Annotated in this window: 41 protein-coding genes and 1 riboswitch (1 of these 42 cut by a window edge); of the genes, 24 read left to right on the top strand and 17 right to left on the bottom strand. The window is 46.1% G+C overall.

Annotated features, from left to right (window positions below):
* The first annotated feature begins 26 nt into the window (after positions 1-26).
* Positions 27-425 (top strand): rhodanese-like domain-containing protein, encoded by a 399-nt coding sequence (locus B0I27_RS09960; protein WP_106293095.1) that lies wholly within the window; start codon positions 27-29, stop codon positions 423-425.
* 97 nt (positions 426-522) lie between these two features.
* Positions 523-2,205, top strand: a complete 1,683-nt coding sequence (locus B0I27_RS09955) for an FAD-dependent oxidoreductase (RefSeq protein WP_245925478.1) — start codon at positions 523-525, stop codon at positions 2,203-2,205.
* 9 nt (positions 2,206-2,214) lie between these two features.
* Here B0I27_RS09955 and B0I27_RS09950 read toward each other — a convergent pair whose 3' ends face one another.
* From B0I27_RS09950 to B0I27_RS09940, 3 genes are all read right to left on the bottom strand, one after another.
* Positions 2,215-3,018, bottom strand: a complete 804-nt coding sequence (locus tag B0I27_RS09950) for a sulfite exporter TauE/SafE family protein (RefSeq protein ID WP_106293094.1) — start codon at positions 3,016-3,018, stop codon at positions 2,215-2,217.
* Between the two features lie 90 nt (positions 3,019-3,108).
* On the bottom strand, positions 3,109-3,759 hold the full coding sequence (locus B0I27_RS09945; protein WP_106293093.1) for a Crp/Fnr family transcriptional regulator: 651 nt from the start codon (positions 3,757-3,759) through the stop codon (positions 3,109-3,111).
* A gap of 40 nt (positions 3,760-3,799) precedes the next feature.
* Positions 3,800-4,978, bottom strand: a complete 1,179-nt coding sequence (locus B0I27_RS09940) for an SDR family NAD(P)-dependent oxidoreductase (protein WP_181276741.1) — start codon at positions 4,976-4,978, stop codon at positions 3,800-3,802.
* A gap of 312 nt (positions 4,979-5,290) precedes the next feature.
* Positions 5,291-5,504: riboswitch (cobalamin riboswitch) on the top strand.
* Between the two features lie 153 nt (positions 5,505-5,657).
* Here B0I27_RS09940 and B0I27_RS09935 point away from each other — a divergent pair.
* A complete protein-coding gene (locus tag B0I27_RS09935; protein ID WP_106293092.1) occupies positions 5,658-6,707 on the top strand; it encodes a uroporphyrinogen decarboxylase/cobalamine-independent methonine synthase family protein in 1,050 nt (349 codons plus the stop codon).
* 109 nt (positions 6,708-6,816) lie between these two features.
* The gene (locus B0I27_RS09930; RefSeq protein ID WP_106293091.1) at positions 6,817-8,202 is read left to right on the top strand and encodes a PepSY-associated TM helix domain-containing protein; all 1,386 of its coding nucleotides are present in this window, start codon (positions 6,817-6,819) and stop codon (positions 8,200-8,202) included.
* A gap of 30 nt (positions 8,203-8,232) precedes the next feature.
* Here B0I27_RS09930 and B0I27_RS09925 read toward each other — a convergent pair whose 3' ends face one another.
* Both B0I27_RS09925 and B0I27_RS09920 read right to left on the bottom strand, forming a co-directional pair.
* Positions 8,233-8,910 carry an anaerobic ribonucleoside-triphosphate reductase activating protein gene (locus tag B0I27_RS09925; RefSeq protein WP_106293090.1) on the bottom strand — a complete coding sequence of 226 codons (678 nt, stop codon included), beginning with the start codon at positions 8,908-8,910 and terminating at the stop codon, positions 8,233-8,235.
* Complete coding sequence (locus B0I27_RS09920; protein ID WP_106293089.1) at positions 8,903-11,089, bottom strand: ribonucleoside triphosphate reductase; 2,187 nt, start codon at positions 11,087-11,089, stop codon at positions 8,903-8,905. The genes B0I27_RS09925 and B0I27_RS09920 overlap by 8 nt, the downstream gene beginning before the upstream one ends.
* A 146-nt stretch (positions 11,090-11,235) precedes the next feature.
* Between B0I27_RS09920 and B0I27_RS09915 the strand changes: the two genes are divergently transcribed.
* Positions 11,236-11,991, top strand: coding sequence for an RluA family pseudouridine synthase (locus B0I27_RS09915; RefSeq protein WP_425428144.1), 756 nt, complete (start codon positions 11,236-11,238; stop codon positions 11,989-11,991).
* Positions 11,992-12,060: 69 nt separating this feature from the next.
* Here the strand turns inward: B0I27_RS09915 and B0I27_RS09910 are convergent, their stop codons facing one another.
* Together B0I27_RS09910 and B0I27_RS09905 are read right to left on the bottom strand one after the other, a co-directional pair.
* Positions 12,061-12,279 carry a hypothetical protein gene (locus B0I27_RS09910; protein ID WP_106293088.1) on the bottom strand — a complete coding sequence of 73 codons (219 nt, stop codon included), beginning with the start codon at positions 12,277-12,279 and terminating at the stop codon, positions 12,061-12,063.
* A 165-nt stretch (positions 12,280-12,444) separates the two neighbouring features.
* Positions 12,445-13,224, bottom strand: coding sequence for a phytanoyl-CoA dioxygenase family protein (locus B0I27_RS09905; RefSeq protein ID WP_106293087.1), 780 nt, complete (start codon positions 13,222-13,224; stop codon positions 12,445-12,447).
* Between the two features lie 265 nt (positions 13,225-13,489).
* Between B0I27_RS09905 and B0I27_RS09900 the strand changes: the two genes are divergently transcribed.
* The 7 genes from B0I27_RS09900 (at position 13,490) to B0I27_RS09870 (ending at position 28,844) form a co-directional block, all read left to right on the top strand.
* The gene (locus tag B0I27_RS09900; RefSeq protein ID WP_106293086.1) at positions 13,490-14,419 is read left to right on the top strand and encodes an alpha/beta hydrolase family protein; all 930 of its coding nucleotides are present in this window, start codon (positions 13,490-13,492) and stop codon (positions 14,417-14,419) included.
* Between the two features lie 9 nt (positions 14,420-14,428).
* On the top strand, positions 14,429-15,343 hold the full coding sequence (locus B0I27_RS09895) for a helix-turn-helix domain-containing protein (RefSeq protein ID WP_106293085.1): 915 nt from the start codon (positions 14,429-14,431) through the stop codon (positions 15,341-15,343).
* 409 nt (positions 15,344-15,752) lie between these two features.
* Positions 15,753-20,126 carry a hybrid sensor histidine kinase/response regulator transcription factor gene (locus tag B0I27_RS09890; RefSeq protein WP_181276740.1) on the top strand — a complete coding sequence of 1,458 codons (4,374 nt, stop codon included), beginning with the start codon at positions 15,753-15,755 and terminating at the stop codon, positions 20,124-20,126.
* Between the two features lie 248 nt (positions 20,127-20,374).
* Complete coding sequence (locus tag B0I27_RS09885) at positions 20,375-23,677, top strand: SusC/RagA family TonB-linked outer membrane protein (RefSeq protein ID WP_106293083.1); 3,303 nt, start codon at positions 20,375-20,377, stop codon at positions 23,675-23,677.
* An 18-nt stretch (positions 23,678-23,695) separates the two neighbouring features.
* Positions 23,696-25,732 carry a RagB/SusD family nutrient uptake outer membrane protein gene (locus B0I27_RS09880; protein ID WP_106293082.1) on the top strand — a complete coding sequence of 679 codons (2,037 nt, stop codon included), beginning with the start codon at positions 23,696-23,698 and terminating at the stop codon, positions 25,730-25,732.
* A gap of 329 nt (positions 25,733-26,061) precedes the next feature.
* The gene (locus B0I27_RS09875) at positions 26,062-27,597 is read left to right on the top strand and encodes a pectinesterase family protein (protein ID WP_181276739.1); all 1,536 of its coding nucleotides are present in this window, start codon (positions 26,062-26,064) and stop codon (positions 27,595-27,597) included.
* The gene (locus B0I27_RS09870) at positions 27,594-28,844 is read left to right on the top strand and encodes an ATP-binding protein (RefSeq protein ID WP_106293080.1); all 1,251 of its coding nucleotides are present in this window, start codon (positions 27,594-27,596) and stop codon (positions 28,842-28,844) included. The genes B0I27_RS09875 and B0I27_RS09870 overlap by 4 nt, the downstream gene beginning before the upstream one ends.
* A gap of 36 nt (positions 28,845-28,880) precedes the next feature.
* On the opposite strand, the gene B0I27_RS09865 is transcribed toward B0I27_RS09870, so the two are convergent.
* Together B0I27_RS09865 and B0I27_RS09860 are read right to left on the bottom strand one after the other, a co-directional pair.
* A complete protein-coding gene (locus B0I27_RS09865) occupies positions 28,881-29,645 on the bottom strand; it encodes a GDSL-type esterase/lipase family protein (protein WP_106293079.1) in 765 nt (254 codons plus the stop codon).
* 51 nt (positions 29,646-29,696) lie between these two features.
* Positions 29,697-31,331 (bottom strand): ABC-F family ATP-binding cassette domain-containing protein, encoded by a 1,635-nt coding sequence (locus tag B0I27_RS09860; protein WP_106293078.1) that lies wholly within the window; start codon positions 31,329-31,331, stop codon positions 29,697-29,699.
* A 120-nt stretch (positions 31,332-31,451) separates the two neighbouring features.
* On the opposite strand from B0I27_RS09860, the gene B0I27_RS09855 reads away from it, so the two are divergent.
* The 4 genes from B0I27_RS09855 to B0I27_RS09840 all read left to right on the top strand — a co-directional run bounded on the left by B0I27_RS09855 (position 31,452) and on the right by B0I27_RS09840 (position 38,288).
* Positions 31,452-33,410 (top strand): PAS domain-containing sensor histidine kinase, encoded by a 1,959-nt coding sequence (locus tag B0I27_RS09855; RefSeq protein ID WP_181276738.1) that lies wholly within the window; start codon positions 31,452-31,454, stop codon positions 33,408-33,410.
* Positions 33,411-33,638: 228 nt separating this feature from the next.
* On the top strand, positions 33,639-35,645 hold the full coding sequence (locus tag B0I27_RS09850; RefSeq protein WP_219905005.1) for a hypothetical protein: 2,007 nt from the start codon (positions 33,639-33,641) through the stop codon (positions 35,643-35,645).
* A 144-nt stretch (positions 35,646-35,789) separates the two neighbouring features.
* A complete protein-coding gene (locus tag B0I27_RS09845) occupies positions 35,790-37,235 on the top strand; it encodes a Gfo/Idh/MocA family protein (protein ID WP_106293075.1) in 1,446 nt (481 codons plus the stop codon).
* Between the two features lie 57 nt (positions 37,236-37,292).
* Complete coding sequence (locus B0I27_RS09840; RefSeq protein ID WP_106293074.1) at positions 37,293-38,288, top strand: NADP-dependent oxidoreductase; 996 nt, start codon at positions 37,293-37,295, stop codon at positions 38,286-38,288.
* A gap of 18 nt (positions 38,289-38,306) precedes the next feature.
* On the opposite strand, the gene B0I27_RS09835 is transcribed toward B0I27_RS09840, so the two are convergent.
* From B0I27_RS09835 to B0I27_RS09820, 4 genes are all read right to left on the bottom strand, one after another.
* On the bottom strand, positions 38,307-39,590 hold the full coding sequence (locus B0I27_RS09835; RefSeq protein ID WP_181276737.1) for a WG repeat-containing protein: 1,284 nt from the start codon (positions 39,588-39,590) through the stop codon (positions 38,307-38,309).
* 100 nt (positions 39,591-39,690) lie between these two features.
* Complete coding sequence (locus tag B0I27_RS09830) at positions 39,691-41,076, bottom strand: arginine decarboxylase (RefSeq protein WP_106293072.1); 1,386 nt, start codon at positions 41,074-41,076, stop codon at positions 39,691-39,693.
* Between the two features lie 78 nt (positions 41,077-41,154).
* A complete protein-coding gene (gene ctlX / locus B0I27_RS09825) occupies positions 41,155-42,078 on the bottom strand; it encodes a citrulline utilization hydrolase CtlX (protein ID WP_106293071.1) in 924 nt (307 codons plus the stop codon).
* 1 nt (position 42,079) lies between these two features.
* Positions 42,080-43,513, bottom strand: a complete 1,434-nt coding sequence (locus B0I27_RS09820; protein ID WP_342751874.1) for an arginine deiminase family protein — start codon at positions 43,511-43,513, stop codon at positions 42,080-42,082.
* 50 nt (positions 43,514-43,563) lie between these two features.
* On the opposite strand from B0I27_RS09820, the gene argS reads away from it, so the two are divergent.
* Genes argS through B0I27_RS09795 form a run of 5 tightly spaced genes read left to right on the top strand, consistent with a single transcriptional unit; the run spans position 43,564 to position 49,410 of the window.
* Positions 43,564-45,330 (top strand): arginine--tRNA ligase, encoded by a 1,767-nt coding sequence (argS, locus tag B0I27_RS09815; protein WP_106293069.1) that lies wholly within the window; start codon positions 43,564-43,566, stop codon positions 45,328-45,330.
* 24 nt (positions 45,331-45,354) lie between these two features.
* Positions 45,355-45,810, top strand: a complete 456-nt coding sequence (locus B0I27_RS09810) for an NUDIX domain-containing protein (protein ID WP_106293068.1) — start codon at positions 45,355-45,357, stop codon at positions 45,808-45,810.
* Positions 45,811-45,846: 36 nt separating this feature from the next.
* Complete coding sequence (locus B0I27_RS09805; protein ID WP_106293067.1) at positions 45,847-46,539, top strand: phosphatase PAP2 family protein; 693 nt, start codon at positions 45,847-45,849, stop codon at positions 46,537-46,539.
* A gap of 58 nt (positions 46,540-46,597) precedes the next feature.
* Positions 46,598-47,545, top strand: coding sequence for an aldo/keto reductase (locus B0I27_RS09800; RefSeq protein ID WP_106293066.1), 948 nt, complete (start codon positions 46,598-46,600; stop codon positions 47,543-47,545).
* Positions 47,546-47,571: 26 nt separating this feature from the next.
* Positions 47,572-49,410 (top strand): UbiD family decarboxylase, encoded by a 1,839-nt coding sequence (locus tag B0I27_RS09795; protein WP_106293065.1) that lies wholly within the window; start codon positions 47,572-47,574, stop codon positions 49,408-49,410.
* Positions 49,411-49,586: 176 nt separating this feature from the next.
* Here B0I27_RS09795 and B0I27_RS09790 read toward each other — a convergent pair whose 3' ends face one another.
* A complete protein-coding gene (locus tag B0I27_RS09790) occupies positions 49,587-51,077 on the bottom strand; it encodes an OmpP1/FadL family transporter (RefSeq protein ID WP_106293064.1) in 1,491 nt (496 codons plus the stop codon).
* Positions 51,078-51,094: 17 nt separating this feature from the next.
* A complete protein-coding gene (locus tag B0I27_RS09785) occupies positions 51,095-52,030 on the bottom strand; it encodes a DUF3300 domain-containing protein (RefSeq protein WP_146133114.1) in 936 nt (311 codons plus the stop codon).
* Between the two features lie 159 nt (positions 52,031-52,189).
* Between B0I27_RS09785 and proS the strand changes: the two genes are divergently transcribed.
* Both proS and B0I27_RS09775 read left to right on the top strand, forming a co-directional pair.
* Positions 52,190-53,662, top strand: a complete 1,473-nt coding sequence (proS, locus tag B0I27_RS09780) for a proline--tRNA ligase (protein WP_106293062.1) — start codon at positions 52,190-52,192, stop codon at positions 53,660-53,662.
* 432 nt (positions 53,663-54,094) lie between these two features.
* Entirely contained in the window at positions 54,095-55,132 is a 1,038-nt protein-coding gene (locus B0I27_RS09775) for an AI-2E family transporter (protein WP_106293061.1), read from the top strand.
* Here the strand turns inward: B0I27_RS09775 and B0I27_RS09770 are convergent.
* Positions 55,113-56,093: an L-histidine N(alpha)-methyltransferase gene (locus B0I27_RS09770; RefSeq protein WP_106293060.1), complete on the bottom strand. Its 981-nt coding sequence runs from the start codon at positions 56,091-56,093 to the stop codon at positions 55,113-55,115. The genes B0I27_RS09775 and B0I27_RS09770 overlap by 20 nt on opposite strands.
* A 14-nt stretch (positions 56,094-56,107) precedes the next feature.
* Positions 56,108-57,262 (bottom strand): ergothioneine biosynthesis protein EgtB, encoded by a 1,155-nt coding sequence (gene egtB, locus B0I27_RS09765; protein WP_106293059.1) that lies wholly within the window; start codon positions 57,260-57,262, stop codon positions 56,108-56,110.
* A 72-nt stretch (positions 57,263-57,334) separates the two neighbouring features.
* Here egtB and B0I27_RS09760 point away from each other — a divergent pair, with 72 nt between their 5' ends.
* Positions 57,335-57,671, top strand: the 5' end (the start) of a protein-coding gene (locus B0I27_RS09760) for a cystathionine gamma-synthase (RefSeq protein WP_106293058.1). Its footprint extends 806 nt past the window's final position; 337 of the gene's 1,143 nt are visible here — the first part of the coding sequence; the start codon lies at positions 57,335-57,337; its stop codon lies off the right edge, out of view.

Genomic DNA, 57,671 nt, shown 5'->3' with positions numbered 1-57,671 from the left:
AGTCCAAAATAAATTAAATTTGCCCCATGAGAATCTTCCTTAGTTTACTATTTGTACTACTCCTTACTGGTAATGTCTTCGCTCAGCAACAAGATAGCCTGAACGTTAAGGATTTCAGTAAAGGAATCAAAAAAGAGCGTCCTGTTATTCTTGATGTAAGAAGGCCGGAGGAATATGCAGAAGGACATATAAAAAAGGCGGTGAATATAAACTGGCAGAATCAGGACGAGTTCAGAACGAAGGCATCGCAACTTCAAAAGTCGGAGCCTGTGTACGTGTACTGCCGCTCGGGAGTGAGGAGTGCCAAAGCGGTAGAATGGCTCCGCAGCAATGGATTTACTCAGGTCGTTGGGTTAAGTGGCGGTATGAAGGCTTGGGTTGCAGCTGACAAACGCGTTGTCAATAAGGGCAAGACCAATAAATAGCGGGCAAGTCCCGATAAAAAAGTGTGTCCACAGTCACTTTTGATCTGTGATAAATGTCACCATGATTCTTCAATTGATTGTCGGAAATTTGACCGAAATGAAGAACTTGAAGTACATCATTATAGGGGCCGTTGCGGGCGGCGCCAGCACAGCAGCAAGATTAAGAAGGTTAGACGAGCAAGCGGAAATCGTCATCTTTGAAAAGGGACAATACATATCCTACGCCAACTGCGGACTTCCGTACTATATCGGCGATATAATCAAAGACAGGAATAAGTTATTTGTACAAACCGCAAGCTCCTTCGCCCTGCGATTTAACGCAGACGTGCGGGTATCTACCGAAGTCACTGCCATCAATCCTACTGCTAAAACAGTTACCGCCACGAATCTCCTAACCGGAGAAGAATACACCGAATCTTACGATAAGCTGGTGCTTTCGCCCGGTGCAAGTCCCGTTCGCCCCCCTTTAACCGGGATCCAGCATGAGGGTATCTTCACCCTGCGGAACGTCGCGGATACAGACTTTATTAAAGCATACGTCGCTGAGTCCAACGCCCGTAAGGCCGTCGTGATCGGTGCCGGCTTTATCGGACTCGAGATGGCTGAGAACTTTCATGAACTGGGTTTAGATGTCAGCGTAGTCGAGATGAGCAATCAGATCCTGGCGCCGGTAGACCAGCCGATTGCTGCCCTTGCACAAAAGCACTTGAGAGAAAAGGGCATTCAGCTCTACTTAAATACCGCAGTAACCGGCTTCGAAAAAAACGACGGACAACTGAAAGTTCAGCTAAAAGATAGGGCCGCGCTGGATGCAGACGTCGTGATCCTTTCTATAGGCGTTAAGCCTGACACCCGCCTGGCAGAAGATGCAGGTTTGCAAATCGGGCAGGCTAAGGGTATTTGGGTAAACGAATACCTGCAAACATCCGATCCCGATATATACGCCGTCGGCGATGCTATCGAGTTCCCAAACCCCATTTCCAACAGGCCGACAATTACCTTCCTGGCAGGGCCAGCTAACAAGCAAGGCAGGATTTGTGCGAATAATCTCGCCTTGGGAAACAGGCAAGAATACAAGGGATCCATCAATACCGCTATCGTTAAGCTCTTTGATCTGACGGTAGGCACAGCAGGAATGCCCGTAAAGCAGCTGCAGCGCGAAAATATTCCGTACCTCACTGCCACCATCCACGGAAATTCCCATGCAGGCTATTACCCCGGCGCTCAGCTGATGAGCATACAGATAGCGTTTTCCCCGGACACCGGCAGGCTGTTAAGTGCTCAGGTTATCGGCGCAAAAGGGGTGGACAAGCGTCTTGATCTTTTATCATCCGTCATCAAGAATAACGGCACCATATACGAACTCACAGAGCTCGAACATGCTTACGCCCCACCTTTCTCTTCGGCTAAAGACCCGGTGAATATGGCAGGTTTTGTAGCGGAGAATATCCTGCTCGAGCGTTTGAAAGTTGTCGACTATTCCCAACTGAGCTCGATGGAAGATGATACCCTGCTGATTGACGTTCGGAACCCGGGCGAAGTTGCTGCAGGAACCATAGAAGGGGCGGTTAATATCCCCTTAGATGAGATCAGAAGCCGCTTGCAGGAGATCCCGCGGGATAAACCGCTGTTGATATTTTGTCAGCAAGGTATGCGAGGATATCTGGCTCAACGGATCCTGGTTCAAAACGGGTTCAGTAATGTCAGCAATCTCTCCGGTGGTTACCTGTTATGGAAGGCATGCCAGGATGAAGAGGCACTTCTGGCCAGTTATTCTTAAATCGGTTGATTATAACGGGTAGGCCGAGATTTCCTTGAAAATGATGTAAATCCCCATTATCAGAACGAACCAGCCAAATCCTGTCTTTAGCTTTCCTCCCGGGATCTTTTTGCTTAAAAATCCGCCAATGAAGAGTCCGGCTACCGAGATAGATGTAATCGTGAGGAGGAAAGTCCAGTCGATACTGAAGTGCCCGAGGTCTCCGGCAAATCCGAACAGGGAATTCATCGCGATGATGGAGAGTGAGGTCCCTACCGCTTTTTTCATGGGCAGCTTCACCATGAACACGAGGGCAGGAATCAGCAGAAAACCGCCGCCTGCACCAAGAAGGCCCGTTACCAGGCCGATGCCGAGACCATAACCCAGAAGCTTGAAGAACTTAATGCATTCTGAGCACTCCTTTTCCGGGCCGGGATCTCCATTGTCACGGATCATACTGATCGAGGCGACGAGCATCAATAGGCCGAAAAGGATCATGGTTAAAAAAGGTTCGGTAACGGTAAAACCTCTGATGGTGATGATCTCCTGAGGGATAATGGGTACAAGAAATTTGCGTGTGGCAAAGACCGTGATCACAGAAGCCAGGCCGAAGAACAGCGAGGCCTTGAGGCTCACCAATCCCTTTTTAAAGTTACTAAAGGAACCGATCAGACTGGTTAAGCCCACGATAAAAAGAGAATAGGACGTAGCGAGTAAGGGTGGAACGCCAAACAAGTAAACCATTACAGGTACCGTCAGGATAGACCCGCCGCCACCGATTAAGCCGAGAGATAGTCCGATTAGTGCCGACGCAATATAGCCTGGTAATTCCATTGTTTTGTTTTAGTATTACAAAAGTCAGGCTTTGAATCTCTGGAGTCTGTAACAAAAGTCACCTTGCGACATCGGCGACACCCGCTCTTATTAATCGGGCCTCTTCCATTCGATCTGGTTTCTTAGCAAAACCAGATCCCCCCGTTGTTCCATTTTCTTTAGTAAGCGGGATATGACTTCCCGGGACGTCCCCAGATCATGGGCAATCTCCTGGTGGGTGATGTTCAACTGCCGCGTATGCAGCTTCTCGTATTGTTGCTTGAGGTAATACTCGAGTCGCTCGTCCATGCTTTTAAAAACAATATTGTCTACCATTACCAGCAGCTCGTCGTAACGCTTACGATAGGTTTCCAATACAAAATAGTACCAGGTTTTATGATCCTTCATCAGCTCATCCATAAGATGAATGGGTATCAAAAAGGCCACGATATTTTCTACCGCCCGGGCCATGATCGCACTCGTTTCTTGTTTAGCAGCACAGATCATGGAAAGTGCGCAGGCGCCGCCCGGCTCTATGTAGTAAAGAAAGAACTCGTTACCGTCTTCATCTTGCCGGTACACCTTCACCCGTCCTTCCACGATGAGCATAGTCGCACGGAAATACTGGCCCGGAGACATCAGAATTTCACCCGCTTCAAACCGCTTTAAAGAGCTGTTGGCAATCAGTTTCTCCTTCAGTGTAGGCTCGAACTGGGGGAAAAACTGATTGATATACTGGGATACTGTTAGTTCGTCGGCCATATACAAATGTAGGAGAAAGCACGGAGAATTTGCGTTGGAATCAATTCAGCGACTCCTTAAACTGTACGGGTGTCATCTGCGTTTTGATTTTAAACAACCTGCTGAACGATTGTGAATGCTCGAAGCCGAGTTGGTAAGCTACCTCGCTAACGCTCAGGGATGTCGTAGAAAGAAGTTCCTTCGATTTCTCAATTAACTTTTCATGAATGTGCTGTTGGGCGTTCAGTCCTGTAAGCGAACGCAGCATATCACTCAGGTAGTTGGGTGTATAGTTCAATTGTTCGGCCAGATACTGTACAGTAGGTATTCCTCTCATCACCGGCTTCTCTTCATAAAAGTACGTGTTCAGCAGCCCTTCAAATTGCTGGAGCAGGTCGCTGGTAGCTGCCTGCCGGGTAAGAAACTGACGCTTGTAGAAGCGCTTGGCATAGCTAAGCAATAGTTCGATCTGTGCGATGACCACATCGTGACTAAAATCATCTATCCGACTGCTAAGTTCCTCTTGGATGATGCTGAAAATAGCCGCCACGGTCGTTCTTTCCTGCTCAGAAAGATGTAGCGCCTCATTCGAAGCGTAGGAAAAGAATCCATATTGTCTGATCTTTGCTGCAAGCGGATAGCCGTGGAGGAAATCCTGATGAAAGATCAACGAGTAGCCCTCGTTTCCCTTGTATATGGAGGTACTGCCGACGATCTGATTAGGAGCTGTAAAAACCATACTTCCTTCGTCAAAGTCGTAATAACCCTGGCCATATCTGAATTTTCCACCCAGTTTATTGATAAAAGAAATTTTGTAAAGCGTGGTGACGTAGCTCACAGGCAGCCGGCTCAAGTTAACCTTCTCGTCCCGGGTATCCAGCAAACTGATCAGTGGATGAAGAGGACCCGGAATATCCAGCATACGATGAATAGGAGCTGTTCCGCCATGGGATATACCGGCATTGTTGACCAGCAGGTCCAGCCGACCCTCTTCCTTACCTATCCTGTCCATAGCTGTATGGATGGATTGTTCCTGCGTAACGTCCAGTTGAATAGCTCTCGCGTTTTCACCGATTTCCGCAGCAGCCTTTTCGCCATTTTCCAGTTTACGGGAACCCAGATATACGATATAGCCGTTCGCAGCGAGTGCTTTGGCAATTTCATTACCTACGCCCTGGTTGGCACCGGTCACAAGAGCCACAAGCTGTTTGTCTGTAGTTAACGTCATTTGATTTTCCATGAGATTACAATAATTACTAAGACAAAAGTGCGCATCAGGGCCGATGCGACTGTAACCAAATCACGGAGACTTGTAACCTAAATGAGAGACTTATTTGGCAATCGCCCGGAGCCGCCCTGAGCTTTCTGAGACCCCTTAATCAGCGCCTTATTAACTCCGTACCAAAGTCGTACCAGCGTCGTACCAGCTTCGATAAAACACGTGTTTTTTACGACCGAGATCCGACGCTGTAACGCAGCTGATTTGCCTCTCTAGAAACTATGATTTAGCTATTCTCAAATCTGTAGCTTATCTTTGCTGCAGTTCTTTACTATCATTCTTACAACAGACAGGTTTCATATCAGAAAGGGTATGAATTAAAGAGGAACCGTGTGCAAATCACGGGCTGTCGCGCAACTGTAAGTAACGCCCTGCTTTCCGCAGGATTTTCAAGCCAAATACAATGTCCATTGCCGGGGTAGCCCCGGTGAGAAGGACGGATTGAAAAGTTACAAGCCAGGATACTTGCCATCTGTTCAAGACACATGCTTTCGCGATTGAAGCAGTAGTCCCGCGTTAACGCCGGCCGGTCTCCATATGACCTGCTGATGCACTTAGCCAACGCGACTACCCCCCAATTTTGAAAGCATACCAAAAACGTAAGGGACATTAATTCACATTAATGTTTTAACAAAGTTTTATGCGTATGCTCAAAAACAACCTTGGTCATCCTGGAATAGGGAGCGGCCACCAACTGAAAAAGGCCTGTGAAGATTACTGGACAGGCGAAATAAGCCGTGACGAACTCTTTCAGGCTGCGAGGAAAGTCAGAGTAAAAAGTCTGAAACAGCATCAGAAGGCAGGAACAGATCTCATTCCCTGCAATGACTTAAGCTTTTACGACCATATTCTTGATATGACGCTGATGCTGGGAGCGATTCCCCGGCGTTATTCACCCGTACTCAGCCAGGTGCCGGAGAATTCGGAGATCGACCTTTATTTTGCCATGGCACGCGGTTATCAGAAAGACGGGCTGGACATTCCCGCTATGGAGAAAACGAGATGGTTTGATTCCGACTACCATTTCGTCGTTCCGGAGTTTACCGCGAACCAGCGATTCAAGCTATTCTCACAGAAGGCTTTCGCTGAATACTCGAGTGCGGCGCATATTCTGGGTACAAGTCCCAAACCCGTAATAACCGGTCCGGTCAGCTACCTGTTGCTCGGAAAAGAGGAAGACAGCGAATACGGCAAGGCCGAAAACTTCAAACGTATCGATCTCATCAAGCGGCTCGTTCCCGTTTACGTGGAGATCATCAATCTCTTTAAAGGTTACGGAGCAAAATGGATTCAGATCGACGAGCCTTTCCTTGGCATGGATCTTCAAGATGAAGAAAAAGCTGCATTTGAGTATGCTTATATGGAGATCAGCATGAAGTGCGCTGGCATTAAAATATTACTAACCAGCTGCGTTGGATCTCTGGGTGAAAATACAGCTTTAGCAATTGCCCTTCCGGTAGCAGGTTTGCATGTCGATGTGATGAGAGGAGCTGAACAACTGGATGAACTGTTGCAGCGCTTTCCACAAGGACGATGGCTTTCGCTTGGTTTAGCAGGAGGAGAGCGGTTCATGAAGAATAAAAATCAAGATTCGCTCAGGATCATAGAAAAAGCAGGAAAGGTCATCGGCGCTGACAGATTGATGATCGCAGGATACACTGCGCTTATCAGCGCACCTGTAAATCTTTAAGTAAATCAGCGTTAAACAGGAAGTTTTGTCATGGCAACTTCCTGTTATGATTAAAATACTTATCTTTAACCAGTCTAAATAACTAGTTTAAATTAAATATCGACTGAGTATGTCAGCCAGACCAAGAACACTTTGGGAAAAAACAAGGAAATTTTTAAACGATGTCCATTTGTGGCTCGGCTTATCAAGCGGAATCATTGTATTCCTGGTATGCCTTAGCGGCACGATCTACGTTTTCAATACAGAAATCCGCGAGAGTGCGTCGCCCGAGCTGTTCAAGGTCGATTATAAGGAAGGAATGATCGCACAAACATCCGCTGAACTGATTTCCAAAGTGAAGGAGACGACAGGCGGACAAGTACTTTCGGTAAAGATACCAGCAGATCCGGCCAGGTCATGGCAGATTATGGTCAAGCCTAAAGGCGAAGGTGGTGGCGAGAAAGGCAGAGGCGAGTCACACGGTAAAAGCGAAGGGCGCAAGCATGACCATGGCGCGATGGCCGGCGGGAAAGGTGCCGGAGAGAAAGCGAAAGGCGGAGCCGAGAAAGGCAAAGGCGGGGGAGGCGGACGCGGCCCGCGTGGTACAACCTACTATGTGAACCCCTATACAGGCGCGATATTGGGTGATTCAAAAAACTCGAAGACAGCAAGTTCTGAATTTATGGGAATGATGTTCAGTCTGCATAGATGGTTGCTGTTAGATAAGATCGAAGAGCCTCTTTTTGGCGAGCTTCCGAACCGCACACTGGGTAGTTATATCAGCGGTACCGCTACGATCATATTCACCTTAGGGGTCATTACCGGGATTGTAATCTGGGTGCCCAGACGAGTGAAATCATGGAAACAAGGTCTGAAAATTAAGACCAAGGGAAGCTGGAAACGGATGAACCATGATCTGCACAATACACTGGGTTTTTACTCCTGCATCTTGCTGTTCATTATGGGAATCACCGGTCCGCAGTGGTCTTTCCCCTGGTACCGCGAGGCGCTGCAGAAGACATTGGGTACGCATAAGCCCCATGACGCAGCACCACAACGCGCAGCCACTTCGGAGCTTCCGGTAGGGAAACCAGAAAGGGCACTTACCGCAGAAGAATATATCATGGCTGCCAATGCCGTGTTGAAATATGAAGGAGACTATACTGTTAGTTTGCCAGCAGATTCCACAGCGGCGGTAAGCGTTGCCAAGAACAAACTGGGCTTTTTCGCGCCGGCAGCTTCAGATAAGATTATGTTGGACCAGTATACCGCCCAAACCCTGGAAGTTGATCGTTTCTCAGATAAGCCGTTCAACGAACGCGTCGCGGGTTCCATTAAGGCGCTTCACGTGGGTGATATTTATGGCATGTTCAGCAAGATCCTGTATTTCATCGCCTGTCTGATTGCAACCAGCTTACCGGTAACCGGAACGCTGATCTGGATCAACAAGATGAAGAAGAAGCCAGGTAAAACAGGAGTCAGGAGAGCAGTTAAGCCTCAGCCGGATGTTGTATAGATAGCCGGAGTCAGGTTATTTATCTGTATATTAACGGTTTCTCAGTATAATGGGGAAGGCCGAACGTATCGGAGGATTCGATTTCAAGGAGATGGACGGAGGCAGATCTCCGATAGTAGGCGTGTCAGTTAGAAAGTTTTGAATATAGTATGTGCCGTTATAGCCTTTATGGTTTAGAAAGTCGGTCATTTCCTGCAGATCAGCTATAGAATGCAGATCAGAATGGTAGGTAGTTCGGACTTCAAAAGGAATATCAGCGTTAAGAAGCACGTCTAAGCTTTTATCAAATTTGTTAAAGAGGTTACTATCCGTAACCTCTTTAAATGTTTTAGGGGGAGCCTTAAAGTCGAGCGCCACATAGTCGACCAGCTTGTTTCGAATCATCATGTCAAGTTTTCGGGGAGAGGTGCCGTTCGTATCGATCTTCAGCAGCATCCCGAGGTCTTTGATCATTTCCGCAAACGCAGGCAAGTCTTTATGCAGCATACATTCGCCACCACTGAGTACCACGCCGTCCAGCAGCCCATGTCGCTGCTGGAGAAAACGGATCACGTCAGCATATAAAAAACGCCCTTTTCCCTCCACTATCCTTGGGTTGTAGCAATACCCGCACCGCATATTGCAGCCTGCAAACCAGATGATGCAGGCTGTTTTTTCAGGATAATCGAGAGCGGAAAAGGGCGTTATGTCGTATATAGGTCTATGCACTTTTGCTCTCCAGGAAATGCAGACGTTGCCTGTGCTCGCCTTTTTTGCCGATATTAAAGCTTTCGACTGGGCGGTGATAACCCATCACACGCGTGTAGACCAGGCATTTGGTGTCCTCGCAATCCGGGCAGTGTTCATGCTCACCCTGCAGGTAGCCATGCACCGGACATATGCTGAAGACAGGCGTGATGGTGATATACGGCAGCCTGAAATTAGACACCACTTTCTTTACGAGGTTGCGGCAAGCTTCGGCTGAACTCAGCCTTTCCCTCATATACACATGCTGGACGGTACCGCCCGTGTATTTGCATTGCAGTTCATCCTGCAGCAGGAGCGCTTCGAAGGGATCATCCGTATGGTCCACGGGGATCTGCGAGCTGTTGGTGTAGTAGATGTTATCGCCTTCACCAGCCTGGATAATATCATTAAAACGCTTCTTGTCCTCTTTGGCAAAGCGATAGGTAGTACCCTCGGCAGGAGTAGCTTCGAGGTTGTAGAGATTACCGGTTTCTTCCTGGAATTGGGTCATTTTTTTGCGGATGTGGTCCAGTACCTTGAGGGCGAATTCTTTGCCTTTTGGGTGGACGATGGTTTCAGTGTCGCGGCTGTAGTTACGGATCATTTCGTTGATCCCATTCACGCCGATGGTAGAGAAGTGGTTGCGGAAATGCTTGAGATAACGCTGAGTGTAGGGATAGAGTCCCCGGTCATACATCTCTTGGATGAAGCATCTTTTCTTCTCGAGCGTAGATTTGGCGAAATGCAGGAGTTCGTCAAGACGCTTGTAAAGAGCATTTTCGTTTCCCCTGTATAAGTATCCCAAGCGAGCCATATTGATGGTTACTACGCCAATGCTGCCCGTCATTTCTGCGCTTCCGAAGAGTCCGTTGCCACGTTTGAGCAGCTCCCTCAAATCCAGTTGAAGGCGGCAGCACATACTTCTGACAGCATTAGGTTTATAAGCTTCCGGGTTTTCGATGCGGTTTCCGTTCTCGTCCCTCATGTACTGGCTGCCGATAAAGTTCTGGAAGTAGGAAGAACCGATCTTTGCTGTGTTCTCGAAGAGGATATCCGTGTTTTTAGAGTTCCAGTCGAAATCTTCCGTGATGTTGACGGTAGGGATGGGGAAGGTAAAAGGCTGGCCGTTTGAGTCACCTTCTGTCATTACCGTATAGTAGGCCCTGTTGATCATATCCATCTCCGACTGGAAATGACCGTAGCAGAGGTCCTCCAATGTCTCGGCACCTCGGGCTTTTGCTCTTGTTGAGAGCTCATGGTTGTTGACGCCTTTGAAGAGGTGCAGATCGTTCTTTGTCGGGATCTGTTGTTTCAGGTCCTCGGGGACGGTCCAGTCGATCGTGATATTGGTAAAAGGAGACTGCCCCCAGCGGGCAGGGACATTCAGGTTGTAGACAAAGCTTCTTATGGATTTCAGGACGTCATCATATTTCAGCTGATCCTTGAAGACATAAGGAGCCAGGTAGGTGTCGAAGGAGCTGAAGGCCTGAGCGCCTGCCCATTCGCTTTGCAGGATCCCCAGAAAGTTGGCCATTTGTCCCAGTGCCTCGCGGAAGTGCGAAGGAGCCCTGCTTTCCACACGGCTGCGCACCCCATTAAAGCCCTCATTCAGGAGAGCCCTCAGGCTCCAGCCGGCGCAATAGCCGGTTAAGCAATCCAGATCATGGATGTGCAGATCGCCGTTGCGGTGAGCGTAGCCCTCTTCTTTGGAGTAGACCTTGTCGAGCCAATAGTTGGCGATCACTTTGCCCGCTACGTTGTTGACCAGGCCGGCATTGGAGTAGGAGGTGTTCGCGTTGGCATTGATGCGCCAGTCCGTTTGATTGATGTATTCTGCTATGGTCTGGGTGCTGTTGACGAAGGTGGTGTCATCATCAATGCCCTCTGCATGTTCACGCTGCAGCTTACGGGTATGACGGTAGAGCATGAACGATCTCATAATCTCGAAGTAGCCGTTGGAGAAGAGCTCTTTTTCGATGATGTCCTGGATCTCTTCTACTGTCCAGATCTTCTGGTCGTGTATTTGCGCGCAGACGTTTTGGAATATGCTCTCGTCAAGGGGAGTATTGGTGCTTTGGAAGCCTTTCTCGATGGCGTCGCTGATCTTGAAAGGTCTGAAACTCTCGTAGTCGCCGTTTCTTTTTATTACGTATCTGGTCATAAAACTTAGGATGGGCGGCAAGATTAGGGCTTATCGGGCTGCTGATGGAAGTTTTGTTATCAACAAAGGGTGCAGAAATATATAACGGTCTTTTTAAACAATCGGGGCCTGTTTTCATTACATGGTTTTCCGCTGTTTACTGGCAGATGAAGATTTCAGAAAGTAATCCGTATTTTTGCGCTGTGAAAATTCCTAAGATACAGGATTTGGTCCTGTTTGAAAATGACGACTTACTGGTTGTAAATAAACCACCTTTTATCAGCTCTCTTGACGAACGCGAAGGAGGGGAGATCAGCATGCTCCGCTTAGCGCGGCAGTATTCTCCGGATGCACAGGTTTGTCACCGGTTGGATAAAGAAACTTCAGGCTGTCTGATCATTGCCAAGAACCCGGCAACATACAGATTGGTTTCTATGCAGTTTGAGCACAGGAAAGTGAAGAAGGTGTACCATGCCGTGGTGAACGGGACGCATACGTTTGAGGATGTTCATGTGAATTTGCCTATTTTGAACTTGGGGAATAAGAATGTGAGTATCAGCAGGCAAGAGGGAAAGGCTGCGGAGACGATCTTTAATTCGTTGAAGTATTATAAGCATTATACGCTGGTGGAGTGTCAGCCGATCACGGGAAGGATGCACCAGATCAGGATTCACCTGGCTACGCAGCGGGCGTGTATTGCGGGAGATGATATGTATGGTGGTCAGCCGGTGTTTCTGTCGGAGATCAAGAGGGGGTATAGGTTAGGCAAGGATCAGGAGGAGCTGCCGATTATGAAGAGGTTTGCGCTGCATGCGAAGCAGTTGACGTTTAAGATCAATGAGGAAGAGGAGATAGTTGTGGAGGCTCCGTATCCGAAGGATTTTGCGACGTTGATTAAGTTGTTGGATAGGTTTGATGGATAGGGGGGAAGTCGAGGGTCGTTACATAGTATTGATCTGAAAAGGGAGTAGAAGACTTAGAATCTTTGACTCCTATATCCAGTTTGCCGGATTGGACTTATCTCTCACATAGATACGCCTGCGTTTTGATCTGCTGTATCGATCTTCAACTTCTATATATCGGACCCTTTCGGCCTGTTGAAGTGCAGAGAAATCTCCGGCTGCTATCTGTAAATCATAAAAAGAAATCCTGCCTGGTGCTGGAACTTCAAATAATTTCATCCCCCCTCTCAACGGGCTTTTCTTCTTCAACGCTGATATACTTTAGTTAATACGGGAGGGTGCATAAATGTGCGATTGAGAGACTGTGCTTAGTTCGCACACTGAGCCGTGAAACTGGTTCAGGGATAGTCGCAATTGCTAATACTGAAGATTACCAAATATGTCATCCGACACATTTGGTAATCTGGGTGACACCTAGAGATTCAAAGCATTTCGAATGGCTTGCTCGACCGGTCCAAAAGGACCTTCGCCACTGATATTGAAACTCTGCCTTAATAACAGGGGCGGTTGAGCCATGAACTTTGGAACCTTGCCACAATGACGCTGTGCAGCGTGAACTAGGAACGGGTGACAAAGGTATACTGTTCCAGCTGGTCCGACAGCAAGTATTTCCTCTCTCTTCGGTAAACTGGATATCTTCATTGCTAATTCCATGAATGAGAGCCCATTTTCACCTTTTCCTTCGAGCAATCTGGCAACATCAAGATGTGAGCCTTTCAAGATCCTGGTGGGTGCATCGTGTTCACTTACATTGGAAAACAGAAACAACATCAGCAGGCCACGTCCATTGGAATTTAAATTGATCCGGTAAGTAAAAAAGTCGTTTGGATCGTCGCCGGGAAATCCGGCATCGACATGCCAGCCGGTATCGCCTGAATCTGCCTCAGAAGGGAATCGAACAGGAAATGAACCCATACTCATGCAGGGTATCCATTTTCCTTCTCCAACCAGTTGATCGAAGGCACTATGAAGTACATCGCTATTGGCAGCCTTGATAAATGGTTCCTGGAAATACATACCTAACCTTACCACGGGCAGTGTCCACGTGGTGTTATCGTTTGGGTCAGCTGGTATATCTTTCCATAGGATATTTCTTGCTTCGACTGCAAGATCGGACGAGAACGCGTTATCGATGCGGACGAAACCTTCTGAAATGAAAGATTGTATTTGTTCGGGATTTAAAATGTTGTGCATAATGTTTAAGAAAAAATCAGACAATAAGATATTAGTGTCCGCTGCGGGACATTGGTCTTAAAGGACTTGAAAGTTTATTATAACATTACGGTCATTCTCATATATTAAAGATATATGTTTTTCGATAAATAATGGAAGGGAACATGGACCCATTGATACAACCTGCCATAGGGGAGGCAATATTTGGCTAAGTAATGCCCCAATTTCACTAAGTCGGGGAGTCGTGGGCTGCTGATCTTTGACTATATCAAAATCAACTAGTAAAATGAAACAGTCAAAAACACCCATCATCAGCTTTAGTCCGGTTGTATTACCAGTCCCCGGCCGTCACGTAGACCTGGAAATAAAAGTTTCCTTTCCAGCAAGCGGAAGCAACCTGCCGGTCATTCTTCTTTCGCACGGGCATGGTGCCTCCAACTTTCTCTCTTCGTACAGAGGATATGGTCCCATTGTAGATTTTTTTGCCGCAGAAGGCTTTGTAGTCATTCAACCTACTCATCAAAATTCAAAAGCACTTGCGCTTCCTTCATCTCTTCCCGAAGCACCCTTGTTTTGGAGCTCGCGGCCGGGGGACATGATATTCATCATGGATCATTTGGACGAAATCATTTCCACAGTACCAGGGTTAAACGGAAGAGTTGATAAAGCAAAAGTTGCTGCTATTGGCCATTCTTTAGGCGGCCATACTGTTGCGATGCTTGCTGGCATGGAAGTGAAGGATCCTTTGACAGGAAAAATATTGAATTTAAAAGAACCCAGGATAAAGGCTCCTGTACTGATTGGTTTACCTGGCGGTCCTGAAGGATTGACCGGAGCAGCCAGACATCATTATCCTGTGTTGGCAGCTTCCGATTTTAGCACCATGACATTACCAGCGCTCATAGTCAACGGCGACAAAGACAAAAACCACATGTTCTCTGATGTGGACAACTGGCGTGCGGACGCTTATCATCTAAGTCCTGGCCCGAAGGATCTGCTGACTGTGTTTGGCGCTGAACACATCTTTGGTGGCATTTCTGGTTATGATGCGCTCGAGACAAGTGACGAAGATCCGGAGCGTGTTGCTTTTGTATGTGAAACCATTCTTGCGTATATTCGGAGTACACTGGATCCAAACGATTCAAGCTGGGAACAAGCAAAGAAAAGCCTTAACGGGGTAAAGGGTGCATTAGGCAGCATTGAAAGTAAATCATAAACAGATAATATGAAGAATGACCTGTCTAACCATAGATTCAATTCTTTATCAAGGTTGCATAAGGCGCTGGGTATGCCAGCTCCTGTGCACCCATTGGTGAGCTTAATAAACAATGCGGATGGTACCATTCCGCTGGAAAAACTCCCCAGTCCTCACATCTTAAGTTTTTACAAGATCTCCTATAAGATGAACTTCCAGGGAAAGTTCAAATATGGGCAGCATTACTACGATTTTGACGAGGGAGGAATGTTTTTTGTTTCGCCGAATCAAATCACAGGAGGCCATGTACCACTCAGTGATCAATCTGGCTATACTTTGCTTTTTCACCCTGACTTTTTACTTGGCTACGAACTCGCCAGGAAAATCAAAGAGTACGGTTTTTTCTCGTATTCTATCCATGAAGCGTTGCACTTATCGGAGAAAGAGAAAGACACGATCATTGCTGTTTTTCAAAGTATTGAAGAGGAGCTAAGAGACCGAATTGATAATTTCAGCCAGGATGTTGTTATTTCTCAGATTGAATTGCTGCTGAATTACGCGAACCGGTTCTACAACCGGCAGTTCATCACCCGTAAGGCGGTAAGCAGTGATCTGCTTCAAAAAGTTGAAGAGATTTTGCAGGGCTACTTTCAGTCAACACACTCACAAAAGCATGGGCTTCCCACTGTTCAATTTCTTTCTGCGCAGTTGAATGTTAGTGGAAGTTATTTAAGTGATATGCTGCGCTCACTTACGGGACAGAATGCGCAACAGCACATTCATAGCCACTTGATTGAAAAGGCAAAGGAGCAGCTATCGACAAGCCATGCGTCGATAAGTGAGATAGCGTATGAATTAGGGTTCGAACATCCCCAGTCTTTTACTAAACTTTTTAAGCTCAAAACCAGTGTGTCGCCTTTGGATTTCAGGCGTTCTTTTAATTGAAGTTTATTGAGATAGGCTGTACTCTTTAAGGTAGTTAGAAAATCCGTCGTGCAAAATCCACTCATTAATATAGAATTCTGCTAAATGGATCAAAAACTCTTTACGTCCTCGTCTCTTCTTACATCGGGTCCAGGCACTCGCTTAGGGGTGATCAACATGAGCGTATGTGTCGCAGGTGATGGAAGAGAGTTTGTATATTGCGATTGTTCTTCCAACGGGAAATCAGTATTAGATATGGAAGGGTAGAATATCAGCAACCTATACAACAAATGAATAAGCATACATCAAAAATCACAACTAAGAGCATCGAACAAAGCGGTTTGCCTGATGGTACGGGAATCGACATGGAAACAATTGATGAACAAGAATAAGACACATGTGTATGCGTCTCGAAGGTTGGATCTGTAACATGCTTTTATTCAAAAAGGTCATTCTTCTGTTTTCCCTACTGCTCCTTTCTGCGACTTCGGCCTTTTCACAGGCGATCACTCATGTAAGTCATTATTCGACCGCTGAAGGGCTGTCGGATAACAGGATCACCGACATTATCCGGGACAAGGAAGGATTTATGTGGTTTGCCTCCTGGGCTGGCATCAGTCGCTTCGATGGCAGTCGGTTTATTACCTTTAAATCGTATCCCGGGGACAGGTCGAGCTTGAAGAGTAACCGGATTGATCAGATAAAGGAAGATTTTCGGGGTGAAAACCTTTGGTTGAGGGCTTATGACAAACGAATCTATCGGTTCAACAAGCGGTCTCAACAGATTCAATCGCTTTCGGAAATACTGAAGAGGGAGTCTCTTGACAGGGTGCAGTTTTCTAAAATCCTCCTGCTTGAGGACGGCGAAGTATGGTTGCAGTCGGATGTCGGCATTTTCCTGGTTAGTCACAGTGAGGGTAGAACTGGTTATACCATTTTTGCCGAGAATGCCGCTGTACAAAAGAAACTGCCGTCCAATGTTATCAATTTCCTTTACAGCGACAGCTCAGGAAATAAATGGGTGGGAACAAAAAAGGGCGCCGTTCTTCTGGAAAAATCACAGGGAAAGTATGTATCCAAGGCCTTCGGGCTGCATGGTGAGACGGCTGAAATAGCGGAAGTCGGACCGGATTTATGGATTAGAGATAGCCGCGGAGCCCTGGTTTCTGTCAGCAAAAGCTTAAAAAGGATAAAACATGTAAAAGCGTTATCCTCGTCTACAACCAGCATTCTGGCATCTAAAAAAAGAAGGAGGCTTTACTGTGCCACGTCAGGTGGTGAATTGTATCGTGTTTCCACCGGCGGCTCGGTCGAGTTGCTCATGAAAGTGAAAGATGGCTCATCAATCTTGCAAGTATATGAAGATCGGGCCGGAAATATATGGCTCAGGTCGGCGAGCTTTGGCGTGATACGTTTTGATCCGGATTCGGGAGACACTCAATACTTGTTACCGAAGGAAAGCTACCCACCGAGCGCTCAGAGGATCGGTCTGCCCATATTTGAGGATAATGACTCGCGTGTGTGGATAGCTCTTGGTCGTCATCTGTATTTTTACGAACGAAGCAAGAAAACTCTTTTGACGCTGCAATCGCAACTGGACAGACGGTATGCGCATTCCTCGCAAAATATTACGCAGGTATTCTGTGATCCTTTAGGTGTTTTATGGGTGGCGGGGGGCTACGACGGCGTCAATAAAATCATCTTCCAGGAGCAGAGATTTGTCAAAAATGTTGTTGTAAGTGAGGCGGCTTCCCCGGAAGAAAACTATGTTAGAGGTTTGCTGGTGGATAAAAAGGATCGTCTATGGATTGGTACAAGGGCGGGATCGTTGTTCGTGCAGGATGGTGATGCCCTGATAGCGGATGTTTGGAAAAATAGGTTCGCTAACAAAGCGGGTATTTACACTATGCTGGAGGACTCTAAAGGGCGGTTTTGGCTGGGTACTAAAGCGAACGGCCTTGTTAAAGCACAGGTCAGCGGTGATATTGGCCGGGATGGCACTGTTACTCAATACACGCCGCAGCCAAGGGATCCTGGCGCCATTAGCAGCAGGTCGATCTACTGTTTGCTTGAAGACAGAGCCGGGAGATTGTGGGCCGGTTCTTTCGAAAATGGCCTGATATTAATTACGGAAGGCAGCGGGGGAACGAAGTTCAGGACGCTAAAAAACGCCTTTAAAAATTATCCCCGTGAGGGCTTTCGTAAAATCAGGCATATGGCAAAAGATGCAAATGGCCTGATCTGGATTGGGACGACGGATGGCTTGTTGATCTTTGATCCGGAAAGTGGCTCTCCGGATTCTTATGAGTTTCGTTCTTACAGTAAAAAGCCGGGTGACATCTGTAGCTTAGGAGGGAATGATGTGCAGTTTATCTTCCGGGATTCGAATAATGACATGTGGGTGCTGACGTCAACAGGCGGACTAAACCTTGCTTCAAGAGGTAATCCGCTGGAAAGTTTGTCGTTTACTAACTATTCGGTCCGTGATGGACTACCCAGCGACTATCTGCTGAGCTGCCTGGAGGATAATCATAAGAACTTATGGATTGGTACTCAAAATGGCCTCAGCAAGTTTTCTATCTCTAAAAGAAAAATTCAAAATTTCAGTGAGGATGACGGGCTTGAGAAGGTGGTGTTTTCTGAAGCAACACTGGCTAAAAGGCAGAATGGTGAGATTGTATTTGGCACTGCTTCCGGCTTTATTTCCTTTGATCCGCAACGTATCAGAACATCTAAGATTAAGGCTGAGATGGCCTTCACTGCTTTTCATGTTAATAGTCAGGAACTTGTTCCTTCTGAGGGGTCACCCTTACAGTACTCGATAAACCACACATCAGAAATAAGGCTTGCGCATGATCAGAATGTAATAGGTATTGATTTTGCTGTATTGGACTTCCATTCGACCGGCAAAGATAAATATATGTACAGACTGGTGGGTTTTGACAACGTGTGGAGAAGCAGTGAAGGTCAGCGTGGGGCAACCTATACGAAGCTTCCGCCGGGCTCTTATGTCTTTGAAGTGAGGAGCTTAAATGATGAACTGTATTTGAACACCCCCTCAAGGTCGCTTCGCATCATCGTATCTCCTCCATTCTGGAAAACTTGGTGGGCCTATATAATCTATGTGGTCCTTTTCATTTCAGCGGCTCTGGCCGTCAGAAAAGTTACGCTTACGGTTTTACGTTTAAGACAGAAAATTGAGGTGGAAAAACAGTTTGCTGATTTGAAGCTTAACTTTTTTACGCAGATTTCGCACGAGCTAAGGACGCCTCTGACTTTGATAGTAAGTCCCAGTGAAGAGATTGAAAAGCGGGAAAACCTGACAGATAAGGGCAGGGAGTATATAAATATAGTCCTCCGGAATGCACACCGGATGCTGCGCCTTGTTAACCATGTTCTCGATTTAAGAAAGGTTCAGAGTGGTAAGGCCACCTTGCGTCTCGAAAAGGTGGAGATTACTGGCTTTATTCATATGGTGGTTGATTATTTTAGGGAGACGTTGGAACAGCGGCAGATTGATGTCTCCGTGCGGTCTTCGTTCCCTGAGGTACTATCCTGTATTGACCGGGACAAGCTGGAGATAGTGTTGTATAATTTGATTGGAAACGCCGTAAAGTTCTCTGATGACGGATCTTCTGTTCTTGTCTCTTTAGATAAGTCGGCAGATTCGAAATATTTCATCATACGGGTGAAGGATGAGGGGCCGGGGATAGAGGATAGTGAGTTGAATACCATATTCCAGATGTATCATGAAGGTAACAACGGTAGCCAAAAACAGAAGGGTTCGGGGATTGGACTGGCATTGTCCAAAGAACTGGTTGAGTTACATGGTGGTAAGATTTATGCTTCTAACAACCAGGCAGTCGGGTCAACGCTGACCGTAGAGCTTCCGTTTGTTGATGTTGCGGATGACACGCAACAGGCAGTTCAGGAGGTAGAGATATTTGAAAGTGGAAGCGGGAGTACCCCAGGTCTGGACGGGCTCTTGCCGTCTATATTGATCGTGGAAGACAATGCGGAGTTACGCTCATTTTGGTCTTTGAAATTTGGCAGTCAATATAGGGTATCAACTGCAAGCAACGGGCTTGAAGGTCTGGAAAGGGCAAAGGCCGACTTACCTGATCTGATTTTGTCGGATGTGATGATGCCGGAAATGGATGGAATTCAACTGCTTGATCGTATTAAAAATAATGAGTCGACAAGTCATATCCCCGTGGTATTGCTCACTGCCAGAAGTTCAGTCGAGAGTCGCGTGCAGGCGCTGACCTATGGTGCTGATTATTACCTTACCAAACCAGTGAGCACGGAGTTATTGGAAGCGGCCCTTCAAACGATCATCTCCAGAAGGAAAACCTTGTTTAATGCCCTTCTTAGGGATCCGGAAGCGGCGGACATGGCTACAGACCCTCTTGCCAAGGGTGGCCAGGTCCTGCAAGCAGAAGAGCCGGAAGTACACATGACAGACAACGACCGGAAGTTTCTGACGAAGGTTTTAACTATTGTAGAGGACAAGGTTGCAGATTCGCAGTTTAATATTGATGATATTGTGGATTTGTTAAGTATGAGTCGTTCTACCTTTTATCGAAAGTTGAAGGGTCTGACAAATTTCACGCCTGTCGAATTCGTGCGTGAAGTTCGCTTGAAGAAGGTAAGGGATCTCTTCGACGCTGGTGAAGAGAATATATCAACTGCTGCTTATTCTGCTGGCTTTAGTAGTCCGAAATATATGACCTCCTGTTTCAAGGCGCGTTATCAGGTAAGTCCCTCTGATTATATCAAAGCTATAAAGCACCCAAAAGGATGATGCTTTTTCCTTGCTGAATTTATGTACGAAGCCTGTCAATCGCTGAACGGTATGAAATAGCGTCTAAACGGTATTAGTGACCAATTTTTAGACTCTTTTGACCAGTTTCTATCCTCTGTAAGAGGGGCGGTTTACTGATTATTGCTCCCGATAATCAATTGTAGCTGAACATTCAAAACCCAGACCCACTTGCCGTTGCTATCATGTAGTCGCGGCAAGGTCTAACCATCTTAACCAATATTAATCTTATGAAGAAAGTATTACTCTTTATGTGTTTGCTTGTCGCATCGCTTCAGCAAGTATTCTCGCAGGCTCAGCAAATCTCAGGAAAAGTCACCGACAGAAGTGGCGAAGCCCTTATTGGGGTCAGTGTACTGGTGAAAGGCACCACTACTGGTGCAGCGACCGATCTGAATGGAAACTTCAAGATCAGTGTTCCTTCGGCAGCGTCGGTGCTGGTATTCAAATATATTGGGTTTACCAGCCAGGAAGTATCCCTTGCCGGGCGAACCGCCGTAAATATAGTTCTCGAGGCTGAACAGACATCGTTAAACGAGGTGGTAGTTATTGGCTACGGTACGGTAAAACGGCGGGATCTGACAGGGTCAGTGGCTTCGGTAAGCGGCGCTGAAATTGCTTCCACCCCAGTTCCTAATGCAGCCCAGGCAATGCAGGGGAAATTGCCGGGGGTGAAGATCACCGCGCAGGACGGACGGCCAGGGGCGGATATTGCTATCCGTGTTCGTGGAGGAGGCTCCATTTCACAGAGCAACCAGCCTTTGATACTGGTAGACGGTATTCCCGGAAACCTTGCCGATATATCGGGCGATCAGATTGAGAGCATTGACGTATTGAAAGACGCTTCATCTACTGCGATTTATGGTGCCAGAGGAGCTAACGGGGTTGTTCTCGTTACGACAAAATCAGCTAAAGCGGGAAAAACAACGGTAAGCTATAGTGGATACGCTAAAATTAACACGCCTACAAAATATCTTGAATCTTTAGCGCCTTATGATTATTTGAAATATGTCTGGGCAAATACCGCAGCGAACGGAGTTGCCTATCAAACACCGTTTGAAAAATATTACGGTATCGGGGCGAATGCCGGAGCCAATACCGGCGGTATCGAAAGTTACAGGAATTTAGCGTCAGACGACATCCAAAAGCAGGTATATAATGAATCTGTTTCATGGAACCACGCTTTAACCTTGACTGGTGGGACAGACAAAACAAAGATTTTGTTTTCTGTTAACTATACTGACGACCAGGGAATGAAGATAAATTCCTATTATAAACGGGCAAATGCTGCGCTCAAGTTAACTCAGAAGCTTCGCGAGAACCTGACTTTCGATTTTAATACCCGTTACACTCGTACCCCCACGCTGGGCGATGAGGGAACAACAAGCGGCTCAGGATCTGTGCTTTCCACCTCTTACCGTTTCCGGCCGATAGCCACATCTCATGTTTTGGGGGATCTTGACGCGGTCAGAACGGGCAACATTGAACAATACGGGAAAAATTCCATGTGGGATAACTATAGCCCGGTTGCACGTATAGGAGATTACGAGCCTTATTCCATGAATCAAAATGCGGTAGCGATAACTTCTTTAAACTGGGACATTATTAAAGGACTGACATACCATACCGATTTCAGTCTGAATACGGGGTGGAATCAAAGGAAATATTGGTCAGGGGCAATCTATAACAACTATATTGAAGATGCTACCGGTACTGTTCTGCATGCCGGTGCTGCAGACTATAGAAAATCTGATAGCTGGAACCTACGGTGGACCAATACCCTGAATTATCATTTCAATTTAAATGAGTCACATAAATTAAATGTATTGGTTGGCCAGGAAGTGGCTAACTCTGGCGGAACGGTCCTGGCTGTGCAGGCGAACCGTTTTCCGGCAAACTTTGATAAGGAAACGGCTTTTGCCCAAATCAATCAATATGATGCTTCGGTCGGATCGGCCGTATTTTCGTCTAATGTGAGCTTTCCGAACCGGATGTCGTCTTACTTTGCACGGGCGAACTACTCGTTACTGGATCGCTATTTGCTGACATTTACATTTCGTGCGGATGGTTCCTCTACGTTCGGTCCCAACAATAAATGGGGATATTTTCCTGCGGCTGCTTTCGCGTGGAGGGTATCGGATGAACCGTTTTTGTCAGGTTCTGAATGGCTGGATAATTTAAAACTCAGGGTATCTTACGGTGAAGCGGGTAACGACAGGATTAACCCAAGCTTGTTTACTCAGAACTGGGGTTCTGTAACAGACCAACGAAACCAGTATGCGATTAACAACGTGCGCCAGGGAGCTTATGAGGTCAGCGGAACGCAGGCTAATCCTGATTTGAAGTGGGAAACCACCATTACCCGTAATATAGGAACAGATTTCGGCCTTTTCAAAAACAGGTTGTCGGGTACAATAGACCTGTACTGGAATTCTACGAGGGATTTGCTAACGGGGATTTCCATCCCGGGAATCACCGGCTTTAGTTCGACCACTAAAAATGTCGGACAAACCAGTAACAAAGGAATCGAGCTATCCCTTGCGGCAACCATTTTCAGGAATGACAACTGGAGAATAAGTGCTGGCGGTAATATAAACTTCAACAAAAGCAACATAGACGAGCTTGCACCTGGTGTAACCGGACTCTATGGAACGAACTGGAACAGTGCCGGAACATACCCGGTTTCTGATTACATACTGATGGAGGGCGAACCTGTCGGTCTGGTCAGAGGATTAACATACGATGGCTTCTATACGCCTGAAGATTTTACCTACAATAACGGATTGTACACATTAAAGCCGGGAGTAGCGGACCTGGGTGCATTTATGGGCATCGTGCATGGACTTAGCGCGGCCAACCGTCCTGCTGGACAAACCGCATATCCGGGGCTTCCGAAGTTTAGAGATTTCGATAATAGTGGCAAAATTGATGATAAGGACCTCGATGTAATCGGCAGGATGGCCCCCATACATTCAGGCGGTTTCAATTTTGATGTCGGCTATAAGAACTTTGACCTGGCTATGAACTTCAACTGGAGTTATGGTAATGATGTCTACAATGTAACCAAACTAGCTACCTTATACGGTCCGAAGGAGGCCGGTGTTTATGAAAATAAGCTGGCGATCATGAATAATGCGTATAAGATATACGACGTGGTAGGTGGCCAGCTCGTGCGCCTGAATACCCCTGAACAGTTAAATGCTGCCAATGTCAACTCTACATTACCACTCGCATACAGTGAAGGGGGACCTACCTCAACTCTTGGGATTGAAGATGGTTCATTCCTCCGTTTAAATACACTGACTTTAGGATACAGGTTGCCAAAATCGCTGCTTTCAAGTATTAAGTTGAGTAATCTGTACCTGTATGGCAGTGTTTACAATCTGCTCACACTCACCGGATATAGCGGACTTGATCCGGAAGTTAGTTCAAACGAGGGCTTCAATAACCAGCAGTATCCTACCGTTGGTATGGATTTCGGCTCTTATCCGCGCGCAAGGTCTTTTGTCTTCGGAATGAATGTTAATTTTTAAAAGTTGAATTTAAGGAATATGAAAAGTTTCAAATATATATTGGCAATTGCAGTGTGTATCACTTTTACTCAATGTAAGGATGACTTCCTCAATGCGAGGTCGCCGTCTAGTGTGGATGATGAGTTCGTTACAACAACGCCTGCGGAAACGTTTAAGATCCTTTCCTGGGGTTATGCCAATTACAGGCAAAGTAGTATCATGGGAGTCTACAGATGGAATGATCCGATAGGATCAGATGCCGAAACGTACCCTGAAGATAATTCAAGCAATAACCTGAATGCTATACTGCGACCTGAACTTATACCGGTGGATGCAGTTGCCGGCGGCTTTAACGGGTTATATGGGACGATCAGGGCAGCATCAAAAGTGGCTTCACTTATCGCCGAGAAACAAGCTTATAAGGATGCTGTCGCTGCCGGTCAGCCGTCCGACTGGACGCAGTTATACGGCGAAGCGCTAACGATGAGGGCTTTTTGTTATGCCGAGCTGGTAAAGCATTTTGGCGACGTTCCATACGGTTACGAAAACACCATCGTGGATGAGTATTCATTGACCTCACGTTTTGTTATCTATGATGACTTGATTGAAGATCTTAAAAAAGCCGAACCGTTGATGTATAGGATAGGCGAGGGCGGAATCAATGCTGAGCGTTTTAGCAGGACGTATTGTAACGCATTGATAGGGCAGTTAGCGCTTCATGCAGGGGGCTATCAGACAATCCGTACTGATATACCTGATCTTTACGGAAGCGTAAGTTTCAGCAGAAAGGGGAATGAGGCTCATAACTCGGTATATGCGCGACGTTCAGACTATCTGGATTACTACCAGACAGCTAAAACTTATCTTCAAAAAGCTATTGATAACAGGGGAACAGCAGGTTTAATTACCAATGATAACCGCAGCTTTGCCAACAATCCTTTTCAACGTCATTTCCAGTATTTTGCGGAGATGCAGGTTAGTCCGGAGTCTCTATTCGAAATTGGGAATATACAGGGTGGTCAGCTGCTGACCTCCAGCGAGTACCCTTATGCCTTCGGAAGACCATCCGATGGTGGCAGCTCTAACTCAGCCCCTAATAAGGTGTTTGGTGCTCTCCGGATCTTTCCTACGGTCTACTACGGTGAATACCGCAATGATGATAAACGGAGAGACGCAAGTGTAGCGGTTACAGGAAGTAGAGGAGATGGTAACGAAATGATGCTTTCTTTCGTTCCGGGAAATAAGAACACTGGTGGAATATCAACGAACAAATGGGATGAAAACCGTATGAATCCTCCCTATACTCCGACACAAAGGGCTGCCGGTCTGAATTGGCCGATCTTAAGGATGGCTGATGTTATTTTGATGCTTGCTGAAGCGAAAGCTGAAATTGGTGAAGCTGACGCGATCTCCCTCGTGAATCAGATTCGCGAAAGGGCTTTTGGCAATGCCAGCAACAACCTGGCCTCTTTATCAGGAGAAGACTTGAAAGAAGCTATTATGCAGGAGCGGAAGCTGGAACTGCTTGGTGAAGGCACGCGCCGCTGGGATATGATCCGGTCGGGGAAATTTTCAGAAAAAGCCATAGCCATCCAGCAAGAAATGGCGACAATGATCAGCAACCTTCGAAATCAGGGTTATCATCGCTTTGCTAACGGCAATGAAATACCTGCCTACATTTGGACTAAAATGGTTAGTTTGCCTAATCCGTTAACCTTTGACGCAGATATAACAAACCCTGCACTGTATCCTGGTTGGCGCGGACAATACAACTATAGCTCGCTTCCGGCTGTAAGCAGCAAGGTCGTGGGTACAAACCATAACGTGGCAATTCAGGGCTTATTTCGCTATATCGCTCCAGGCAGTCCAGAAGCGCTTTCATTAGAAAGCCAGGGTTATGTCAGAACGAATTGGGCTATAGAAATTGTCAATTATGAGGCTGCTTACAAAAGAAATGCGCTTTCGGGTATCACATCTGCTGGCGACCCTCCAAGGTACTATTGGCCAATTCCTTCGGAGACTATCAGGCAGTCAAAAGGAGCAATTACAAATGGCTACGGCCTGGCACAGCCTTAGGCAGGGGCATACTCATAAGCAAAACTCCTATATTTATATCGATTAATGGTGCTTTTTCGCACTGGACTGTTTTTATCGACTTGTAAAGTGGTACAAGTCGATAAAAACTGACTAGCAGAAGTAATCATTTATGAGGGACATTGAGCGTCGGTTCTGCGTGGCTGGGGGGCGACTGCTTTTTTGATGTTGCGGCTATTATCGAATTATTATATCAATTATCTATTCCTATGCATTTTAAGACTGACCAAGTAATCAACTTAAATTCCGATAATGCTTCTGCAAAGGGAAGACCTGTGCTGCCCGGGAACCATTGGACTAAAACAAAGCCTATGCGAAACGTCCGGTCGGTACTGTTGGTGTTGTTGGGACTTGCAGCTTGTGTACAGGTGAAGGCGCAAAAGGTAATTACGACATTTCCGGCCAATCTGTCCAGGGAAGTCAATCCGGACACCCGGCTGATTCTCACTTTTCCGGGAAATTTTAAGCTCCACAACAAGGGGCAAATAAGAATATACGATGCATCAAACGATGAGCTGGTGGATATGCTCGATATGAGTATTCCTCCCGGACCTAGAAACACCCGTACTCCGGCGCCTTACGATTCGATGGTCTACAACTCTTATGGAGACAAGATGTATTCAGTTAAAGAGCCTGATACCAGTAGTGCTCATATTTATCAGAAGAATTACATAGGGGGCAATCTTGAGTCTGATGCATTTCATTTTTATCCTGTTATCGTCCGCGGAAACTCGGCAATTATTTGTCCGCATAACAATAAACTGAAGTATAATAAGGTCTACTATGTACGGATCGGTCCGGATGTGTTTTCGAGTGATGAGGGGACTTTTAATGGATTTAAAGGCAAAAAGGACTGGGTTTTTACCACAAAGGTTCAGGCACCTTCGCTGGTTGCTGAGTCGTATGTTGTGTCGGCCGACGGACAAGGCGACTTCAGTACAGTGCAGGCAGCGGTAGACTTTATTCCGGAAGTGAATCCAAAGCGCAAGATTATCCGCATAAAGAATGGGGTTTATGACGAAATCGTTTATTTCAGAAATAAAGAAAACATCACGTTCGCGGGGGAAGATAGGGAAAAAGTGATCGTCAACTATGCGAATAACGGCGTCTTCAATACCCGTTTGATGAGTGCTGATCCGGCACTTTCTAAGGGCAGCCATAGTTTAAGGGCGGTGTTTGCCGTACATAATTCTAATGGCATACATCTGTCGAACCTTACGCTAAGATCTCTCGGTGAAAAGCCTGCTCAGGCAGAAGCACTTCTTGTAATTGGTAAGAAGATCATCGTGAATAATGTGAATATTGAAGGCTCCGGCGATGCATTGCAGGCCACGGGTACGATCTATGTTAAAGATTCGAAGATCCAGGGCTTTGGAGACAATGTATTGGGTTATGGAGCGGTGTTTTTCGATAAATGTGATTTTGTTTCGACATTTGGGCCGCATTTATGGGTGCGCAATACTCAGGCAAATCATGGAAATGTGCTGTTGAACTGTACGTTACGTACTATTGGTGATGTAGAAACGACCATCGCCCGTGCGCCCAATAGCAATGGCTTTTCTTATCCGTTTGTGGAGGCTGTTTTGATAGATTGCAAGTTGGAAGGGATAGTACCTGAGGGCTGGGGAAAAGTCGCTGACGTTACCAAAGACATCCGCTATTGGGAGTATAACAGTACCACGCTGGATGGAAAGCCGGTCGACATAAGCAAACGTCATCCGGCATCGAGGCAACTTGACCTGGAGAAAGATGCTAAACTGATAGAAAATTATCGAAATCCAGCGTATATTTTGGATGGTTGGATGCCTGATATCCCTCAAAGCCTGTCTCAATATTTAAGAAAATGAATAAGCATACATCAAAAATTACCACCAAGAGCATCGAACAAAGCGGCTTGCCTAACGATTATAAAAAGGCTCTGGCGGAGTATATCTGGAATGGTTTTGATGCCGGCGCTACAAAAATTCATTTAGATTTTGAGGCGAATGAGCTCGGTCATCTGGCTTCATTCTCGATTAGTGACAACGGCACAGGTATCGACATTGAAACTATTGATGATACGTTCGGTAACTTCCTTGACTCAAGAAAACGTGATTTAGATAATCAGGAGGGTTTCCAAAAGGGTAGAAAAGGAAAGGGGCGTTATGCTTTTAGCACGTTTGCTAATAGCTGCAGTTGGCTTACAACCTTTAAAGGACCTGACGGCACGTTGCTTCGATACACTATCGCTATAAACAAGGGTGATCTTCAGAACTTTATTATTTCGGATAGGGTGATAGTTAAAAAGATTCCTACAGGTACGGTTGTTAACTTTCAGAATGTTTTTGACCTGTCGGCAAGCATGCTGTCAAACAAGGAGTTCGAAGGTTACCTTTCCAGCGAGTTTGGATGGTTCTTATTTCTCAATAAAGAAAGAGGTTGCAAGATTTTCATTAATGGTGTCGAACTGGCTTACGAGAATATCATTGGCGATACTGAGGAAGTAAGATATGAGATTGGTGATTATCATTTCAAGGCTATCTTCATTCGCTGGAATCAAAAGATAGGTGATCGGTATTATTTCTATTTCCTGGGTAAGAATCAAAAGGAAGCTGGTAAAAAACATACTTCGTTTAACAATAAAGCTATTGACTTCCATCATTCGCTGTACGTCGAGTCGCCGTTTTTCGATAATTTTCATGAGACGATGGACGACAATCCTGTCCTGGAATTTTCCGGGAAAAACCAGACGCATCCGTCTTTCAAAGCGTTGCTAAAAGCGCTTAATGCGTTGGTGTCTGATAAAGAGAAGCAGTTTATCAGAGGTATCCAGGCAGATAAGTTAATTGAAGATTATCATGGGCGTGGAATCTTTCCGGACTCAACCGTGAAGACTGATGAGCTCGAGAAGGTGGTAAAGGAGATTTACTGTGCTGAACCGCGTGTTTTCCAAAGTTCCAATAATCAGCAAAGTAAGATGATTGTGGGTTTGTTGAACTTACTGCTTTTGGATGATAACCGTGAACGTGTGCTGAAGGTTATTGAAAGCATAGTGGATTTGAGTCACGAAGAGCGCTTGAGGATAGGGCAAGTTCTTGGTCTTTCTGCTCCGTAGGATTTTACGTTTGAAGCAAAGGGCAAGCTCGAGGACTTACTTTAACGCTTTTACTATCGCTTTAACCCAAAACCCGGCCAAGGTCTTGTCGCCCTGTTCGTTGGGATGCAGATAAAAAGTTCCGCTTGGACCGGTCTCGGTTCTGAAGTCTGTCAAATGATTTTCTTTGAAATAATTATATGCCTTTTTGTCTCCGGTAAAGACTTGACCTTTGTGACTCTTTTTATAAGATTTTACAAGTTCGTCAACTTCAGGCCAGTAAGCGCGAATCCGTAATTGTCCTTCTTTCTTATATTCTGCACCTTTGTTCTGCGCGTTATCACTATACCAGAGTGGGTAGTTAAACACTATGCGGCATTCTGGGTATGCGCTCAGCAGACTGTCTGTTATCGTCCGGAGATTCGAGTGGTATGTGGAAGGGGAGACGGGGGATCCTAATGGTCCTTTTATGGCACTGTCGTTGGTGCCGAGCATGATGCAGAATACGAGGGTTGCTGTTTTATCCTGGTAGAATTGATCGGCTGCTGCTCTGACACTGGCATATGCACTTTTTGATGTGGGCAAGAAATTCAAGGTGGTGTTACCGCTTCTTCCCTGGTTGGATACCTGTACTTTTTTCCACTGATTTAGCTGCCGGAGCATATTTTCGGTGTGACTAGGGGGTGACTGATCTTTGGAGGCTGTGCCGCGTGTGATACTGTCGCCAATGAAGACAACATTCAGATTTTCCTTTGTAGCCGGTGCGAACGCAAAAAGCGTAAAGAGAATGAATATGCATATATGCAAAAAGGGCTTCTTCATAGTGATAAGTAATTATCAACAAACTGGTGGATTGATCAACTTTTAATGCTATTAACTCTGTTCAATCTCCTTCAAGCTGTTCATCTTCTTGTACGCCAGGAAGCCCTTGATATCCTCAAAGTGCTCGCGTACACGTTTATTTCCAAATTCAAATACCTTCTGCGCCAATCCGTCTAAGAAATCCCTGTCGTGAGATACAAGAATCAACGTACCATCGAAATCTTTCAAGGCGTCTTTGATGATGTCTTTAGTCTTCATATCCAAATGATTCGTTGGCTCATCGAGGATCAGGACATTTACGGGCTCTAATAAGAGTTTGATCATGGCTAAGCGGGTTTTCTCACCGCCGGAAAGTACTTTGACTTTTTTGGTGGTATCGTCGCCGCTAAACATAAAGGCACCTAAAAGGTCTTTGATTTTGATCGTTCCGTCGCTTAGTGGAATTTGATCAATTGTTTCAAACACGGTTAGGCTTTCATCCAGCAGTGCGGCCTGGTTCTGAGCGAAATAACCGATCTTGGCATTATGGCCGACTTTTAGATTCCCCTCGAAGTCAATCTCATTCATTATGGCTTTGATCATTGTGGATTTTCCTTCACCATTTTTACCTACGAAGGCTACTTTCTCTCCTCGTTCAATCGTCAAGGAGGCCTTTTCGAATACGACGTGATCACCGTACGCTTTGGTGAGTTCGTCTACAATAACCGGGTACTGACCTGAGCGCGGCGATGGCGGGAATTTTAGACGTAATGCCGATGTATCTACTTCATCAATCTCGATGACCTCAAGTTTTTCGAGCATTTTAACCCGTGACTGCACTTGAAGGGTTTTGGAGTATGTTCCTCGGAAGCGGTCTATAAATTCCTGGTTGTCGGCAATGAAGCGCTGTTGTTCTTCGTAAGCTTTTAACTGATGCACGCGACGATCAGCACGCAGCTGCAGGTAGTGACTATATTTCGCTTTATAGTCGTATATCCGGCCCATGGTAACCTCGATGGTGCGATTCGTGATGTTATCGACAAAAGTACGGTCATGGGAAATGACCATCACCGCTTTGGCTGAATTGATCAGGAACTCTTCCAGCCATTGAATACTTTCGATATCCATATGGTTGGTAGGCTCATCGAGCAAGATCAGGTCTGGCTTCTTCAAAAGAATCTTCGCTAATTCAATCCTCATGCGCCACCCTCCGGAGAACTCTGAAGTCTGACGGGTAAAGTCTTTGCGTTGAAAGCCTAAGCCTTTTAGTACCTTTTCTATTTCAGCATCGTAATTGACTTCTTCTACTGAATAAAACTTTTCACTCAGCTCCGAGACGCGCTCAATCAGCTTCATGTAATCGTCGCTTTCGTAGTCGGTTCTTATGGTGAGTTGTTCATTCAGCTCGTCCAGCTCTGTTTGCATCTGATGCACTTCATGAAAGGCTTTTGAGGCTTCTTCAAAAACGGTAACATTATCCTGGGTAAGCAAGTGCTGAGGGAGATAAGCAATTACTGCATCCTTTGGTCCGGTTACGTTACCTGTAGTAGGTTTGGAAGCACCGGCAATGATCTTTAATATGGTAGACTTGCCTGCACCATTCTTGCCCATCAGGGCTATTTTATCGTTTTCGTTGATAGAAAAAGTTACGTCACTAAACAGGGTGGTTCCGCCAAAGGAAACGGAGATGTTATTTACATTAATCACGAAGTGAGGAAATTAAAAATGAGTGGCAAAGATAGTGGAATTTGTTTGTGCGGACCAAATCCAAGATTTAGCGCCACAGAGCAAACAATTAGCTTTTTGATTTGGTTGCTATTGATGTATATGCGAGCTGGATTAGACGTACTTGATATCATATTTGCCAGGGGAGAAATGGCAGACAGAACCCGTGCGTTCGATTGGTCTGCAACTTCAGTGGGTCCGATAACAGACTGGCCATTACAGTTACGTACCGCTGTTAATTTGTTGTTGGACTCTGGTTTTCCCATGTTTATCTGGTGGGGGAAAGAAAAAATACAGTTCTACAATGATGCTTATCTGAAGATTCTCGGTACCGACGAAAAAAGTAAACACCCCAAAGCTCTGGGCCAGAAAGGTGAGGAGTGCTGGCAAGAGATATGGCCAGTGATCAGTCCTCTGATTGAGGACGTATTGAAGACGGGTGATGCTGTCTTTCGTGAGGATCAATTCCTTCCCATTTATCGCAAGGGTGTTTTGGACGATGTTTACTGGACTTTTTCTTACAACCCCATTCGTGGAGAGGACGGGACCCCCGAGGGCATCTTAGTGGTGTGTACGGAAACTACGAAGCGTAACCAGCAGCTTAAGGAAACGGAGCAACAGCTTCCTCTTCTGGAAAAGCAAAAGCAGTTATACGATAATATCACATCCGGTACTCCGGATTTGATGTATATGTTTGATCTGCAGTATAAATTCACCTATGCAAACCGGGCTTTATTGGAGATGTGGGGAAAATCTTCGGAGGAAGCCATTGGCAAAGGTCTGCGCGAGAACGGCTATGAAGAGTGGCATGCAGCGATGCATGAGCGGGAAATTGACCAGGTTGTAGCCAGCAAAGAACGGGTGAGAGGTGAAGTTTCATTTCCTCATGCCGTACTGGGTAAACGTGTTTACGATTATATTTTGGCACCTGTTCTAGATGAGGTAGGGGAAATCGTGGCTGTTTCAGGTACGACTCGTGATATTACCGAAATCCGAAAAGCTGAGGCTGCGATTATTGAGAGCGAAGCGCGCTTCCGAAATATGGCTGAAGGATCGGGCATTCTAATAGCCCTCGCAAGTGAAACAGGTGAAATTAATTATTTCAACAAGGCTTGGTCTGCACTCACTGGCATAGATACTGACGAACTCCTGGGTTTTGGCTGGTGTGCCCTTGTTCACCCTGAAGATAAGGATGCCTGTTTGAAGCTCTATATGGACTCGCTTGAAAAACGGGTCCCCTACACCGGAGAGTATCGGATGTTAAGTAAAAATGGGGAATACAGATGGCTGCTTACATCAGGATCACCGCGTTTCGAGCCTGATGGTTCTTTCACGGGTTATATTGGCTCCTCTATTGATATAACGGAGCGTAAGCAAAATGAGCAACGGAAGAATGAATTTATATCGATGGTGAGCCATGAGTTGAAGACCCCGCTTACCTCTACAATTAGTTATGTGCAGGTATCGCAGAGAAAACTTTCTGATAACGGCGATTTAACTACTGCCGGGATGCTTGATCGAGCCTTCAGGCAGCTCGGGAAAATGAAAGCACTTATTAATGGATTTTTGAATGTATCGCGATTAGAGGCTGGTAAAATTTACATCGATAAGAAAAGCGTTGACCTATCCGCACTTTTGAAAGATGTCGAAAGCAATATAGTGCCTGAGGCCAGTACGCATACGGTCGTTTTTGCGCCGGTAACGGAAACCTGGGTGAACATCGACCGGGATAAGATCGAGCAGGTGATAAGCAACTTTATCAGTAACGCGATCAAATACTCTCCACCGAATACTAGCATTCGGATTGCCTGTGAATCAAAAAATGGTTTTGCGTATGTCAGCGTTAAGGATGACGGTATAGGAATTAACCAGGAGGATCAGGGGAAGCTTTTTGATCGCTTTTACAGGGTTGAGGGGCAGGACCGGAAATCGATTTCCGGTTTTGGTATTGGGCTTTATATCTGTAAGGAGATCATTGAACGGCATGGCGGCGAGATCGGAGTAATCAGTGTACCGGGAGAGGGAAGTCTCTTTTGGTTTACGTTACCCATAGAAAGGTAAGTGGACCGTGGCCTACTTAAACAAAACTTCTATATTTTTAGCGATTAATGCTGTTTTTTCCCTCAGAACAGCTTTAAAATTGTAAAGTGTTACAATTAAGTAAAGCCAACCAACAGAACTAAAACATTTATGAGGGGATCTGAATCTATGTTGAAGCGAACGTCTTCAATATTCTTTTTTATTATGGTATTTGTTTTTATTGCCTCAGGTGTTAAGGCACAAAACAGTATGCAAGGAGTTAATAAAACGCAAAAAAAGTTTGTTCATAAGGGAGCCGGTAATCCTTATCTGCCTTTATGGGAACATTTACCTGATGGCGAACCTCGTGTATTTGAGGATCCCGACAGGCCTGGGAAATACCGTGCTTACATTATAGGCTCTCATGATCTAAGGCTTACGAGCTATTGCGGTCCGGATATTAGAATGTGGTCGGCACCAGTGGAAGATTTATCCAGCTGGCGTGATGAGGGAGCTATTTTCACATATGAAATTGACGGACAGTGGGATGTTATGTACGCTCCTGATCTGGTAGAAGTGAAAAGAAAAGATGGTAAGAAAGAATACTACCTGTTCCCGCATAGTCGCGGTCCGAACCGTGAGGCTATGGTGGCCAAAGGAAGTCGTCCTGACGGACCCTTCACTCCTGTGAATTTAACAGCAGATGGAAAACGCACTGTTCCTGGGAGTATCCTGGGATTCGATCCGGCGGTCTACATCGAATATATAACCGATCCTAAGGATCCTGATTTTGAGATTGGCTTCCGTGCTTACGGTTTTTGGGGTTTCCAAAGATCTATGGCAGCTGAACTAGATCAAAATACCTTATATTCTCTTAGACCGGGTAAGAAAATTATCAATTACCTTCTACCTGCCAGCCACAGATATGGCGTAATTCGCGATCCTAAGGGTACCGAGTATCCTAACATTTATAAGGAAGAGGATCTGGGTTCATTTAACTTTTTCGAGGCTTCCTCGATTCGTAAAGTGGGCAACAAATACTTAAGCGTTTATAGCGGTTATTCTGGACCTGAGTATGGTGTAAGCAGTTCTAACTCTACATTGCGCTATGCGATAGGGGATTCTCCTCTGGGGCCATGGAAGAGTGGCGGTGTCCTGGTTGATTCCCGTGCTCCTGTACTGAATCAGGATGGTACTGCGTTGGAGACTACCAATGGCGGACATAATACTCATGGTAGTTTGGAACTGATTAACGGACAATGGTATGTGTTCTACCACCGGCCACCTAGAAACTTTGGATTTGCTCGTCAGGCAGTAGTTGCTCCGGTAACTATTAAATGGGATGAGAAGCCGGTAGCTGAAGGAGGATCTGTTTCCATCCGTGCATTTGATCCGTATGCGGATAATAAAATCTGGACAGCAAAAGACAGCAAAGGTTTAGAGTACAAGGGTGCTGAAGTAACTTCAGAGGGTTTCCATGTATATGGTCTGGATCCTTACCAGTATTACTCTGCGGGATACGCCAGCTACCTTTCGGATGTTAGTATTCAGCAGGATTCATGGGATATCTGGGACAACCACATGCCGATTACAAAGGTAAAGAACGGGCATATTATCGGATACAAGTATTTTGGTTTCGGTGGTCTTGCCAAGGATCAACTTGGATTAAAGGCATTCCAGGGAACAAAGGCTGGAAATCAAACGAAGTTTAATCTCTTCATTACCCCTAAGACAACATCGTCTTTCAAAGTGGCTATATGGTTAGACGGTCCTTGGGATAATGCTGCATGGAAAGGCAAGAAGATCGGTGAAGTAACTGTACCTGCAAACGCAAAGCAGGAGACTACTCAGTTTGCGGTTGATGTTTCGAAGTTTGTCGACAACCTCGATAAAAAACATGCGATCTTCCTTGTTGGCGAAGGTGGTAATTCTGAAGAGCTTTTTGATCTGATCGGCCTCGGCTTCTCGTCGAAGAACAAGCAGATTGTTCGTCCGATTGTACCGGAGATAAAAATTGCTGTAAATGGAAAGGCAGTTGAAATTCCTGCTACCCCGGTTCGCTCTACGAACGAAAATGGTCTTGTTGGTTATGATGTTTACCAAACAAGCTATAAAGTTCCTTCTTCTGAAACGGGAGTTCCTAAGGTCAGCGCCTCTTCGAATAATAAAAACGTCAAGGTGACGATCAAACAAGCGGAATCTGCATCTGGAACAGCAACAGTGAGTTTTGATTATAACGGAATGGTAAAGAATTATCATGTTCTGTTAAGTAAATAATCACTTCAGCTAATTATGAATAGGAAACGTCTTCGCATGCTACATGCGAAGACGTTTTTATTTTGGGGGGCATTGGCCATTTAATGTATATGGTTATATCCCTTCAATTTGCTAACTTGTTATTGATTCATAACCAGTTATACCATGTCACAGATAACAGATGCACCTACTGACGTTTCGAGAAGAAACTTTGTTAAGAACAGTGTACTGGCAGCGACCGGCTTCTTTATTGTTCCGCGTTTTGTTCTGGGCGGAAAGGGATATGTTGCTCCCAGTGATCGTCTCCAGATTGCTGCCGTAGGAGTGGGTGGCAAAGGGCAAAGCGATATTGCTTCTTTCGCGGCGACAGGGAAGGCGGATATCGCGTTTCTTTGTGATGTTGACAGAGGACGCGCTGCTGCCAGTGTGAACGCTTTCCCGAAAGCAAAATACTATGAGGACTGGCGCGAGCTTCTGGATAAAGAATCTAAAAGAATTGACGCGGTATCTATTTCGACACCGGATCATAATCACGCCATCACTACACTGGCAGCTATGCAACTGGGCAAGCATGTGTTTGTGCAGAAGCCGCTTACCCACGACATATACGAAGCACGCGTGCTCACAGAAGCAGCAAAGAAATACAAAGTGGTTACTCAAATGGGCAATCAGGGGGCTTCCAACGATGGGGTGCGTCAGTTAATGGAATGGTATGATGCAGGGGTTATCGGCGACGTTCATACCGTATATTGCTGGACAGATCGTCCGGTATGGCCTCAGGGGATACCCTGGCCTTCCACGAAGGCTAGCGTGCCCAAAGATCTGAACTGGGATTTGTGGCTGGGTACAGCTCCGTACAAAGACTTCGTTGACAAGCTCGTCCCCTTTAACTGGCGTGGCTGGTGGGATTACGGAACGGGCGCATTAGGTGACATGGGTTGTCACCTTGTTCACGCTCCTTTCAAGGTGCTTGGCTTGAAATACGCCAGGGATGTACAGGCAAGCGTGGGGACAGTTTACGTTGACGAGTTTAAGCAGGGTTATTTTCCCGAAAGTTGCCCGCCATCGAGTCATGTAATCCTTACTTTTCCAAAGACGGATAAAACCAGGGGAGATGTGACATTACATTGGATGGACGGAGGAATTCAGCCAGTGCGACCCGATGAACTGGGGGCTAACGAGATCTTTGGCGATGGTGGCAATGGCACCCTATTCATAGGTACCAAAGGTAAAATGATAGCCAGTACCTATGGCGCAGACGCAAAATTACTACCAAGCTCGCGCACTGCGGAGGTAAGCGTTAAACAACAATATAAACGTATTCCGGGGCAGGCTGAAGGTCACTATGCTCAATGGGTGGAGGCTTGTATCGCAGGATACGGCAATGCCGAGTTGAGCGCTCCGTTTGAGGAATCCGGTCCGCTCACTGAGGCCTTGCTGATGGCTAATCTGGCCATTAGAGGGCATGATATCAGGAGGCCAGGAGTAAATGGTGGTTTTGTTTCTCCGGGCAAGAGCCTCAAAATGTTATGGGACAATGAGAATATGCGTATTACCAATTTTGAGGAGGTTAACCAGTTTGTAAAGCGTGAGTACAGAAAGGGCTGGTAACGAGCGGATAATTGAATTAGAGTCAAACTTAGCGGCGCCTTATATTGTTAGACCCGCATGAACAAAGTAATTCTGCTAAACAAACGCCCCGAAGGGAAACCAACTTTGGAAGACTTCAAATTTGTAGAAGAAGAGACGCCTGTCGTTTCCGAAGGTCAGGTTCTCCTGAAAACTCGTTATGTTTCTGTTGACCCTTATTTGCGGGGAAGGATGACAGACGCGAAGTCTTACGTACCTCCTTTTGAACTCAATAAGCCGGTTCAATCTGCTGTAGTAGCTGAAGTTCTGGACTCCGGGAATAGCAGTTTCAATAAGGGAGATTTCGTAACCGGACTGCTGGATTGGAAGGAGTATCAGCTCTCTGATGGAAGGGGACTGAACAGGGTTGATGCGGAAGCGGCTGATTTGTCTGCATATCTGGGTATCTTAGGAATGACAGGACTGACTGCATATTTTGGCCTGACGGAGATCGGGCGGCCTAAAGAGGGCGAGACCCTGGTTGTTTCCGGTGCAGCCGGTGCTGTGGGCAGTGTGGTTGGTCAGATAGGTAAGATAATGGGATGCAAGGTCATTGGTATCGCAGGAAGTGACGAAAAAATTGAACAGCTTAAATCAAAGTTTGGCTTTGATGCTGGTATTAATTATAAAACTACCCAGGATATGACGAAGGCAATTGCTGATGCTGCTCCTGATGGTGTGGATGTTTATTTTGATAACGTGGGGGGCGAGGTGTCTGACGGGGTTCTGGCAAATATCAATAATTTCGGACGGGTACCAGTGTGCGGTGCTATTTCCACCTATAATGATACCGTGGTTTCGCAGGGACCCAGGCTTCAACCCATACTGGTCAAGAACAGTGTGTTAATGCAAGGATTTATCGTTTCAAACTATGGCGCCAAATTCCCTGAAGGCATTAAGCAACTGACCCAGTGGTTACAAGAGGGAAAGCTAACGTATACAGAAACCATTGTAAATGGCTTTGATCAAATCCCCCAGGCCTTCATCGGCTTATTCGATGGGAAAAACAACGGGAAAATGGTCGTCAAAATTTAGTTCAGGACCGGGTACGGCCTAAAAAGCGGATTCGGTGAACTCAATTAGAAAGTTTCCCTGTTCGTCTATTATTCCGTAGCGGTGTTGTGTTTTACCGTCGATAAACTTGGACCAGTGGGCCAGCATCTTTCCGTTATGATAATCCTTGAGGAGCTTGTAATCACCCGTCAAGATTTCCTTTCCTGTTTTGTCAACTAGAGAAAAACCACTGGTACCTTTGAAGATTGCTTTTCCATAATCCACTAGCTGAACCAATGTTTCGGGAACGAAGAAGGGGTTATCCTCGCTGGAATAATTGCTGGAAGCTGAAGAATCAATAAAAGAATAATCCGGATCAAAGGAGGCGACAATCGTGCCTTTGATATCTAGTAACAATACCGGAGAATTATATGTTTCTCTCACGAGCGCAAAACCTTTGTAGAAAACGGTGCCGTAAGTGTAGGCGGGTTCTATTATAATCTCATTTGATTGGTTGATATAACCATATTTACCTGTTTTGGTGCTAACCCTTGCTAATCCAGAGTTGAACCGACCTGGCTTCTTTGAGTAGGAATATGGAACTATTAACTCTCCCGATTTATTGATGTACCCCCAGTTTTTGTTCTCGTCCATAACCGCTGCCAGTCCATCCGAGAATACCTCGGCTTCGGTATAAGACGCAGGAATGGCTAGCGTAAAACCTGTGTTCACATATCCATATCGCTTACTTACCGGATTAAATATAGGTGTAAGACCATCGCTAAACGGTTTGAAATCTTTCGCAGCGAAAAACATCGTCTTAGCAATGAAGTGATCGGTAACAGAGAAGTTCGCTTTAATATCGATGCCTAGTGCTTTAAAGTAATTTTCCCGGCTAACGGAGATGATCTCTTTTCCAAGCGTATCGATATAAACGATCTTTTTATCCGTCACCGTCGAAGCGACAAGAACCGGAGTATTATCTGTGATGAAAGGAAGTGTTTTACTGTATGTTGTGGCATTCAAGGGTTTGCCACTCAGGTCTTTTAATATAGAGCCAAGAGCCGCCTTTTCAAAATAGGCACTATGACTAATATCCAATGGGGCTGAGGCAAGGAGTGATGATGGTGTTTTGATTCCACTTACAAGCAGATCTCCGGACAGGTTATAGATCGCATAGCCATTATTTCTAGCTAACGTAAACTTATCACCTATAAATTGGCTGACCAGTTTTCCGTTCTCGATAATATAGCCTTCAACTTTTTTCTGGGAAAAGGCAGGCCCGTTTTGAATCAAAGATAAGGCGAGTAGCGCTCCCGCAGAATATTTAAAAATTGACTTCATAGGGTATGTCATACCCGAAAATAGCAAAATTAAGGAAGTATCTGCTCAACGAACACAAAAAAGCCGGTCACTACTAGTGACCGGCTTTTTTGTGCATTTATTAGGTATATCCCAGAATCTTCATTACCTGCTTGCTGTTCTGCTCCTCGCCGAAGACTTCAAAGTTGAAAGTCTCGTCGCGGTTTCTGCGTATCAGCACATGCTTGGGGGACGGAAGAAGGCAGTGGTGAATACCACCATATCCGCTGAGTACTTCCTGGTAAGCTCCCGTATGGAAGAAACCAAGGTACTGCACTTTTCTCGTCTTAGGCATGAACACACTGTTCATATGCGCTTCCTGGTTGTAGTAATCCTGACCATCGCAGGTTATACCGCCCAAATTGACACGCTCGTATTCAGAATCCCAGTTGTTAACGGGCACCAGGATGTATTTCTGGTTCAGGGCCCAAACGTCCGGAAGGTTGGTGATGAATGACCCATCCAGCATCAGCCACTTCTCGCGATCGTTCTGCTGTTTACGGCCAAGTACCTTATAGAGTATGCCAGATGCCTCAGCTACGGTGTACTTACCAAATTCAGTAACGATATCCGGTTCTTCCACATCGTGTTCAGCACAGATTTCCTTGATACGTTTCACGATCTCGTTCACCATGTATTCGTAATCAAAGTCAAATACAAGCGAATCCTTGAACGGCATACCGCCGCCAATGTCCAAAATAGAAAGCGCAGGGTTAATCTTCTTGAACTTGCAGTAAAGCGTTACGTACTTCTCCAGCTCATTCCAGTAGTAAGGGGTATCTGAGATACCAGAGTTGATAAAGAAGTGCAGCAGTGTTACTTCAAAGTTCGGATTTGTTGCGATCTTGTTGTTGTAGAAGTCAATAATGTCTTCCATACGGATGCCAAGGCGCGACGTATAGAATTGAGAATCCGGCTGCTCTTCTGCCGCAATGCGGATACCGAGGCTGCAGGGAATGTCCAGCTCATCATCATACAGATTGAACTCTTCTTTATTGTCGAGTACCGGGATGATATTTTTGAAACCGTCATGCAGCATATCTACGATATACTGCTTGTACTGGTATGTTTTAAAGCCATTGCAAATCACTGTGATGTCCTTGGAAACAACTCCTTTCTTTTCCAACGCATCAATCATCGGCAGATCAAAAGCGGAAGAGGTTTCCAGGTGAATATCATTTTTCAATGCTTCTTCAACCACGTGCTTGAAATGCGAACTCTTTGTACAGTAACAGTACATGTAGGAACCGCGGTAGTTGTTATTTATGATGGCTTGCTGAAAGAGGATCTTTGCCTTCTGGATCTTCTTCGTGATCAGTGGCAAATAGGTAAAACGTAGGGGAGTACCATACGTTTCGATCATCTCCATCAGGTTAAGGTCGTGGAAGAATAGCTCATCGTCTATTACTTCAAATCCTTCCTGTGGAAATCCTACACTCAGGTCAAGAAATTCTTCGTAGCTCTGCATTTATTAAATTAAAATTTGTGCAAAAGTGTGATTTTTTAATGAATAATATTTCCTTTAAATCGCTAAAGATTTAAATGTTTACAAAATCATGGTTTTAGGAGGGTAAATTTCCGCTATCATACAGCGCGCGCTACCGCCACCAATGCGCTCGATAGTGTTTAAGGGAGAATAAATGATCCTTCCGTAACGGGTCAATGCGCTGTGTTGGATCTCATTCATAGCCTTATAAGCACCGGAAGACATCACGATCAGGCTTTCGCCTTCAACGTTTTCGATCTGCAGTATATTAGCTGAAAAATGATTCATCTGGTCTAAGGAAACGGGGATGATTTCTTTGTTGGTTTCGATAAGTGAGCTTAGGAAGCCGCTTCGTTCTTGCTCATTATGAATAGATTCCAAACAAACGAGCGCAAAGCCTTTGCCGACGCACATCATGACGTTGGTGTGGTATATCGGTCTGCCGGCCTGATCGGCAGCATGGAAGCTCACAACGTCATAATTCAACAGGTTAGCGGCGTAGTTCAGCACGTCTGGATCAGTCCGCGAAGAGATAGAGGCATAGGCAACCGAATACTCCCGGTCCAGAACCATGCTGCCTGTTCCTTCCAGGAATTTTCCACTCAGCTCGAAGAAACTCAGGTCAACGAAATGCTTAAAGCGGTAACCGTTCTGTATCGCTTTTACGATATCCATCCTTCGCTCCGCACGTCTGTTTTCTGCTTCTACCGGATAGATAATCAGGGTTCCATCTTCATGTGTCGAGATCCAGTTATTAGGGAAGACGGCATCGGGTGTGTCTTGCTCCGGATCGTCGTCTACCACCAGTACCAACACTTTGTTTTCGCGCAACATGGCCACGAAGCGATCGAACTCGCGTAGCACCTGCTCGTGTACATGCTCATTTGCTGAAGGAGCTTTCTGAAAAACATTGCTTGGGGCCGTCTGCACATTAAAAGCGAATTCGGAGGGCCTGATCATCAATAGTCTGGATGTCGTCTGCATATTAAATGGGATCTCGTAGTAAAGGCATGCTCATACATCTGAAACCGCCCCTGGCGCGGGAAAGTTCAGCCGAAGGCATAAGAATAAGTGTATTCTCCAGTGAATGAAAATCGGTTTTTCCGGCTTCAATCTGCTTACTGAGCTCTTCCACCGGAATGACCTGAAAACCATTGGCTTTGAAGGATTCGACACTGCGGTCATTCCGGTCATATCCAAGAACCACACCGTCTTTCAGAGCCAGGAGGTTACAGGAATCGGTCCACTGCTCTCGCTCATCGTGGGGAAATTCATCGTTTCCAGAATAAATAAACACCGTTTTCTCCGTGCTTCCCAGATCTTTCTCGCTCACAGATGCCAGAAGGCTTTCGATATTCTTGAACTTTTTGGGCTTTTCCTTATTCTTTTTGAATTGTAGTATCTGAACATCGTTCTGTTTCTTCTTGTCGCTAAGGTATTCCAAAGGCTCCCCTTTGATCTTATTACGGCCTGAGCAGATGGAATGCAGTACGACCCAGGTATGACGATTAACCTGCGTAAACAGTGTGTCGATGTGCATATAATCCCGTTTATGCGGAATCTTTACGACGGTGACTTTCTCGACTACCTCGTTATCAAACAGCAGGCGCATGGCCTCGGTGACGCCACTTGCTGAAGTACGCTCGGAGCAGCCGATGATGACGTGGTTCGGACTGACAATCATCACATCACCTCCTTCGAGCGTAGCCTTTTCATCAGGCGCCTCTCCAGGTCGCAGAAAATGTTGCACGGAATGCGGTATTTCGAGGATCTTGCTGCGGTAGGCTGCGAAAAGCGGATGGTTAAAGAACATATACCGGGCGAGGAGTGCTTCCCGGTTGCGGGCTTTCTTTGCGGGTTTGTTTAAGAGAACATAGCCGTTGATGACGATTCCAAGGTCGCGTGTAAATATCAGATTAGGGATGGGAGGGAATAGCATCTCACCACTCTTCAGCGATCCTGATATTAAGATCCTTGCCAGGCGGTCGGGTTCGAGAGCGTTCAGATCCAACTGCTGGTTGTAACTGCATCCTTCTATCGCACAAACGGCGGCACAAAGTTTTTCGCGGATGCTTTCGTCTCCGAGAATGTCAGCCAAAAGCTTTTCCATCTCCAGTACGTGATCTGAATCATAGAAGCCCCGAATGCCGGGCTTGTAGAATGCGCGGTCATCATTCGGTTCATCTCCTGCCGATAACCTGTCCCGGAGCTTTTCCGGATCCAGAAAGTAGAGGAGGACTCGTACGTAATAGTCATATTCTTTGCGCACAGTTTCTAGATGCAGGATGTCTTCAAATAGCCAATCCTGCGCTTTTGAGGGTGCTACGCGTCCGATTCCATTATCGGGACTGTGAATCAGTACCGTCCGTAACCGGCCAATTTCTGAATCAACGTGGAGCTGTGATCCGGGTGTTTTCATAGGCATGGTGGATGTATAACAAATCTAAAGGAATTTATTAATTTTGACGGATGGATTTTATTGTGAAAGGAACCCTTGAGGCTGTAAAGGCCTTATACGATGCTGAATTAAAAGAGAGTGACATAAACCTTCAGGAAACCCGTAAGGAATTTGAAGGCGAAACAACCATAGTAACATTTCCGCTTACACGCATTTCTAAGAAGTCGCCCGAGCAAACCGGGAATGAAATAGGTGCTTACCTTCTGGAGAATCTTCCACAGGTTTCGGCATTCAACGTGATCAAAGGTTTCCTTAATATATCCCTTAGCAGTGCCTATTTGCTGGATCTGTTTCGCAAAACGATCCTTTCTCCGGAATTTGGCGACCTCCCTTCAAATGGAAAAAAGGTGATGATTGAGTATTCTTCACCTAATACCAATAAGCCCCTGCACCTGGGGCATGTGCGCAACAATCTTCTTGGATTCTCCGTTTCTGAAATCATGGCTGCGTCAGGCTATGAGGTGATTAAGGCGAACCTGGTGAATGATAGGGGAATACACATTTGTAAATCCATGCTTGCCTGGCAGAAGTTTGGCAACGGCGAGACGCCTGAAAGTACCGGACTGAAGGGAGATAAGCTAGTTGGAAATTACTACGTTAAATTCGATCAGGAATACAAAAAGCAGATTGACGAACTGAAGGCCGCTGGTCAGAATGAGGATGAAGCAAAGAAGAATGCAGAGCTGATTAAGGAAGCGCAGCTGATGCTCCGTAAATGGGAGGCAGGCGACGAGGAGGTGATCAATCTCTGGAAGACCATGAACAGCTGGGTGTATGCCGGTTTTGACGTTACCTATAAGAGTCTTGGCGTCGAGTTTGACCAGTACTATTACGAATCTGATACCTACCTGCTGGGCAAGGACATCATAGACGAAGGCCTTGAGAAGAACGTCTTCTTTAAAAAAGAGGATAATTCCGTTTGGATTGACCTTACAGCTGATGGACTGGATGAGAAATTGGTTCTGCGCGGAGACGGCACGTCCGTATATATCACACAGGATCTTGGAACAGCTCAACTGAAGTACGATAACTTCCAGATGGATGAATCCATCTATGTGGTTGGCAATGAGCAGGACTACCACTTTAAGGTTCTGTTTCTGATTCTTGATAAGCTTGGAAAGTCATGGGCTAAAGGCCTATACCACCTTTCATACGGTATGGTGGATCTCCCATCTGGTAAAATGAAGTCCCGTGAGGGAACAGTGGTTGATGCCGACGACCTGATCCAGGAGATGGTCGATACGGCTCGTCAGCGTACGGAAGAGTTAGGGAAGGTGGACGGCTTCTCTGAGGAAGAAAAAACTGCCTTATACCGCATGATCGGTCTTGGTGCCTTAAAGTACTTCCTTTTAAAAGTAGAGCCTAAGAAACGCCTTTTGTTTGACCCTAATGAGTCTATTGATTTCCAGGGACATACTGGTCCTTTCATTCAATATACTCATGCAAGGATTTGCTCGGTGCTTATGAGGGCAGATGTTGCAGCGCCCGCTTTTGACGGTATTGCCGACCTCTCAGTCGTTCAGCGGGAATTAATACTCGCAATCAGCAAATACCCTGCGGTTGTTACGGCTGCAGCGGCGGAATTTAGTCCGGCCCTGATTGCCAATTACGCGTTTGATATAGCCAAGCTTTACAATAAGTTTTATCACGAAGAGCCTATCCTGAAAGAGGAGAATGCGGATCTTCGTCAGATACGTCTTGCCTTATCATCTGCTACTGCTTCCGTATTGAAAAGAAGCATGAAGTTATTGGGCATTGATGTTCCCCAAAGAATGTAAGCTGATCGCTCTAAATACCGAAAGATGTTTTTATTTAATGTTCGTGTCTACGGCCTTCTGATCAACGAGCAGGACGAGATCCTGCTCAGTGATGAAGAGCACCAGTCTGTTAGATTTAGTAAGTTTCCTGGTGGGGGGCTCGAATATGGAGAGGGCCTTTTGGATGCGCTCAAAAGGGAGTTCATAGAAGAATGTGAGACGCCTATCGAAATCCTGGAGCATATATATACGACGGATTTCTTTGAGAAATCGTCATTTAACGAGAGTCAGATTATCAGCATCTATTACCTGGTAAAGCCTCTTGAACCTCTTAAATGCCGCATTTCTACAGGCAACTTCGATTTTGAGGATGCTGGCGTGGTAAAGCAATCGTTCCGTTGGGTGAAGCGGACTGCACTTTCACCTGATGATGTTACCTTCCTGACGGATAAAATCGCAATTGAAAAGTTACACGAATTCTGGAACAAATCAGTGGTCTGAGTTATTTGCTAAACAGGCCGACAGCCCTCATCATCTATGGAAGCACCAGACAAGTCCCCGGCCACTGCCGATTCTGAAGAACTGAAACGATCCTTTACCGTATTCTCAAAGGGCTTTCTGGTGGCTATGCTGGTGTTCATTTCGCTGATATCATTTTTCGTCCTTGCGAAGATGATCCTGATTGACGAAAATGAGGCCTTCGATCGTGAGATCTATTCCTTGATCGAACCCCATACGAACGAAACGACTTCGCGAATTATGGTTATCTACAGCTGGATTGGAGGCACCCAATTCATGCTTCCGGCCAATATCTTACTGATCTGTTATTGTTTGTTCATCAGAAAGAACAGGTGGCAATCGATCAAACTTGGCGCCATCGCGCTAAGCAGCGTGTGCGTCATGCACTTGCTCAAGCTGCTTTTTAACAGACCGCGACCATTGATTCCTTTGCTGGAACCGGCACATGGTCTGAGCTTCCCGAGTGGACATGCCATGACAAGTATTACTTTCTTTGGTCTTTTCATCTATCTGACTGTTAAGTATATAAAAAACAAGTTCCTCAAGATATTTCTCGTGATTCTGCTACTCAGTTTTATCGTGATCATCGGCTACAGCCGAATCTACCTCCGGGTTCATTATCCGAGCGATGTGCTGGCGGGATATTGCATGGGAACGATTTGGTTAGTCCTCTGTCTCTGGCTGCTCAAGCGGATCGAAACGAGGAAATGACACACGTCTGTCGAACAAGACGCCCCTTGCGGTGTTTTTTCTGTGTAATTTCGACAATATGGAACAACGTAAAATAGGTAAGTCAGAGCTCAAAGTATCTACAATTTGTTTTGGTGGCAATGTATTTGGCTGGACCGCCGATCAATCTGAATCTTTCAGACTTTTGGATGAGTTTGTTGATCTGGGCTTTAACTTCATCGATACCGCAGACGTATATTCCCGCTGGGTGCCAGGCAACTCTGGTGGTGATTCAGAAAAGGTTATTGGTCAGTGGTTCAAAGAAAGTAAGAAGCGTAAAGACATCGTGCTCGCTACGAAGGTTGGCTCAGAAATGGGCGAGGGCTTGAAAGGTCTAACGAAGGACTACATTATTCAAGCGGTGGAAGCATCCCTTAGTCGGTTACAAACAGACTACATCGATCTGTACCAATCACATTACGACGACCCGGCTACACCAGTGGAAGAGACGTTGGAGGCTTATGCGAAACTCATCAGTGAAGGCAAGGTAAGGGTCATCGGTGCATCAAACTTCGAGCCTAAAAGGCTGCGTGAAGCATTGGATGCAAGCGAAAGGGGTTTGCCCAGATACGAATGTTTCCAGCCAGAATATAATCTTGTTGAGCGTGCTGACTTTGAAAGCCAGTATTTGCCCATCGTACAGGAATATGGCATCGGCGTCATTTCCTATTTCTCATTAGCCGCCGGATTTCTGACAGGGAAATACCGGTCCGAAGCCGATCTCTCCAAAAGTCCCCGGGGAGCTGGCGTTAAAAAATATCTAAACAAAAAAGGAACTTCCATCCTGAATAAACTTGACGAGATCGCTGCCAGGCACGGTGCTACACCCGCACAGGTGTCACTTGCCTGGCTCATTGCGCAACCCGGTGTTACCGCTCCAATTGCCAGTGCTACCAGCGTAGAGCAGCTGCGTGACATTGCAAGGGCTGCGTATCTGAATCTTGACAAAGGAGACCTCGAAGAATTGAATGCAGTGAGCGCTTTTTAAGGCGAAAATCTCTAAGTTTGGCTTAAATGGGATATCACAGTTTAGAAGCATGTGTAAATGACCTTGAGCAACATGGCCATTTAATAAGAATAAAAGAAGAAGTCGACCCTTATCTCGAAATGGCAGCTATACACCTGCGCGTGTACGAGCATCAGGGGCCTGCCTTATATTTTGAAAATGTAAAAGGCAGCAAGTTTCCCGCCGTGTCGAACCTGTTTGGCACATTGGAGCGCTCTCGCTTTATTTTCAGGGATACACTCGACAAGATCAAAACGCTTGTAGATATCAAAATGGACCCTGTAAAGGCCATGAAAAATCCCTTCAAGTATGCTAATGTCAGCCTTACTGCGCTTTCGGCCCTGCCGATGAAAGTGGGAAAGAATGCCCCGATTGCGTTCGGAAAAACCAGTATCTCAGAACTTCCTCAAATAGTAAACTGGCCAATGGACGGAGGGCCGTTTGTTACCATGCCTCAGGTATATACCGAGGATTATGATAAACCAGGCGTCATGAATGCCAACCTGGGGATGTACCGCATCCAGTTGGGGGGAAATGACTATATACAGGATCAGGAAGTCGGATTGCATTACCAGCTGCACAGAGGTATAGGCGTTCATCAGGCGAAAGCCAATGCTCTGGGACAACCATTGAAGGTGAGTATCTTTGTAGGAGGTCCGCCATCACACCCCTTGTCCGCCGTAATGCCCCTGCCAGAAGGACTTTCCGAGATGATATTTGCCGGAGCGCTGGGCAATCGCCGCTTCCGTTATTTTTACGATGAAGAAGGATTTTGTATTTCTGCAGATGCAGACTTTGTCATCACAGGAACAGTTTACCCGCAGGACAACAAGCCTGAAGGACCTTTCGGAGATCACCTCGGCTACTATAGCCTCGTTCATCCCTTTCCGTTGATGAAGGTCCATAAGGTGTATCATAAGAAAAACCCGATTTGGTCTTTTACCGTAGTAGGGCGACCTCCTCAGGAGGATACCAGTTTCGGTGCGCTCATACATGAAATCACAGGTTCTGCTATGCCGAAGGAAATAGCCGGACTGCACGAAGTAAATGCCGTCGATGCTGCGGGGGTACATCCGCTGTTGTTCGCCATCGGTAGTGAGCGCTACACGCCCTATCTGAACGAACGCCGTCCGCAGGAGATCCTGACGATCGCTAATCAGATTCTGGGTAGAAATCAGCTCAGTCTTGCAAAATACCTTTTCATTGCGGCCAAAGAAGACAATCCAGCTTTGCACACACATAACATCGATACATTCATGATGCATGTGCTGGAGCGAATGGATTTTACTAGAGATTTGCACTTCCATACCAATACCACTATCGACACTTTGGATTATAGCGGTGACGGACTGAATTCTGGATCCAAGGTCGTGTTTGCGGCAGCGGGCGATAAAAAGCGCGAACTATGGAGAGACATACCAAGTTACTTTGAAGTACCGTCCCTTTTCGGTGGATTTAAGCTGGCAATACCTGGCGTACTCGCCCTTGAAGGCATGCCCTATTCTTCTGCCGAAGGCACGCAAAAGGAGATCGCCTTACTTAACGTACATCTGAAGGGAGTTGAGCTTGACGGCCTTGCGCTGATTATCTTATGTGATGATGCTCAGTTTACTGCTGCAGACATCAATAATTTGGTTTGGGTTACATTCACACGGAGTAATCCTTCGCATGACGTACACGGCATCAACAGCTTTACCGAGCATAAACACTGGGGTTGCAGAGGACCGCTAATTATCGATGCACGTAAGAAGCCTCATCATGCGCCTGAACTCATAAAGGATCAGGAGGTGGAAAGCCGGGTTGATAAGATGGGAGCCAAAGGAGGTTCACTTTTTGGCATTATCTGATATTTTCAGATGTGCGCACCCTGGCTTGTGATTAAGGCCTAATGCAAGCCAGAGCCAGACTATCCGATAAGTCACAACTGAACCCCGGGTGATGTTTTAAGCTTGACCGGAACAAAAAAAGAGGATGATCATTTTTATGACCACCCTCTTTTTTATTTTAATCGTTTATTGACTGATTAGAAGCGAAGTCCCAGAGTCAAGTAAACATTATCGTTAGTCCACTTTAAGTCTGCCGCAGGGCTTTGTGTTGCCAATTCGTAAGGGTAGATCGTTTGCTTTCTCGATACATTCTGATAAGTAGCATCTACATAGAAGTTACCCACACGGTAGCCAAGTCCGCCACTAACCACATTTGTTGCACCACCGATTCCCTCTTCAGGATTCGCAAGGTAGCTATATCCTGCCCGCAGGTAAAGGTTCTCATTTAAACGTCCTTCACCACCCAGTTTAGCGTTTACGACGGATTTATATAAGTTCGAAATGCGTTGATTGTCGTCACCTGAAGTAGGGTAGTTACTCAACTTCATCCCGGCATAATCTACATACTCAATATCTGCTGAAAGGAAACCGAACTGCTGGAAAAACACGGCGACACCACCATTTACCTTCATTGGCGTCCTCAGATTGTAGTTGTCCGCGAAGGTTTCCGGCAGGGCAGGGAACTGATCTCCTCCATCATAGAAAGTTTCAAGGGCAAGACTGCTATCATCCTCGATAGAATACCATGTCGGACTGGTAAATGATGCACCAATGCGAACAGATTCAACAGGTTTATAGATCGCCCCCAACTTGAAGTTCACACCGCTACCGCGTGTTTGCTGGTTAAAATCATAAAAGGTTCTGTACTCTGCGCCTTCGGATACAATAGTCCCTATAGCCCCCACGTTTCCAATTTCACTAACGGTTGTGTAGGAATTGTATCTCAGGCTGGTCAGACCTACGCTAAGTCCGAGGTACAGCTTGTTACTGTAATTGGTACCCATCGCGATATTAAACTCCGTTTGGCCGCCTGTTCTTCTTCTGGTCAGGGTTTGATCAGCATCAGTATAGGTATTGGGACCATAAAGATTACCGTATGAATCCTGGCCGACAGAGTCAATTAAATAGCTTTCGTAACCCCACCATCCCAAAGGATTGCCGGCACGGTTCAGGTCATCAACGCTACCGCCTACCAGGTTCGCTTGATCTGCCAGGAAATCGGCAATGGAATTGTTTGGATTGCGCCCGGCCAGATACAGATTGTCGTAAAAATTATTGGTTCTGTTCCAGGAAAGTCCGAAGTTAAAGTTCAGAAACCCGGTTGTGGCGTTTGAGCCTGCCGGAACCTTCTTTGCAGAATGAAAAAGCAATGATGCATTGTGAAAATTGAGTTGTTCTTTTCCGTCAGTTTCACTTTGATTAAAATAATTTGAAGTGACGTTCGAAGAATTGAACTCAGGAGTGATGCTGATTTCAGAGCGGTTGAAGAAGCCAAGTCCGGCCGGATTACCGCCTATAGAGCTTAAATCTCCGCCTACCGCTGTTGATGCATTTCCGATTGCCTTGATTCGGGAAGTCGATCCCTCGTTGAACCTGGAGAAGCGGAGCGCGTCCTGATTAAATTGAGCGTATGATACTTGGGTGATCGCAGTAGCTGCGATCACCATTAATATATTCTGAATTTTCATGTTGGTTTAGTTAAGTATTACCTTGATCCTCTGCTTGGTCTTGAACCACCGCCACCAGAGCTGCCCCCTGAACTACCACCGCTGGAGCTAGATCCAGTTCCCCATGAGCTTGGGCGGGATGACTCGGTACGAGGTGTACGATCAACATACGGCTCCCTCGCCGGTCTTTCGACACGAGTCGGTCTATTTTGTGTAGCAGTACCCGAAGCAGGACGGCTTGTTCCTGTAGTTGGTCTGGAAGGTCTTGCGTAGGTGCCGTTTGCTGAACGACCTCTGCCTGTATCGTACATGGGATTATTTGCTCTTCCGGCAGGACGAGATCCACGATCGCCACTGGTAATTGCACCAGGATTGCCTGATCCCAGGTAAGGACGCGGGTTGTTTCTTCTAGCCGCTACGCCGCCATAATAACCTCCGCCGTATCCATACCCGTAGCCTGGATATCCGAAGCCGCCGTAGGAAACCGGGCCCCAATAGTTGCCATAGCCAAATCGACCTCCGTATCCCCAGGGGTTATATCCCCAGGCTCCGCCGAATGTTCCTAAACCAAACCACATGGAATATCCGGGACGAAATGCCCATGGGTCCATGAAAAACGGGTCGTAACCATATCCGTACCAGGGACTGTACCCGAAGGAATAGAAGTTGTCATAATACGGGCGGTAACCTGAACCATACTGGAAGCGGTTAATGCGGGAAGCATAGCCGTAATCGAAATCATAGTCGATGTTCTCCTCGTAATCGCTGTCTGAATAATCATTACCTCCGTAAAGTTGCTCATCCGTGCGGTAGTTACGCTCAGCAACCGGGGCATAGGTAACCTCCTTCGCTTTAGCCTGTGTGCTGTAAACATCATCGTTTAGTGCGGTACTCTGCTGCGCCAATTGAGAAGTGGAGCAGGAGCCCAGTACAACAGCGAACGCTGCAATAGCTGGTATAATTAATTTTCTCATTGCGGTGTGTGTTAAGTCTCCAATCATCACTGTATCTGTATAGACGCAAAACATAGGAAAAGGTTGCGTCACTTAATGGTAAAATTGCCCGTTTTGTTTTATAACTTTGTTAGCTCGGACATTGTGTTAAAATTACGAAAAAAACAACATAAATTAAGTATGAGTAAAGGTATTACGAGCAAAAACGACGATTATTCAGCATGGTATAATGAACTTGTTACAAAAGCAGATCTGGCAGAACATTCCGCGGTAAAGGGATGCATGGTTATCAAGCCCTACGGGTACTCTATCTGGGAAAAAATGCAGGCTGCGCTCGACAAGATGTTTAAAGATACCGGCCATAGTAACGCCTACTTCCCGCTCTTTATTCCTAAATCATTTTTCTCAAAAGAAGCCGCTCACGTTGAAGGCTTTGCAACTGAATGTGCGGTCGTTACTCATTACAGATTGAAGAACGATGGCAATGGAAATATTATTGTGGACGAGGATGCAAAACTGGAGGAAGAACTGATCGTTCGTCCAACATCTGAAACCATTATCTGGAACACTTACAGAGGCTGGATCCAGTCATACCGGGACCTTCCTATTCTGGTAAACCAGTGGGCAAACGTGGTCAGATGGGAGATGCGTACGCGTCTTTTCCTACGTACTACCGAGTTTCTTTGGCAAGAGGGGCACACCGCTCACTCCACGGCTGCTGAGGCTATCGAAGAGACAGAAAGAATGCTGAACGTCTACGCAGATTTTGCGGAGAACTGGATGGCGATGCCGGTAGTGAAAGGCATCAAAACGGCAAACGAGCGTTTCGCGGGTGCGGTAGAGACCTATTGTATCGAAGCACTGATGCAGGATGGCAAGGCGCTTCAGGCAGGCACCTCACACTTCCTGGGGCAGAATTTCGCCAAAGCATTTGATGTGAAGTTTACTAGCAAAGAAGGTAAGCTGGACCATGTATGGGCAACTTCCTGGGGAGTATCTACTCGTCTGATGGGTGCGTTGATCATGGCACATTCTGACGATTCAGGTTTGGTATTGCCTCCGAAGCTTGCGCCTATCCAGGTGGTGATCGTGCCGATTTACAAGAGTGATGAAGATTTAGCTAAGATCACTGAATTCGCTGATAATCTGCATGCTGAGCTAAAGGCAAAAGGAATTTCTGTTAAATATGATGACCGCGATACACAGCGTCCGGGTTTCAAGTTCGCGGAATACGAATTAAAAGGTGTTCCCGTGCGTATCGCGATTGGCGGCCGGGATATGGAGAACGGTACCGTGGAGATTGCGAGACGTGATACTAAAGAAAAGCAGACTATCGCTCAGGATGGTTTAGCTAACCGTATTGAAGCGCTGCTCGAAGATATCCAGACTAACATCTATCAAAAGGCTCTTAAATTCCGTTCAGAAAATATCACTGAGGTGAATTCTTACGAGGAGTTCAAGCAGGTGCTTGACGGCAAAGCTGGCTTTGTTTCTGCACACTGGGATGGTACTCCGGAAACTGAAAAGAAAATTAAGGAAGAGACTAAAGCGACGATCCGTTGTATTCCTTTGGATAACAAGCAAGAGGAAGGGGTTTGTATCTATTCAGGACAGGCTTCTACTCAGCGTGTTTTATTTGCAAGGGCTTACTAATAGCTTTGTTGTTTCGATAAGCAAGGGGCTGTCTCATTCTTTAAGAGACAGCCCCTTTTGCTTTAGAACGTCTCCCGAATCTAATAGAGAAAGCGGTTATATGCAGCCGATAACAGCCACACATTCTGCCGTGATAAGTCCGACTGTAACAGCGAAAAGTCGGACTTATCACGGCTTTTTATGGGGTCGAAGGCGCTTTGATATAAACGGTCTCTAAGCTCAGCTGCTCAATAGATAAGAGGCAGATGTTGCTAAATCTGCTCAGACCATCGAGTTTCAACAGACGCAGGTGATGTTTCATATAATACAGCCCCTCGCAGTTACTGTCAGCTATGCAAATTATATTCTCTTGGTAATCCGATAGATGCAGAACAGCTGCGGAATGAGTGTAAAACTTTTTCTTCCCTATTTAGTTTTCTTGCTTGTACTGTTATGACTGAAGAAAAAAAAGACTTAAATCTGTTTGCTAAGAAAGTTTGGATTACTGCGGGAATTATCGCTTTGCTGGTTATCCTGATCTTTATTTTAAAGGCAGCCTTCAACGTGTTGTTAATGATTTTCGCGGGTTCCTTGATCTCTGTATTTTTTCATGGACTCGCCGATTTGGTAGAAAGAAACACCAATTGGAAGCGCTCCTGGAGTATGGCCGTAGGTGTTCTCTTTACGTTCGTGGTCATCGGCTCTATGTTCTACCTTATGGGGGCTAAAATCTCACAGCAGGCGAGTGAGATGAGCAAGGAGATTCCGGGACTCGTTGATACCGCCGAGAGCAAGCTGAAGGAATCTTCCATTGGCAGGAAGATCCTCTATTACGTATCCGGTAATAACAGCCAGAAACTAATGAACTCATTTCAGCAGATCTTCCGTACGAGTTTTGGTGTTGTGGGCGATCTGTACATCATTTTTTTTATTGGTTTGTTCTTCACGGTCAGACCGTCGATGTACAAAGATGGCTTTGTCAAACTCATGCCCATCGCCGCGAAGCCCGGGGCAGTAAGGGTGTTAAACCGTATCAGCGGAACCCTTAAAGGCTGGCTCAAGGGAGCCTTGCTTGCCATGCTGATCATTGCGATATTTACTTTTATAGGACTGAAAATCGTGGGGATGCCCATGGCTCTGGCCCTGGCAGTCATGGCGGGATTTCTAAATTTCATCCCGAACTTTGGGCCACTCATTGCCATGATTCCGGCTGTTTTACTTGGGCTAACGATTGATACTAACACCGGCTTGATCATCGCTCTTATGTACGTCGGTATACAAGCGATGGAGAGTAATGTAGTTACCCCGATGATTCAGAATGCAATCATCAAGATTCCGCCTGCAATGATCATTATCAGTCAGGTGCTGATCGGTACTTTAACAGGAGGTTTAGGTATTATACTGGCAACTCCGTTACTGGCCGTTGTCATTGTAATCATAGACGAGTTGTATGTAAAAAATCAGGCGGACGCTATACAGCCCGCCAAATAACATCCGTAAACCAGTCTTTGGAATCTGTTAGTTTGAGCAAAGACTCAAATCCGGAACCGGAGGCAAATGCTCCAATCTGTTCGGAGGTGTATTTCTGGGATGTTTCGGTGAAGATATGCTCATGTTCACGGAAGGAGATCTGCTGTGCCCCGATGGTTACAACTTGATTGGCCTTGCTGATCAGGTAACTTTTGCAAGCTCCAGTTTCGGGATCGTAGTTTTCGTAATGATGAAAAAGGCTGGTGTCAAAGTTGGCCCCTAGCTCGCGGTTAATCCGTGACAGAAGGTTCAGGTTGAACTTCTCTGTAATTCCTCCATGATCATTATAAGCATTGAAAATGAGCCAGGGATCTTTTTTGAGATCAAAGCCCATCAATACCCGGTCGCCCGGTGACAGATTACGACGTAGCTCAATGCAAAACTCAAGGGCTTCTTCTGGCGGCATGTTTCCGATATTTCCACCAAGGAACATGACCAACTTCGGTCGGGATGAAGTTGCTACGGCTTTTTTTAGAGCTTGAAAATAATCACCCTGAATACCCTGAATCTTAATTCCAGGAAGGCGTTCGGGTAATTGATCCTTCAGAATATTGATAATATTAGCAGATATGTCTATGGGGTAGTAGGTGAAATTAAAGCCCTGCGATATTAAATATTGCAACAGATAGTAGGATTTGGCAGCATCTCCTGCGCCCAGTTCAATAACATCAAGGCCATCTCTGAAATCGTTTAAGGGCGCCGCCATATCAGCGCACTGTTCTTTAAATATCTCCATCTCGCAGTCTGTAAGGTAGTACTCAGGAGCGCGCATGATTTGTCGGAAGAGTTCATCACCTTCGGCGTCGTAGAGATATTTTGACTGAAGTTCTTTAGGCTCTTTCTTCAATCCTGCAAGCACATCGTCCCTGAATTCCCGGAGCGCCTTCGCAGATAAAGATATTGGGTCAGATGTTTCGTTCATAGGTTTAGTATCGATTATCTGGCCAGGCGGATACCGGTGAACTGCCAGCGTAGGTGCGGGTGAAAAAAGTTGCGGTAAGTATGCCGGCTATGCCCCGGAGAAGTAAAAGTGGACCATCCCCGTAACACCATTTGGTTGACCATGAACTTTCCGTTGTACTCACCGAGTGCTCCTGCCGCCCTCGTAAAACCCGGATAGGGCAGGTAGGCATTCTCCGTCCATTCCCAGCGCTTGCCATAGAGCAGCTGTGGAGATGCCGCTTCCCATTCGAACTCAGTAGGCAGACGTTCGTTTTTCCATTCGGCATAGGCATGTGCTTCGTAATAGCTGACGTGTACCACAGGGGTTGAAAGTTCAACCGGCACCAGGCCGTCCATGGAATAGGTATGCCAGACTCCGTCGACCAGGTGCCAATACATTGGAGCGTTTATTTTCTCCCGGTTCACCCATTCCCAGCCTTCGGCGTGCCAGTACCTAAAGTCTGTATAGCCTCCTGCATCAATAAACTCCATATACTCCGCATTGGTAACCAGGTTGCGGCTCAGCTGATACTCCTGAAGGTAAACCTTATGTCGGCCAAGCTCATTGTCAAAACAGAAACCCTTGCCCTTGTGGCCTATTTCATAAATGCCTTCGTCCATGGTCAGATAATCCCACTTCTCGTTATAGATGATCTTGACCTTATTCATCTGGAGGCGGTAAGGCGGAAACAGGGGGTTATGGCCCAGAATGTATTTCATATCAGAAAAAAGTAGCTCCTGGTGCTGCTCTTCATGATTGAGACCCAGTATAACCGTATCGCGGAGATCCTCAGTCAAGCCCGATGGGCTGCTTAACAGTGCAGCCATTGCCTCATCGACGTGTTTGCGGTATCTGTAAATATCTTCGACCGACGGGCGGCTTAAGTTACCCCTGTCTGTTCGGATTACACGTGCGCCTACCGTTTCGTAGTAACTATTGAAAATATAATTGTAGTTGGGATCAAACTCCCTGTATCCATTCAAGTTAGGCTTCAGAATAAAGGTTTCGAAGAACCATGTTGTATGGCCAAGGTGCCACTTGGGCGGACTCACATACTCAACAGGCTGAACAACATAATCTTCAATGTTTAAGGGCGCAGCTATCCATTCCGTGCGCTTCCTGACAGCAATAAATCGGGAGATTAACATATTGATGTATTAATTCATCTATTAAGTGCTTAAAGCTGAAATTGTTTTATTTTTGCTGTTTAGACCAGAAATATGAAATTCGGAACAAAAGCTATACACGCAGGACAAGAACCTGACCCAACAACAGGAGCAGTGATGACGCCGATCTATCAGACCTCTACCTACTGGCAGAAGTCGCCCGGCGACCATAAAGGTTATGAGTATTCGAGGGGAACAAATCCTACCCGTAAAGCTTTGGAAGACTGTTTTGCAGCACTTGAGAATGCCCGTTTTGGCTTAGCTTTTTCAAGCGGAATGGCAGCTACGGATGCAGTCATGAAGCTGTTCAAGGCTGGGGATGAAGTCATAACAGGCAATGATCTTTACGGAGGATCCTACCGGATGTTCACCAAGATCTTCGCGAACTACG

This window comes from Arcticibacter pallidicorallinus, from assembly GCF_003002875.1.
Lineage (GTDB): Bacteria > Bacteroidota > Bacteroidia > Sphingobacteriales > Sphingobacteriaceae > Arcticibacter > Arcticibacter pallidicorallinus.
The sequence above is the reverse complement of the archived record's forward strand: the minus strand, read 5'-3'. Positions and strand labels throughout refer to the sequence as shown.

Bases quoted from the DNA above. Each gene is read 5' to 3' on its own strand.
- B0I27_RS09960 (WP_106293095.1), top strand. From the start codon at position 27: ATGAGAATCTTCCTTAGTTTACTATTTGTACTACTCCTTACTGGTAAT.
- B0I27_RS09955 (WP_245925478.1), top strand. From the start codon at position 523: ATGAAGAACTTGAAGTACATCATTATAGGGGCCGTTGCGGGCGGCGCC.
- B0I27_RS09950 (WP_106293094.1), bottom strand. From the start codon at position 3,018: ATGGAATTACCAGGCTATATTGCGTCGGCACTAATCGGACTATCTCTC.
- B0I27_RS09945 (WP_106293093.1), bottom strand. From the start codon at position 3,759: ATGGCCGACGAACTAACAGTATCCCAGTATATCAATCAGTTTTTCCCC.
- B0I27_RS09940 (WP_181276741.1), bottom strand. From the start codon at position 4,978: ATGGAAAATCAAATGACGTTAACTACAGACAAACAGCTTGTGGCTCTT.
- B0I27_RS09935 (WP_106293092.1), top strand. From the start codon at position 5,658: ATGCGTATGCTCAAAAACAACCTTGGTCATCCTGGAATAGGGAGCGGC.
- B0I27_RS09930 (WP_106293091.1), top strand. From the start codon at position 6,817: ATGTCAGCCAGACCAAGAACACTTTGGGAAAAAACAAGGAAATTTTTA.
- B0I27_RS09920 (WP_106293089.1), bottom strand. From the start codon at position 11,089: ATGACCAGATACGTAATAAAAAGAAACGGCGACTACGAGAGTTTCAGA.
- B0I27_RS09915 (WP_425428144.1), top strand. From the start codon at position 11,236: ATGAAGATTTCAGAAAGTAATCCGTATTTTTGCGCTGTGAAAATTCCT.
- B0I27_RS09905 (WP_106293087.1), bottom strand. From the start codon at position 13,224: ATGCACAACATTTTAAATCCCGAACAAATACAATCTTTCATTTCAGAA.
- B0I27_RS09900 (WP_106293086.1), top strand. From the start codon at position 13,490: ATGAAACAGTCAAAAACACCCATCATCAGCTTTAGTCCGGTTGTATTA.
- B0I27_RS09895 (WP_106293085.1), top strand. From the start codon at position 14,429: ATGAAGAATGACCTGTCTAACCATAGATTCAATTCTTTATCAAGGTTG.
- B0I27_RS09890 (WP_181276740.1), top strand. From the start codon at position 15,753: ATGCTTTTATTCAAAAAGGTCATTCTTCTGTTTTCCCTACTGCTCCTT.
- B0I27_RS09885 (WP_106293083.1), top strand. From the start codon at position 20,375: ATGAAGAAAGTATTACTCTTTATGTGTTTGCTTGTCGCATCGCTTCAG.
- B0I27_RS09880 (WP_106293082.1), top strand. From the start codon at position 23,696: ATGAAAAGTTTCAAATATATATTGGCAATTGCAGTGTGTATCACTTTT.
- B0I27_RS09875 (WP_181276739.1), top strand. From the start codon at position 26,062: ATGCGAAACGTCCGGTCGGTACTGTTGGTGTTGTTGGGACTTGCAGCT.
- B0I27_RS09870 (WP_106293080.1), top strand. From the start codon at position 27,594: ATGAATAAGCATACATCAAAAATTACCACCAAGAGCATCGAACAAAGC.
- B0I27_RS09865 (WP_106293079.1), bottom strand. From the start codon at position 29,645: ATGAAGAAGCCCTTTTTGCATATATGCATATTCATTCTCTTTACGCTT.
- B0I27_RS09855 (WP_181276738.1), top strand. From the start codon at position 31,452: ATGCGAGCTGGATTAGACGTACTTGATATCATATTTGCCAGGGGAGAA.
- B0I27_RS09850 (WP_219905005.1), top strand. From the start codon at position 33,639: ATGCAAGGAGTTAATAAAACGCAAAAAAAGTTTGTTCATAAGGGAGCC.
- B0I27_RS09845 (WP_106293075.1), top strand. From the start codon at position 35,790: ATGTCACAGATAACAGATGCACCTACTGACGTTTCGAGAAGAAACTTT.
- B0I27_RS09840 (WP_106293074.1), top strand. From the start codon at position 37,293: ATGAACAAAGTAATTCTGCTAAACAAACGCCCCGAAGGGAAACCAACT.
- B0I27_RS09835 (WP_181276737.1), bottom strand. From the start codon at position 39,590: ATGAAGTCAATTTTTAAATATTCTGCGGGAGCGCTACTCGCCTTATCT.
- B0I27_RS09830 (WP_106293072.1), bottom strand. From the start codon at position 41,076: ATGCAGAGCTACGAAGAATTTCTTGACCTGAGTGTAGGATTTCCACAG.
- ctlX (WP_106293071.1), bottom strand. From the start codon at position 42,078: ATGCAGACGACATCCAGACTATTGATGATCAGGCCCTCCGAATTCGCT.
- B0I27_RS09820 (WP_342751874.1), bottom strand. From the start codon at position 43,513: ATGAAAACACCCGGATCACAGCTCCACGTTGATTCAGAAATTGGCCGG.
- argS (WP_106293069.1), top strand. From the start codon at position 43,564: ATGGATTTTATTGTGAAAGGAACCCTTGAGGCTGTAAAGGCCTTATAC.
- B0I27_RS09810 (WP_106293068.1), top strand. From the start codon at position 45,355: ATGTTTTTATTTAATGTTCGTGTCTACGGCCTTCTGATCAACGAGCAG.
- B0I27_RS09805 (WP_106293067.1), top strand. From the start codon at position 45,847: ATGGAAGCACCAGACAAGTCCCCGGCCACTGCCGATTCTGAAGAACTG.
- B0I27_RS09800 (WP_106293066.1), top strand. From the start codon at position 46,598: ATGGAACAACGTAAAATAGGTAAGTCAGAGCTCAAAGTATCTACAATT.
- B0I27_RS09795 (WP_106293065.1), top strand. From the start codon at position 47,572: ATGGGATATCACAGTTTAGAAGCATGTGTAAATGACCTTGAGCAACAT.
- B0I27_RS09790 (WP_106293064.1), bottom strand. From the start codon at position 51,077: ATGAAAATTCAGAATATATTAATGGTGATCGCAGCTACTGCGATCACC.
- B0I27_RS09785 (WP_146133114.1), bottom strand. From the start codon at position 52,030: ATGAGAAAATTAATTATACCAGCTATTGCAGCGTTCGCTGTTGTACTG.
- proS (WP_106293062.1), top strand. From the start codon at position 52,190: ATGAGTAAAGGTATTACGAGCAAAAACGACGATTATTCAGCATGGTAT.
- B0I27_RS09775 (WP_106293061.1), top strand. From the start codon at position 54,095: ATGACTGAAGAAAAAAAAGACTTAAATCTGTTTGCTAAGAAAGTTTGG.
- B0I27_RS09770 (WP_106293060.1), bottom strand. From the start codon at position 56,093: ATGAACGAAACATCTGACCCAATATCTTTATCTGCGAAGGCGCTCCGG.
- egtB (WP_106293059.1), bottom strand. From the start codon at position 57,262: ATGTTAATCTCCCGATTTATTGCTGTCAGGAAGCGCACGGAATGGATA.